Origin of the sequence: Mycobacterium persicum (assembly GCF_002086675.1) — a bacterium.
Classification (GTDB): Bacteria; Actinomycetota; Actinomycetes; order Mycobacteriales; family Mycobacteriaceae; genus Mycobacterium; species Mycobacterium persicum.
Window position 1 is genome coordinate 1 of the sequence record NZ_MVIF01000015.1, and the last position, 57,671, is coordinate 57,671.

51 protein-coding genes, 1 tRNA gene and 2 pseudogenes (1 of these 54 running past the window's edge) are annotated in these 57,671 nt (G+C 65.8%); 37 read left to right on the forward strand and 17 right to left on the reverse strand.

From position 1 onward, the window contains the following. The 12 genes and pseudogenes from BST40_RS07400 to eccE form a co-directional block, all read left to right on the forward strand. Window positions 1–102, forward strand: a pseudogene (locus BST40_RS07400) (WXG100 family type VII secretion target); the annotation flags it as partial. 883 nt (window positions 103–985) lie between these two features. Then, complete coding sequence (gene eccA, locus BST40_RS07410) at window positions 986–2,839, forward strand: type VII secretion AAA-ATPase EccA (RefSeq protein WP_198929545.1); 1,854 nt, start codon at window positions 986–988, stop codon at window positions 2,837–2,839. Further along, window positions 2,836–4,422 (forward strand): type VII secretion protein EccB, encoded by a 1,587-nt coding sequence (gene eccB, locus BST40_RS07415; RefSeq protein WP_075548681.1) that lies wholly within the window; start codon window positions 2,836–2,838, stop codon window positions 4,420–4,422. The genes eccA and eccB overlap by 4 nt, the downstream gene beginning before the upstream one ends. Next, on the forward strand, window positions 4,419–8,411 hold the full coding sequence (eccCa, locus tag BST40_RS07420) for a type VII secretion protein EccCa (RefSeq protein WP_075548680.1): 3,993 nt from the start codon (window positions 4,419–4,421) through the stop codon (window positions 8,409–8,411). Before eccB ends, eccCa begins: the two co-directional genes overlap by 4 nt. Further along, window positions 8,408–8,716 carry a PE family protein gene (locus BST40_RS07425; RefSeq protein WP_075548679.1) on the forward strand — a complete coding sequence of 103 codons (309 nt, stop codon included), beginning with the start codon at window positions 8,408–8,410 and terminating at the stop codon, window positions 8,714–8,716. Before eccCa ends, BST40_RS07425 begins: the two co-directional genes overlap by 4 nt. 2 nt (window positions 8,717–8,718) lie before the next feature. After that, entirely contained in the window at window positions 8,719–10,284 is a 1,566-nt protein-coding gene (locus tag BST40_RS07430) for a PPE family protein (RefSeq protein WP_075548678.1), read from the forward strand. 33 nt (window positions 10,285–10,317) lie between these two features. Continuing rightward, window positions 10,318–10,611 carry a type VII secretion system protein EsxG gene (gene esxG, locus BST40_RS07435; protein WP_075548677.1) on the forward strand — a complete coding sequence of 98 codons (294 nt, stop codon included), beginning with the start codon at window positions 10,318–10,320 and terminating at the stop codon, window positions 10,609–10,611. Between the two features lie 27 nt (window positions 10,612–10,638). Next, window positions 10,639–10,929, forward strand: a complete 291-nt coding sequence (locus BST40_RS07440) for a WXG100 family type VII secretion target (RefSeq protein WP_023369886.1) — start codon at window positions 10,639–10,641, stop codon at window positions 10,927–10,929. Window positions 10,930–10,937: 8 nt separating this feature from the next. After that, entirely contained in the window at window positions 10,938–11,843 is a 906-nt protein-coding gene (locus BST40_RS07445) for an ESX secretion-associated protein EspG (RefSeq protein ID WP_083153893.1), read from the forward strand. 64 nt (window positions 11,844–11,907) lie between these two features. Further along, window positions 11,908–13,326, forward strand: a complete 1,419-nt coding sequence (eccD, locus tag BST40_RS07450) for a type VII secretion integral membrane protein EccD (RefSeq protein WP_089025052.1) — start codon at window positions 11,908–11,910, stop codon at window positions 13,324–13,326. Continuing rightward, a complete protein-coding gene (gene mycP, locus BST40_RS07455) occupies window positions 13,323–14,723 on the forward strand; it encodes a type VII secretion-associated serine protease mycosin (protein WP_075548675.1) in 1,401 nt (466 codons plus the stop codon). The genes eccD and mycP overlap by 4 nt, the downstream gene beginning before the upstream one ends. Next, window positions 14,720–15,718: a type VII secretion protein EccE gene (eccE, locus tag BST40_RS07460; RefSeq protein WP_075548674.1), complete on the forward strand. Its 999-nt coding sequence runs from the start codon at window positions 14,720–14,722 to the stop codon at window positions 15,716–15,718. The genes mycP and eccE overlap by 4 nt, the downstream gene beginning before the upstream one ends. On the opposite strand, the gene BST40_RS07465 is transcribed toward eccE, so the two are convergent. Then, window positions 15,705–16,916, reverse strand: coding sequence for an alpha/beta hydrolase family protein (locus tag BST40_RS07465; protein WP_075548673.1), 1,212 nt, complete (start codon window positions 16,914–16,916; stop codon window positions 15,705–15,707). The two genes, eccE and BST40_RS07465, sit on opposite strands and share 14 nt — an antisense overlap. 152 nt (window positions 16,917–17,068) lie before the next feature. Between BST40_RS07465 and BST40_RS07470 the strand changes: the two genes are divergently transcribed. After that, complete coding sequence (locus tag BST40_RS07470) at window positions 17,069–17,851, forward strand: trans-aconitate 2-methyltransferase (protein ID WP_083153895.1); 783 nt, start codon at window positions 17,069–17,071, stop codon at window positions 17,849–17,851. 492 nt (window positions 17,852–18,343) lie between these two features. Here the strand turns inward: BST40_RS07470 and BST40_RS07475 are convergent, their stop codons facing one another. The 3 genes from BST40_RS07475 to BST40_RS07485 form a co-directional block, all read right to left on the reverse strand. Continuing rightward, window positions 18,344–19,732 (reverse strand): sulfatase family protein, encoded by a 1,389-nt coding sequence (locus BST40_RS07475; RefSeq protein WP_075548686.1) that lies wholly within the window; start codon window positions 19,730–19,732, stop codon window positions 18,344–18,346. A 90-nt stretch (window positions 19,733–19,822) separates the two neighbouring features. After that, window positions 19,823–20,473, reverse strand: coding sequence for a 5,6-dimethylbenzimidazole synthase (gene bluB / locus BST40_RS07480; RefSeq protein WP_075548671.1), 651 nt, complete (start codon window positions 20,471–20,473; stop codon window positions 19,823–19,825). A 55-nt stretch (window positions 20,474–20,528) separates the two neighbouring features. Further along, window positions 20,529–21,011 (reverse strand): hypothetical protein, encoded by a 483-nt coding sequence (locus BST40_RS07485; protein ID WP_075548670.1) that lies wholly within the window; start codon window positions 21,009–21,011, stop codon window positions 20,529–20,531. A gap of 57 nt (window positions 21,012–21,068) precedes the next feature. Between BST40_RS07485 and BST40_RS07490 the strand changes: the two genes are divergently transcribed. Continuing rightward, a complete protein-coding gene (locus BST40_RS07490) occupies window positions 21,069–21,737 on the forward strand; it encodes a phosphatase PAP2 family protein (RefSeq protein WP_075548685.1) in 669 nt (222 codons plus the stop codon). A gap of 102 nt (window positions 21,738–21,839) precedes the next feature. Then, a complete protein-coding gene (locus tag BST40_RS07495) occupies window positions 21,840–22,496 on the forward strand; it encodes a L,D-transpeptidase family protein (protein WP_075548669.1) in 657 nt (218 codons plus the stop codon). 10 nt (window positions 22,497–22,506) lie between these two features. On the opposite strand, the gene BST40_RS07500 is transcribed toward BST40_RS07495, so the two are convergent. After that, window positions 22,507–22,992 carry a nuclear transport factor 2 family protein gene (locus BST40_RS07500; RefSeq protein WP_083153896.1) on the reverse strand — a complete coding sequence of 162 codons (486 nt, stop codon included), beginning with the start codon at window positions 22,990–22,992 and terminating at the stop codon, window positions 22,507–22,509. 43 nt (window positions 22,993–23,035) lie between these two features. Between BST40_RS07500 and BST40_RS07505 the strand changes: the two genes are divergently transcribed. From BST40_RS07505 to BST40_RS07520, 4 genes are all read left to right on the forward strand, one after another. Further along, complete coding sequence (locus BST40_RS07505) at window positions 23,036–24,265, forward strand: hypothetical protein (protein ID WP_083153898.1); 1,230 nt, start codon at window positions 23,036–23,038, stop codon at window positions 24,263–24,265. Window positions 24,266–24,418: 153 nt separating this feature from the next. Next, window positions 24,419–26,317 (forward strand): Hsp70 family protein, encoded by a 1,899-nt coding sequence (locus BST40_RS07510; protein WP_083153899.1) that lies wholly within the window; start codon window positions 24,419–24,421, stop codon window positions 26,315–26,317. Between the two features lie 226 nt (window positions 26,318–26,543). Next, window positions 26,544–27,950, forward strand: a complete 1,407-nt coding sequence (locus BST40_RS07515; RefSeq protein ID WP_075548684.1) for a DUF7159 family protein — start codon at window positions 26,544–26,546, stop codon at window positions 27,948–27,950. A 67-nt stretch (window positions 27,951–28,017) separates the two neighbouring features. After that, window positions 28,018–28,404: a hypothetical protein gene (locus BST40_RS07520; protein WP_083153901.1), complete on the forward strand. Its 387-nt coding sequence runs from the start codon at window positions 28,018–28,020 to the stop codon at window positions 28,402–28,404. A gap of 4 nt (window positions 28,405–28,408) precedes the next feature. On the opposite strand, the gene BST40_RS07525 is transcribed toward BST40_RS07520, so the two are convergent. Continuing rightward, on the reverse strand, window positions 28,409–29,143 hold the full coding sequence (locus tag BST40_RS07525) for a DUF3060 domain-containing protein (protein WP_083153902.1): 735 nt from the start codon (window positions 29,141–29,143) through the stop codon (window positions 28,409–28,411). Window positions 29,144–29,199: 56 nt separating this feature from the next. On the opposite strand from BST40_RS07525, the gene BST40_RS07530 reads away from it, so the two are divergent. The 5 genes from BST40_RS07530 to BST40_RS32480 all read left to right on the forward strand — a co-directional run bounded on the left by BST40_RS07530 (window position 29,200) and on the right by BST40_RS32480 (window position 35,351). Continuing rightward, window positions 29,200–30,219, forward strand: a complete 1,020-nt coding sequence (locus BST40_RS07530) for an NADP-dependent oxidoreductase (RefSeq protein ID WP_083153904.1) — start codon at window positions 29,200–29,202, stop codon at window positions 30,217–30,219. 128 nt (window positions 30,220–30,347) lie between these two features. Then, window positions 30,348–31,229 (forward strand): glycoside hydrolase family 16 protein, encoded by an 882-nt coding sequence (locus BST40_RS07535; protein WP_075548662.1) that lies wholly within the window; start codon window positions 30,348–30,350, stop codon window positions 31,227–31,229. Window positions 31,230–31,287: 58 nt separating this feature from the next. Next, window positions 31,288–31,902 carry a muconolactone Delta-isomerase family protein gene (locus BST40_RS07540; RefSeq protein WP_075548661.1) on the forward strand — a complete coding sequence of 205 codons (615 nt, stop codon included), beginning with the start codon at window positions 31,288–31,290 and terminating at the stop codon, window positions 31,900–31,902. Window positions 31,903–31,922: 20 nt separating this feature from the next. Beyond that, window positions 31,923–33,419, forward strand: coding sequence for a bifunctional phosphatase PAP2/diacylglycerol kinase family protein (locus BST40_RS07545; protein ID WP_083153905.1), 1,497 nt, complete (start codon window positions 31,923–31,925; stop codon window positions 33,417–33,419). 36 nt (window positions 33,420–33,455) lie between these two features. Next, entirely contained in the window at window positions 33,456–35,351 is a 1,896-nt protein-coding gene (locus BST40_RS32480) for a serine/threonine-protein kinase (RefSeq protein WP_083153907.1), read from the forward strand. A gap of 980 nt (window positions 35,352–36,331) precedes the next feature. On the opposite strand, the gene BST40_RS30020 is transcribed toward BST40_RS32480, so the two are convergent. The 5 genes and pseudogenes from BST40_RS30020 to BST40_RS07575 form a co-directional block, all read right to left on the reverse strand. Further along, a complete protein-coding gene (locus BST40_RS30020) occupies window positions 36,332–36,670 on the reverse strand; it encodes a lipoprotein LpqH (RefSeq protein ID WP_083153908.1) in 339 nt (112 codons plus the stop codon). A 390-nt stretch (window positions 36,671–37,060) separates the two neighbouring features. Then, window positions 37,061–37,402 carry a hypothetical protein gene (locus BST40_RS07560; RefSeq protein WP_075548657.1) on the reverse strand — a complete coding sequence of 114 codons (342 nt, stop codon included), beginning with the start codon at window positions 37,400–37,402 and terminating at the stop codon, window positions 37,061–37,063. A 1,232-nt stretch (window positions 37,403–38,634) separates the two neighbouring features. Next, on the reverse strand, window positions 38,635–39,990 hold the full coding sequence (locus BST40_RS07565) for an adenylate/guanylate cyclase domain-containing protein (RefSeq protein ID WP_083153910.1): 1,356 nt from the start codon (window positions 39,988–39,990) through the stop codon (window positions 38,635–38,637). A 1-nt stretch (window position 39,991) separates the two neighbouring features. Continuing rightward, window positions 39,992–40,459 carry a PIN-like domain-containing protein gene (locus BST40_RS07570; protein WP_158083995.1) on the reverse strand — a complete coding sequence of 156 codons (468 nt, stop codon included), beginning with the start codon at window positions 40,457–40,459 and terminating at the stop codon, window positions 39,992–39,994. Between the two features lie 9 nt (window positions 40,460–40,468). Then, window positions 40,469–41,183 (reverse strand): annotated as a pseudogene (locus BST40_RS07575) (DUF433 domain-containing protein). Between the two features lie 642 nt (window positions 41,184–41,825). Here BST40_RS07575 and BST40_RS07580 point away from each other — a divergent pair. Continuing rightward, entirely contained in the window at window positions 41,826–42,794 is a 969-nt protein-coding gene (locus BST40_RS07580) for a hypothetical protein (RefSeq protein WP_142276715.1), read from the forward strand. 3 nt (window positions 42,795–42,797) lie between these two features. Here the strand turns inward: BST40_RS07580 and BST40_RS32485 are convergent, their stop codons facing one another. After that, the gene (locus tag BST40_RS32485; RefSeq protein WP_279629015.1) at window positions 42,798–42,920 is read right to left on the reverse strand and encodes a hypothetical protein; all 123 of its coding nucleotides are present in this window, start codon (window positions 42,918–42,920) and stop codon (window positions 42,798–42,800) included. A gap of 304 nt (window positions 42,921–43,224) precedes the next feature. Then, window positions 43,225–44,340, reverse strand: a complete 1,116-nt coding sequence (locus BST40_RS07590; protein ID WP_083153913.1) for a hypothetical protein — start codon at window positions 44,338–44,340, stop codon at window positions 43,225–43,227. Window positions 44,341–44,742: 402 nt separating this feature from the next. Here BST40_RS07590 and BST40_RS07600 point away from each other — a divergent pair, with 402 nt between their 5' ends. From BST40_RS07600 to BST40_RS07630, 8 genes are all read left to right on the forward strand, one after another. After that, entirely contained in the window at window positions 44,743–45,447 is a 705-nt protein-coding gene (locus BST40_RS07600; protein ID WP_083153917.1) for a hypothetical protein, read from the forward strand. Window positions 45,448–45,793: 346 nt separating this feature from the next. Beyond that, window positions 45,794–46,081 carry a hypothetical protein gene (locus BST40_RS30025; protein WP_158083996.1) on the forward strand — a complete coding sequence of 96 codons (288 nt, stop codon included), beginning with the start codon at window positions 45,794–45,796 and terminating at the stop codon, window positions 46,079–46,081. A 163-nt stretch (window positions 46,082–46,244) separates the two neighbouring features. Next, on the forward strand, window positions 46,245–48,617 hold the full coding sequence (locus BST40_RS07605) for a bifunctional DNA primase/polymerase (protein ID WP_158083997.1): 2,373 nt from the start codon (window positions 46,245–46,247) through the stop codon (window positions 48,615–48,617). A 1,076-nt stretch (window positions 48,618–49,693) separates the two neighbouring features. After that, window positions 49,694–50,350: a recombinase family protein gene (locus BST40_RS07610; protein ID WP_089025050.1), complete on the forward strand. Its 657-nt coding sequence runs from the start codon at window positions 49,694–49,696 to the stop codon at window positions 50,348–50,350. After that, complete coding sequence (locus BST40_RS07615) at window positions 50,347–50,550, forward strand: hypothetical protein (RefSeq protein ID WP_083153920.1); 204 nt, start codon at window positions 50,347–50,349, stop codon at window positions 50,548–50,550. Before BST40_RS07610 ends, BST40_RS07615 begins: the two co-directional genes overlap by 4 nt. Continuing rightward, window positions 50,547–50,849: a helix-turn-helix domain-containing protein gene (locus BST40_RS07620; RefSeq protein ID WP_083153921.1), complete on the forward strand. Its 303-nt coding sequence runs from the start codon at window positions 50,547–50,549 to the stop codon at window positions 50,847–50,849. Before BST40_RS07615 ends, BST40_RS07620 begins: the two co-directional genes overlap by 4 nt. Further along, window positions 50,846–51,058 carry a hypothetical protein gene (locus BST40_RS07625; protein WP_083153923.1) on the forward strand — a complete coding sequence of 71 codons (213 nt, stop codon included), beginning with the start codon at window positions 50,846–50,848 and terminating at the stop codon, window positions 51,056–51,058. The genes BST40_RS07620 and BST40_RS07625 overlap by 4 nt, the downstream gene beginning before the upstream one ends. A 3-nt stretch (window positions 51,059–51,061) precedes the next feature. Further along, window positions 51,062–52,450 (forward strand): tyrosine-type recombinase/integrase, encoded by a 1,389-nt coding sequence (locus tag BST40_RS07630; protein WP_083153924.1) that lies wholly within the window; start codon window positions 51,062–51,064, stop codon window positions 52,448–52,450. On the opposite strand, the gene BST40_RS07635 is transcribed toward BST40_RS07630, so the two are convergent. The 4 genes from BST40_RS07635 to BST40_RS07650 form a co-directional block, all read right to left on the reverse strand. Further along, the gene (locus tag BST40_RS07635) at window positions 52,447–53,316 is read right to left on the reverse strand and encodes an MT-A70 family methyltransferase (RefSeq protein ID WP_244174312.1); all 870 of its coding nucleotides are present in this window, start codon (window positions 53,314–53,316) and stop codon (window positions 52,447–52,449) included. The two genes, BST40_RS07630 and BST40_RS07635, sit on opposite strands and share 4 nt — an antisense overlap. A 127-nt stretch (window positions 53,317–53,443) precedes the next feature. Continuing rightward, complete coding sequence (locus tag BST40_RS07640; protein ID WP_083153926.1) at window positions 53,444–54,331, reverse strand: BglII/BstYI family type II restriction endonuclease; 888 nt, start codon at window positions 54,329–54,331, stop codon at window positions 53,444–53,446. Between the two features lie 140 nt (window positions 54,332–54,471). Next, window positions 54,472–54,545: transfer RNA gene (locus BST40_RS07645), tRNA-Gly, on the reverse strand. A 29-nt stretch (window positions 54,546–54,574) separates the two neighbouring features. Then, window positions 54,575–55,330 (reverse strand): ZIP family metal transporter, encoded by a 756-nt coding sequence (locus tag BST40_RS07650; protein WP_089025051.1) that lies wholly within the window; start codon window positions 55,328–55,330, stop codon window positions 54,575–54,577. Window positions 55,331–55,372: 42 nt separating this feature from the next. On the opposite strand from BST40_RS07650, the gene pcp reads away from it, so the two are divergent. The 4 genes from pcp to BST40_RS07670 form a co-directional block, all read left to right on the forward strand. Further along, entirely contained in the window at window positions 55,373–56,041 is a 669-nt protein-coding gene (gene pcp, locus BST40_RS07655; RefSeq protein WP_075546341.1) for a pyroglutamyl-peptidase I, read from the forward strand. Between the two features lie 117 nt (window positions 56,042–56,158). After that, on the forward strand, window positions 56,159–56,827 hold the full coding sequence (locus BST40_RS07660) for a VldE C-terminal domain-containing protein (protein ID WP_075546342.1): 669 nt from the start codon (window positions 56,159–56,161) through the stop codon (window positions 56,825–56,827). Between the two features lie 80 nt (window positions 56,828–56,907). Further along, window positions 56,908–57,480, forward strand: coding sequence for a dCTP deaminase (gene dcd, locus BST40_RS07665; protein WP_075546343.1), 573 nt, complete (start codon window positions 56,908–56,910; stop codon window positions 57,478–57,480). A gap of 96 nt (window positions 57,481–57,576) precedes the next feature. Continuing rightward, window positions 57,577–57,671 carry the 5' portion of a DUF7159 family protein gene (locus BST40_RS07670; protein WP_183154956.1) on the forward strand. The gene runs 1,465 nt beyond the window's last position, so only the first 95 of its 1,560 coding nucleotides appear in the window; it begins with the start codon at window positions 57,577–57,579; the stop codon falls past the right edge of the window.

The following is a 57,671-nucleotide window of genomic DNA, read 5'->3' on the forward strand; positions in this document are numbered from 1 at the left end:
GACCTGATGCGGGCCTATCAGTCGATGGCCGGCACGCACGAATCCAACACCATGGCCATGCTGGCTCGCGACACCGCCGAGGCCGCCAAGTGGGGCGCCTAGGACGGCTGGTCTAGTCAGTGCGATCAGCGGGGTCCCGGCGAAGCGGTCACAGCATTCCCATGGCAATCTGGCCGACCCGGTGCACGTGGATTCATCGCGAATGCCCACCTTTCCGCGACAAGCCGGGAGCTGGTTGCGGATTTGTCGCCGGCGGCCGTGGAGACTGAGGTGGCCAATGGGAAGTTGCGGCCGGCGACCCGGGGCACCTAGATACCAGCCTGCCGGCCGGGTGACGCGCTGGATGCGCAATCGGCGTGGATGACCCTGGAAACCGCTGAAGCTACTGGGGGACGTGTCCGGACCGGAGGCTCGACCCGCGACCTGCGCGACGCGGGTCCAGCCCCGGCCTGGCGCTCGACACCTGGTGCTGGGCGGTCATGTGAGTGCCAAAGTGCCTGTGCGGTAGCCGAACCGATCCGCGATGAGCCGCCCCAGGCGGCCCGATCCGGCGTTGCGCTGCACTGACCGGTAATACTGGCCGGCCCGCGGCGCGCAGTATAGCAGTAGGCAATAGTTGACAAGACATATGGTATGTGAGATTTTTTCCGGGTCATGCACGGCGTCGTGGCTGACCACATCGCGCCGCGGCCCGGAGTCGGGACCGCCCCGCCCTTGGTAATGAAAACCATGTTCACTAAGCTGCACAATGCTGGGTGGGTTCGACATGTAGGAGGAACGTCAGGCATGAAGCTGGCCGTGCTGATCGCCGCGACCAAGGCGCTGGTCAGTGCCATGCGAATGTCGGCATCATGACGGACATCATGACGGGACAACCCGCCCCTCACCGCCCTCGACAGGTTAGCTTATGCAATGCTAACTTCGGGAGGCCAGCTTCAGGCGGTAGTGACCAGTGGCGACCTTAGGTTCAGGAGACGGCGGGAGCGTGGAACGCAGTGATATCGGCATGCTCGCAACTTCCTCCGTCGTACCCCGGACAGGCGGCAAAGTAGACGCTGATGTCGTCAGCCGGTTCGCCACCTGCTGCCGGGCGCTGGGCATCGCCGTCTACGACCGGCGCCGGCCGGCCGACCTGACTGCGGCCCGATCGGGATTCACCGCACTCACCCGCGTCGCCGGCGACCAGTGCGACGCCTGGACGGGGCTGGCTGCGGCCGGTGACCAGTCCATTGGCGTGCTCGAAGCCGTGTCCCGCACCGCGGTGACCGCCGGCGTGTTGCAGCGCCACGTGGAACTGGCGCCCAACGCCCTAGGGTTTCATTACGACACGGGGTTGTACTTGCGGTTCCGGGCCGCCGGCCCGGACGATTTCCATCTCGCGTACGCGGCGGCCCTCGCGACGACCGGTGACTACGCGAAGGCGTACGACGTGGTTGCCGGCATCACCGAGCGCCGACCCGGTTGGCGCGAAGCCCGCTGGCTCATGGTCGTGGTCAACTACCGCGCCGCACGCTGGTCGGACGTTGTCAAACTGCTGACGCCGATCGTCAACGATCCCAATCTTGACCAGACTTTCGCCCACGCCGCCAAGATCACTCTGGGCACCGCCTTGGCCCGGTTGGGCATGTTCGCCCCGGCGTTGTCGTATCTCGAGGAGCCCGAAGGTCCGGTCCCGGTCGCGGCGCTCGACGGGGCACTGGCCAAAGCCCTGGTGCTGCGCGCACATGTCGACGAAGAATCGGCCGCCGAAGTACTACAGGATCTGTATGCGGCCCATCCGGAGAACGAGCAAGTCGAGCAGGCTCTGTCCGACACCAGCTTCGGGATCGTGACCACCACCGCGGCCCGGATCGAGGCCCGCACCGACCCGTGGGATCCCGAAACCGAGCCCAGCGCAGATGATTTCATCGATCCCGCGGCACATGAACGCAAAGCCGCGCTGCTGCACGAGGCTGAGCGCCAGCTCGCCGAATTCATCGGACTCGACGAAGTCAAGAACCAGGTGTCGCGGCTGAAGAGTTCGGTGGCCATGGAGCTGGTGCGCAAGCAGCGCGGGCTCACCGTGGCCCAACGCACGCACCACCTGATCTTCGCCGGGCCGCCCGGGACGGGCAAGACGACGATTGCCCGGGTCGTCGCCAAAATCTATTGCGGCCTAGGGCTTTTGAAGCGGGAGAATATCCGCGAAGTGCACCGCGCGGACCTCATCGGCCAGCACATCGGCGAGACCGAGGCCAAGACCAACGCGATCATCGACAGCGCTCTGGATGGGGTGCTGTTCCTCGACGAGGCATACGCACTGGTGGCCACCGGAGCCAAGAACGACTTCGGGCTGGTGGCAATCGACACCTTGCTGGCTCGCATGGAAAACGATCGTGACCGGCTGGTCGTGATCATCGCCGGATACCGGGCCGACCTGGACAAGTTCCTCGACACCAACGAGGGCCTGCGGTCGCGGTTCACCCGCAGCATCGAATTCCCGTCGTACACATCGCATGAGCTGGTGGAGATCGCACACAAGATGGCCGAACAGCGAGACAGTGTCTTCGAGCGATCGGCGCTCGACCACCTGGAGGCGTTGTTCGCCACATTGGCGGCATCGTCGACACCGGACTCCAACGGCATCATGCGCCGCAGCCTCGACATTGCGGGCAACGGGCGGTTCGTCCGCAACATCGTCGAACGTGCGGAGGAAGAACGTGAATTCCGGCTCGACCACTCCGAGCATGCGGGAACCGGGGAGTTCAGTGATGAGGAGCTGATGACCATCACCGCCGACGACGTGAACAGGTCTGTGGAACCACTGCTACGCGGGCTGGGGCTCTCGGTGCCGGCATGACTACCCGCGAGCCTGATCCAGAACGCCGTTCGTTTGCCTCGCGCACCCCGGTCAATCACAACCCCGACAAGGTGGTCTACCGCCGGGGTTTCGTCACCCGCCACCAGGTGACAGGTTGGCGGTTCGTGATGCGTCGCATCGCCTCGGGTATTGCCTTGCATGACACCCGAATGCTCGTCGACCCGCTGCGCACCCAGTCGCGGGCGATACTAATGGGGGCGCTGGTCCTGATCACCGCGCTGGTCGGCTGCTTGGTGTTCTCGCTGATCCGGCCCAACGGCCAGGCGGGCACCAGTCCGGTGCTGGCCGACCGGTCCACCGCCGCACTGTATGTGCGGGTCGGCGACGCGGTGCACCCGGTGCTCAACCTGACCTCGGCGCGGCTGATCGCCGGCAAGCCGGTCAACCCCACGACGGTGAAAAGCTCTGAACTGGACCGCTTTCCGCGTGGCAATCTGATCGGCATTCCGGGAGCCCCGGAGCGGATGGTGCAGAACACCACCCGCGACGCCAACTGGACGGTGTGTGACTCCGTCAGCGGCCAGGACGGGCGCAGCGCCCACAGCACGGCGGTGACGGTCATCGCGGGACGGCCGTACAGCGACGGCGCCCGCGCGGCCGCGCTCGGCTCCGCACAGGCGGTCCTGGTCGACAACGGCGCGGGCAGCTGGCTGCTATGGGACGGCAAGCGCAGCCTGCTGGACCTCAACGACCTTGCGGTCACCAGCGCGCTCGGACTGGGCACCGACGCACTCGCGCCGCGGCCTATCGCGTTGGGGTTGTTCAACGCCATTCCCGAAGCGCCGCCATTGACGGCACCGGTCATTCCGAACGCCGGTAGTCAGCCGGCCTTCGATGTGCCCGTGCCGGTCGGCGCGGTGGTGGAGGACGTCACCCTCAATGGCGCCGCTAAGGCCGAAACCTCGCAGTACTATGCGGTGCTGCCGGACGGTCTGCAGCCGATCTCGCCAGTGCTGGCCGCGCTTCTGCGCAACACCAACTCCTTCGGTTTGCAGCAGCCGCCACGCCTGAGCGCAGACCAGGTGGCCAAGCTGCCCGTGTCACGCATGCTCGACGTCACGCGTTATCCGGTGCAGTCGCTGAGCGTGGTCGACGTGGCCCGCAGCCCCGTCACGTGCGCGTACTGGAGCAAGCCGGCCGGGGCGGCCACCAGTTCGTTGAGCTTGCTCAGCGGCGCGGCACTGCCGGTGCCCGACGCGGTGCACACCGTCGACCTGGTGGGTGGCGGTGGTACCACCGCCACCCAGGTCGCGCTGCCGCCGGGCACCGGCTACTTCACCCAGAGCGTGGGCGGAGGTGCAATGGCTCCGGCCACCGGCTCGCTGTTCTGGGTCTCCGATACCGGGGTGCGCTACGGCATCGACACCGAAGGCGAAGGCGGACGCAAAACCGTTGAGGCACTTGGCCTGCAGACCCCGCCGCTGACCATTCCGTGGTCGGTCCTGTCGCTATTCGCGTCCGGCCCGACGCTGTCACGGGCGGACGCGTTGTTGGCTCACGACGCCCTGCCGCCGGACACCAAACCCGGACGCGCGGCGCCGGCCGATGGAGGGTCGCGATGAGCAGACTGATCTTCGAGGCTCGTCGGCGGCTGACTCCGCCGACGAGTCGCAAGGGCACCATCACCATCGAGGCGCCACCCCAGTTGCCTCGGGTCATTCCGCCGTCCCTGTTGCGACGCGCGATGCCCTACCTGATGGGGATCCTCATTGTCGGCATGATCGTCGCGATGATCGCGACCGGGATGCGGCTGATTTCTCCGCAGACCCTGTTCTTCCCCTTCGTGATGCTGCTGGCGGCCACCTCACTGTTTCGCGGCAACGACAACAAGATGCGCACCGAGGAAGTCGACGCCGAGCGGGCCGACTATCTGCGGTACCTGTCGGTGGTTCGGGACAACATCCGTGCGCAGGCAGCCGAGCAGCGCGCGGCCGCGCAGTGGTCCCATCCGGAACCGGAGGCCCTGGCGTCGGTGCCCGGATCCCGCCGCCAGTGGGAGCGCGACCCGCACGACCCGGATTTCCTGGTGCTGCGGGCCGGACGGCATTCCGCTCCCCTGGCCACCACGCTGCGGGTCAACGACACCGCTGACGAAGTCGACCTGGAGCCGGTGTCGCACAGCGCGTTACGCAGCCTGCTCGACACGCAGCGCACCGTCCGTGACGTTCCCACCGGAATCGATGTCACCAAGGTTTCGCGGATCACCGTCCTCGGCGACCACGTGCAGGTGCGTGCGGCGCTGCGGGCGTGGCTGGCTCAGGCGGTCACCTGGCACGACCCGACGGTGCTCGGGCTGGCGTTGGCCAGCCCCGATCTGGAGAGCAGTGACTGGTCCTGGCTGAAGTGGTTGCCGCACGTCGACATTCCCGGGCAGGCCGACGGCGTGGGCCCGGCCCGCTATTTGGCCGCCGACGCCGACGAGCTGGTCGAAATGCTGGGCCCCACCATGCTCGACCGTCCGGCATTCACCGGTGCGGCAGCAGATGCGTTGCGGCACTTGCTGATCGTCGTCGACGATCCTGACTACGACGTGACCGCGTCGGCACTGGGCGTGGGCCGTGCCGGGGTGACCGTCGTGCACTATTCGGCCACACCACCGCATCGCGAACAATATTCCGATCCGGAAAAACCGATCCTGCGGGTGATCGACGGTGCCATCGAGCGGTGGCAGACCGGCGGCTGGCAGCCCTATATCGACAATGCCGACGAGTTCGGCGCCGACGAGGCCGCTCACCTGGCCCGCCGGCTGTCCCGGTGGGACTCCAACCCGACGCACGCCGGGTTGCGCTCCGCGGCCACCCGAGGCGCGAGTTTCACCACGCTGCTGGGTATCTCGGACGCGTCCCGGCTGGACGTGCCGGCGCTGTGGGCGCCGCGCCGGCGCGACGACGAGTTGCGGGTGCCGATCGGCGTCACCGCCACCGGCGAGCCGCTGATGTTCGATCTCAAGGACGAAGCCGAAGGCGGAATGGGTCCGCACGGGCTGATGATCGGGATGACGGGTTCCGGCAAATCGCAGACCCTGATGTCGATTCTGTTGGCGCTGTTGACGACTCATTCCGCAGACCGGCTGATCATCATCTACGCCGACTTCAAGGGCGAGGCCGGCGCCGACAGCTTCCGGAATTTCCCGCAGGTTGTCGCGGTGATCTCGAACATGGCCGAGAAGAAGTCGCTAGCCGACCGGTTCGCGGACACGCTGCGCGGTGAGGTGGCCCGCCGCGAAACGCTGCTGCGCGAGGCCGGCCGCCGCGTGCAGGGCAGCGCGTTCAACTCGGTGCTCGAGTATGAAAATGCTCGCGAATCCGGGGCCGCCGGGACATTCGACTTACCGCCAATCCCGACGCTGTTCGTGGTGGCCGATGAGTTCACCCTGATGCTGGCCGATCATCCGGAATACGCCGAGCTTTTCGATTACGTGGCACGCAAGGGGCGTTCGTTCCGCATCCACATCCTGTTCGCGTCCCAGACGCTGGATGTCGGCAAGATCAAGGACATCGACAAGAACACCTCCTACCGGATCGGTCTGAAGGTGGCCAGCCCCAGCGTGTCTCGGCAGATCATCGGTGTGGAGGACGCCTACCACATCGAGTCCGGTAAAGAACACAAGGGCATCGGCTTCCTGGTGCCCGCGCCCGGGGCCACCCCGATCAAGTTTCGCAGCACCTATGTCGACGGCATCTACGAGCCGCCACGTGCCACCAAAGCCCGTGTCGTGCAAGCACTTCCAGAACCCAAGATCTTCACGGCCGCAGCCGTGGAGGCGGACCCGGGCACGGTGATCGCCACCGACGACGCCGAGGAACCAGCCGGCCCGCCGCGTAAGCTGATCGCGACCGTCGGCGAACAGCTGGCGCGCTACGGACCGCGAGCTCCCCAGCTGTGGCTGCCGCCGCTGGACGAACCGATCCCGCTCACCGGACTGCTGGCCCGAGCCGCGGTGCCGCCAGGGCAGTGGCGCTGGCCGCTCGGAGAGATCGACAAGCCGTTCGAGATGCGCCGCGATCCGCTGGTGTTCGACGCCCGGTCGTCGGCCGGCAACATGGTGATCCACGGCGGTCCCAAGTCCGGCAAATCGACCGCACTGCAGACGTTTATGCTCTCGGCCGCCAGCCTGCACTCGCCGCGCGAGGTGACGTTCTACTGTCTGGATTACGGCGGCGGACAACTGCGTTCGCTGGAGGGTCTGGCGCATGTCGGCAGCGTCGCGTCGGCGCTGGAACCCGAACGCATCCGGCGTACCTTCGGTGAGCTGGAACAGCTGCTGCTGTCCCGGCAGCAGCGTGAGGTGTTCCGCAACCGCAGTGACAACGGTTCGGCTCCCGACGACGGTTTCGGTGAGGTGTTCCTGGTCATCGACAACCTCTACGCCTTCGGCCGCGACAACATCGACCAGTTCAACACGCGAAACCCATTGCTGGCCAAGGTGACTGAGTTGGTCAACGTGGGCCTGGCGTACGGCGTCCACGTAATCATCACCACCCCGAGCTGGCTGGAGGTGCCGCTGGCGATGCGCGATGGCCTCGGGTTGCGCCTGGAGCTAAAGCTGCACGACGCGCGCGACAGCAATGTGCGGGTGGTCGGCGCGCTGCGCCGTCCGGCCGACGCCGTCCCGGCCGACCAGCCGGGCCGCGGGTTGACCATGGCCGCCGAGCACTTCCTGTTCGCCGCTCCGGAGCCGGAACAGGTTGCCGCGATCAACGCCCGCTACCCGGGGGTTGCCGCGCCGCCGGTGCGGCTGCTACCCACCAACCTGGCCCCCGAGGCGGTCGGCGCGCTGTATCGCGGGCCGGATCAGATCGTCATCGGCCAGCGCGAGGAGGACCTGGCGCCGGTGGTGCTCGACTTCGCGGCCAATCCGCTGCTGATGGTGTTCGGCGACAGCAAGTCCGGAAAGACCACGCTGCTGCGCCACCTGATCCGCACTATCCGGGAGCATTCGACCGCCGAGCAGGTGGCCTTCACCGTGCTGGACCGCCGGCTGCATCTGGTTGACGAGCCGTTGTTCCCCGACAACGAATACACCGCCAACATCGACCGGGTCATCCCGGCGATGCTTGGGCTGGCAAACCTCATCGAGTCGCGACGGCCACCGGCCGGTCTGTCGCCTGCCGAGCTGGCCCGCTGGACTTTCCACGGCCACACCCACTACCTGGTCATCGACGACGTCGACCAGATCCCGGATTCGGCGGCCATGGCGGGTCCGTATATCGGACAGCGGCCGTGGACGCCGCTCATCGGTCTGCTCGGGCAGGCGGGCGATTTGGGCTTGCGGGTGATCGTGACGGCGCGGGCCTCCGGCTCCGGCCACGCGCTGATGACCAGTCCGCTGCTGCGGCGGTTCAACGACCTGCAGGCGACCACCGTCATGCTCTCGGGCAATCCGGCCGACAGCGGCAAGATCCGCGGTCAACGTTTCGACCGGATGCCAGCTGGGCGCGGGGTGTTGTTGAGCGACAGCGAATCTCCGACCTACATGCAGTTGGTCAACCCGCTTGTCGGGGAGGCCGCGACATTTGGTGAAACGCAACAGAAGGGGAGTCAGTCATGACGTTGCGAGTGGTTCCGGAGGGACTGGCCGCGGCCAGCGCGGCCGTGGAAACGCTGACGGCGCGGTTGGCGGCCGCGCATGCTGCCGCGGCTCCGTCGATCACCGCGGTGGTGCCGCCTGCGGTGGATCCGGTGTCGCTAAAGACTGCCGCCGAGTTCAGTGTCCAGGGGCAGGAGCACGCCGTCGTCGCCGCCCAGGGCGTCGAAGAACTGGGACGTGCCGGCGTCGGGGTGGGCGAATCCGGCGCAAGCTATCTCGCCGGTGATGCGGCGGCTGCGGCTACCTACGGGATCGCGGGCGCCTGACCATGGTCGCGCCCTTGGGGCCCATCTGGATTGCTTCGCCGCCCGAGGTGCATTCGGCGTCGCTGAGCAGTGGTCCTGGTCCGGGTTCGCTGCTGGCGGCGGCCGCGGCCTGGAACCTGCTCAGCGCCGAATACGCCTCGGCAGCAGCAGAACTCAGCGGGATCCTGGATGCGGTGCAGGCGGGGGCGTGGCAGGGGCCGAGCGCGCAGCAGTATGTCGCCGCGCATCTGCCCTATGTGGCGTGGCTGACGCGGGCCAGCGCCGACTGCGCCGTGATCGCGACTCAGCACGAGGCCGCCGCAGCGGCCTACACGGCCGCCGCGGCGGCCATGCCGACGCTGGCGGAGCTGGCGGCCAACCACGTCATCCATGGCATCCTGGTGGCGACGAATTTCTTTGGCATCAACACCATTCCGATCGCACTCAACGAGGCCGACTACCTGCGGATGTGGCTTCAGGCCGCCGCGACCATGGGCCTTTACCAAGCGGCCGCGGGCGCGGCACTGGCGTCGACTCCGCGCACCGCGCCGGCGCCGACAATCGTGAATCCCGGCGGCGAACCGGCCGCCGGGATGGTCGCCAACGCGGCTCATTCACCAGCCGCCGCGGTCACGTTCAACCCCTGGCAGTTCCTCTGGCAGCTGCTGCAGGACATGTGGAACGCCTACACGGGCTTCTACGGCTGGATGTTCAAAGAGATCGCGACGTTCCTGCAGGACCCCATCGGCAACTCGATAAAGATGATCATCGCCTTCCTCACCAACCCGGTGGCGGCGTTGATCACCTACGGCCCACTGTTGTTCGCGCTGGGATACCAGGTCTTCTTCAACCTCGTCGGCTGGCCCACCTGGGGCATGGTGCTGAGTTCGCCGTTCCTGGCGCCGGCGGCGCTCAGCCTGGGTCTGAGCGCGATAGCGTTTGCGGCGCTGGCGCCTGCCGAGATCGCAGTGGCTGTCGCCCCCGCTGCGGGAATACCGCTGGCTGTCGCCGTCGCGTCGGCGTCTCCGTGGCCGGCTGTCAGTCTTGCCTCCACGGCCAGCGGTCTCGCGGGGGCTCCGGCGACCCCGTCCGGAGCTGGTGCTACGGCCGGCGCCGTGCCGGCCCCGGCTGCCCCGGCTCCCGCAAGTTTTGCCTACCTGGTTGGCGGCCTTGATGATTGGGGACCCACCTCGGGCCCGACCGTGGGAGGCCGCGGCAGCCTCAAGGCACCCTCGGCGACCGTCCCGGCTGTCGGCGCGGCAGCGGCAAGCCGCGCGGCAACCCGCGCGAAACGCCGCTCGCGGCGCGAATTACGGGACTACGGCGACGAATTCCTCGACATGGACTCCGGCACCGGCCCCGCGGCAACCGAGGACCCCACCCAGGCGTCCGACTGGGGGGCGGGCCCGCTCGGGTTCACCGGAACCACAGCCAAAGAGCCGGTGTTGCATGCGGTCGGCCTGACGGCGCTGGCCGGTGACGAGTTCGGCGGCGGTCCGCGGATGCCGATGGTGCCGAGCAGCTGGGACGGCCCGCAAGAAGGCGTACCGAAGGGGGGAGCCGACGCTTCGCACCACGACAGCGAGTAACCGAAATCCGAATTGCCAGAGAAAGGGGTTGTTATGAGTCTTCTGGATGCCCACATTCCGCAGTTGGTGGCCTCCCAGTCGGCATTTGGCGCCAAGGCGGCGTTGATGCGGCACACGATCGGTCAGGCTGAGCAGTCGGCGATGTCGGCGCAAGCCTTTCACCAGGGCGAGTCCGCCGCCGCGTTTCAGGGCGCCCACGCCCGGTTCGTGGAGGCAGCGGCCAGGGTCAACGCCCTGCTCGACATCGCCCAGGCCAACCTCGGTGACGCCGCCGGAACTTATGTGGCCGCCGATTCCGCGGCTGCGTCCGGCTACACGGCGTTCTGAGCCCACAGACAACCGAAAGGAGTTGTGATGTCACAGATCATGTACAACTACCCGGCGATGCTCGGACACGCCGGGGACATGTCCGGATATGCCGGCACCATGCAGGGCTTGGGCTCGGATATCGCCGCCGAGCAGTCCGCACTGTCGAACGCCTGGCAGGGCGACACCGGGCTGACGTATCAGGCATGGCAGGCGCAGTGGAACCAGGCCATGGCGGATCTGGTGCGGGCCTATCAGTCGATGGCCGGCACGCACGAAGCCAACACCATGGCGATGATGGCCCGCGACCAGGCTGAAGCCGCAAAATGGGGCGGCTAGCAAGTTAGATGATCGCAGAATCCGCAGAACCCTCGCAGCCTAATGCCGTCGAGCTGACGGTCGACAACGCGTGGTTCATCGCCGAGAGCGTCGGGGCCGGCAGCTTCCCGTGGGTGCTGGCCATCACCCCGCCCTACACCGATAGCGCGCAACGAAACGCGTTCTTCGACCGTCAGAAAGACGAGCTGACCGGGCTGGGCTTGATGTCGCCGGACGGTACCGTCAACGCCGCGGTGGCCGACTGGATCAAAGTGGTGTGCTTCCCGGACCGGTGGCTGGACTTACGTTACATAGGGCCGGCATCGGCCGAGGGAACCGGCGAGTTGCTGCGCGGCATTGTCGCCCGGCGGGTCGGCGCCGGCGGCAAGACCTCCCGGAAGTTCAATACCGTCGTCGCGCGGCGCCGCGCTCAGCTGGTCACCTTCACGGCAATGGATATCGATGACCCGCGGGCGCTGGTTCCGGTCCTCGGTGTCGGGCTGTCGCAGCGGCCGCCGGCCCGCTTCGAGGAGTTCAGCATGCCCATGCGGGTCGGCGCTCGCGCCGACGAGCGGCTGCGCTCCGGCGCCCCACTCGAGGAAGTCCTTGACTACCTGGGTATCCCGGCTTCGGCCCGGCCGGTGGTGGAGGCGGTCTTCTCCGGTCCGCGCAGCTACGTCGAGATCGTGGCCGGCTGCAACCGCGACGGCCAGCACACCACCACCGACGTCGGTCTGAGCATCGTCGACACCACCGCCGGCCGGGTATTGGTCAGTCCGTCTCGAGCCTTCGACGGTGAGTGGGTGTCGACCTTCAGCCCCGGGACACCGTTCGCGACTGCCGTCGCGATCGAACAACTCATCGCCAACCTGCCGGAGGGGCAATGGTTCCCCGGTCAGCGGTTGTCCCGCGACTTCTCCGGGCAACCCTCATAACCGAAATTCAGAAAGTGAGTACGATGTCTCCCGAACGGCCCCAACGGATTTGGACGGTCCGGTGATGTCGGGCACCGTGATGCCGATTGTCCGCGTCGCCATCCTCGCCGATAGCCGGTTGACGGAGATGGCCCTGCCCGCGGAGCTGCCGCTGCGCGAAATCCTGCCCGCGGTCCAGCGTTTGGTCGTTCCCGCGGCGGAGAACGGCGACGGCGGCGAGGCCGGATTGGGTGCGGCCGCGCACCTGAGTCTGGCGCCCATCGGCGGTGCACCGTTCAGCCTGGACGCCAGCCTGGACACCGTCGGGGTGGTCGACGGTGATCTGCTCGCATTGCAGCCGGTGCCACCCGGTCCCGCCGCCCCGGGAATCGTCGAGGACATCGCCGACGCCGCCATGATCTTCTCGAGTTCGCGGCTGAGCCCTTGGGGGCCAAAGCATATCCAGCGCGGGGCGCTGGCCGCGGTGATCGGTGTGGCTCTGGTGGCGACCGGGCTGGCGGTCAGCTACCGGGTGGCGACGGGAGCGTTGACCGGCCTGGTCACGGTCAGCGGGATCGCTGTCGTCATGGCGTTGGCCGGGTTGCTGGTCACGGCGCGTTCGCCACGAACGGGGACGGCGGCGTCGGTCGCCGCACTGGTCCCGATCGCCGGGGCACTGGCGCTGGCGGTACCCGGGAAATTCGGTCCGGCGCAGCTGCTGCTGGCGGCCGCGGGTGTCACCGCGTGGTCGCTGATCTGCCTGATGGTGCCCCGCGCCGAACGTGAGCGCATCGTGGCCTTCTTCACCGCGGTGGCGGTGACGGCAGCCGGGGTATGTCTGGCCGCCGGCGCCGAACTGCTGTGGCAGCTGCCGCTGCGCAGTGTCGGCTGCGGGCTGATCGTGGCCGCGCTACTGATCACCATCCAGGCGGCTCAGCTGTCGGCGCTGTGGGCGCGCTTTCCGTTGCCGGTCATCCCGGCGCCCGGGGACCCCACCCCGTCGGCTCCGTCGTTGCGGGTGCTCGAAGACCTGCCGCGGCGGGTGCGCGTCAGTGACGCCCATCAAAGCGGTTTCATCGCCGCGGCCGTGCTGCTGAGCGTCCTGGGATCGGTGGCAATCGCGGTGCGCCCCGAAGCGGTCGGTGGCGTGGGCTGGTACGTGGTGGCGGCGACGGCGGCCGCGACCGCGCTGCGTGCCCGGGTATGGGATTCGGCCGCCTGCAAGGCCTGGTTGCTGGCCCAGCCGCATCTGGTGGCGGGGATCCTGCTGGTGGTCTATACGGCGACCGGGCGCTACGTCGCCGCGTTGGGCGCGGTGCTGGTGCTCGCGGTACTCATGCTGGCTTGGATCGTCGTTGCGCTGAACCCCGTCATTGCCTCACCGGACAGCTACTCGCTGCCGCTGCGCCGCCTGCTGGGCTTTGTCGCCGCCGGCCTTGACGTTTCGCTCATCCCCGTGATGGCATACTTGGTCGGCCTGTTCACCTGGGTCCTCAATCGATGACACGCGGCACCGGATTAGGTTGCTGCGCAGCAATTCTGGCTGTGGTGGTGGCCACCGCTGCGCCGGCGTCGGCTATCGCCCCGCCGGTGGTCGACGCCACCGTGGATCCGCCCAGTGGCACCCCGGGACCGGTGCAGCCGATGGAGCAACGCGGTGCCTGCAGTGTCTCGGGACTCATGGCGGGTACCGACACCGGCATTGCGGCGCCGAGCCAAGCGGTGCTGAATCTGCCTGCGGCATGGCAGTTCTCGCGCGGTGACGGGCAGTTGGTGGCCATCATCGACACCGGGGTGCAACCGGGTCCGCGATTGCCGAACGTGGACGGCGGTGGCGACTTCCTGGATTCGACAGACGGTCTGACCGACTGCGACGGGCACGGCACCCTGGTCGCCGGGGTGGTCGCCGGGCAGCCCGGTAATGACGGCTTCGCCGGAGTCGCGCCGGCGGCGCGGTTGCTGTCGATCAGGGTGACCTCGGCCAAGTTCTCACCGCGGACCTCGGGCGGGGACCCCACGCTGGCCCGGGCAGCGATCGACGTGGACACGCTGTCCCGCGCGATCGTGCATGCGGCCGATCTGGGTGCCCGGGTGATCAACATCTCCGCCGTCACCTGCCTGCCCGCCGACCGGACGGTCGACCAGTCCGCATTGGGAGCGGCGATCAGGTATGCGGCCGTGGACAAGGACGCGGTGATCGTGGCCGCCGCCGGTAACAGCGGCGCGGCCGGCTCGGGTGGTGGTGGTAGCTCCTGCGACTCGAACCCGCTGACCGACCTGAGCCGTCCGGACGATCCACGCAATTGGGCCGGCGTCACCTCGATCTCCATCCCGTCGTGGTGGCAGCCGTACGTGTTGTCGGTGGCATCCTTGGCGCCGGATGGGCAGCCGTCGAAGTTCACCATGGCCGGTCCGTGGGTGGGTATCGCCGCACCCGGGGAAAACATTCTGTCGGTGAGCAACGGCGACGGCGGTGGCCTGGCCAACGGCCTTCCCAATGACCATGAGCAACTGGTGCCGATCAGCGGCACCAGCTACGCGGCCGGCTACGTCTCCGGCGTCGCCGCGCTGGTCCGCAGCAGGTATCCCGGCCTGAGCGCGGGCGAGGTGGTGCGCCGCATCACCGCCACCGCGCACAACGGCGCCCGCGCCCCGTCCAACATTGTCGGCGCCGGCGCTGTCGATCCGGTGGCGGCGCTGACTTGGCAGCTGCCCGCCCCGCAATCAGGCGCGCCAGCGGCGGCAACGGCCAAACCGGTTGCAGTTCCACCGGCACCCAAGCCCAAGGACACCACACCCCGCAACGTCGCATTCGCCGGAGCCGCAGCGCTGGCATTGCTGGTCGGCATCGCCGCAGCAACCGCGGCGACGGTGCGCCGGCGAAAGGAGCCGATCCCGTGAGCCTCAATTCGATTCCGCGCCCGGGAAAAGGGCGGATCGTGGTGGCGCTGCTGGCGATGGTGCCGGCGGCGATGGCTTATCCGTGGCAGTCGACCCGCGACTATTGGCTGATCGGGATCGCCGCTGTCGTGGTGATCGTCCTGTTCGGCTGGTGGCGTGGACTGCACTTCACCAGGATCGTGCGTCGCCGGCTGGCCATGATGCGGCGACGGCGGTCGGGCGCCGATCCCGCAACCGAGGTGCGCACCACGGCGCTGCTGCGCATCGGTCCGCCGGCCCCGGGACTGGAGGTACTCCCGCTGCCGTTGATAGCCGGGTATCTGGACCGCTACGGCATCCGCGCCGACGCCGTCCGAATCACCGGGCGTGTCAACGCGGCGGGTGAGCGGGAGCTGTGGATCGGGATGACGGTATCGGCCGCCGCCAACCTGGCGGCCCTGCAAGCCCGGTCACCGCGGATCCCGTTGCAGCAGACCGCCGAGGTCGCCGCGCGCCGGCTCGCCGACCACCTTCGCGAAATCGGTTGGGACGTCGGCATGGTTGCGCGCGACGACGCGCCACGGTTGCTGGCTCGAGCCGATCGCGAAACGTGGCGGTGCATGCGCCACGGCGACTCCGATTACCTTGCCGCATACCGGGTCAGCGTGGATGCAGCATTGCCCGAAACGTTGGCGGCCGTGTGGTCGCATCCGGCGCGTGAGACCTGGGCGGCATTGGAGATTGGCACCGGCGGTCGACCGGGCAGTCCGCCCACGGTTGCCGTCGCGTGCGCGTTCCGTACCGATACGCGTCCCGACGGCGCGGCGCCGCTGGCCGGACTGACGCTGCAACGCGGCAGCCAATGGCTGGCGCTGGCGGGATTGGAGCCGTCGTGCACCCGGCGACTCGACGGACACACCGACACGCCCGACGGCCTGCTGGAGCGACTGGTGTGGCCCACCGCGCCGGCGTGGGCGGGGCACCCGTCGCTCACCGAGGCCGCTAGTCGAACATGAAGCTTCGCAGGAACAGCGTCATCCGCCGCAGGTAATCCAACTGGCTCACATGCATGACGTGACTGCCGGGAAACCAGTGCAGCGCGCAGTGATCCCAGTGCTCCCACAGCGTTACGGCGTGCTCCGGTGGAGCCATCCGATCGCCGAGGCCGGTGATGATCATCCGGCGGTGCTTGGGCAGCAGCGGCCGATAGTTCAACGGGCCGTGGTAGGCCAGCCCGGCGCTCAGCTCGTCACGGCTGATGCGCGACAGGCACAGGCCCAGCCGGACCAGCCCGCTGGCCGGAAACCATTCGTCGAACAGTTTGCCGGGGCTCACCACCGGGCAGTTAGGAATGACGGCCTCGAGCCGGTTCTCCACCGACGCCACCAGCGCGGACGTGTAGCCGCCCAGCGATATTCCGGTCAGTGCGATTCGCGAGACACCGGTGTGGCGCAGGTAGTCCACGATGGAGCGAAAGTCGTACACCGCCTGGGCCATCGCCTCGGCGAAGCCGCTCAAGCCGCCGGCGAAGAAACCGAAACCGCTGAACGGCGAATGCCTCTCGGCCCGCTTGCCGTGAAAAGGCAAGGTGTACAACAGAACATCGTAACCCGACCGGTAATACCACGGCAGTGAGAAGAACAGCCCGTTGAGCAGGTAAGACGAGCCCATGAAACCGTGGATGACGCACAGTGTGGGGCGCGGCCCGTCGTCATGGCGCCAATGCTGTGCGCGCACAACGTTGTTTGCGGTCAATCCGCTCCACTGCTTGCGCATGGTGGGGTTGACCGCCCGGAAGCCGCTGGCAAACGAGATGTCGTCGACGGTGCCACGCGCGATCCACTCGGCGAGCGGGCTGGCGCGCCGCGACGAAATCTTGGGCAGATCCGTCGGCGCCGAAAACGACTTCGCCGGGTCACGTTCGGCGGCCAGTTCGGCGTAGAAGTTCAAGTTGCTGCGTTCGCTGCCGGAGTTGAGCCGCAGCAAAGCGGTGGCGACGACGGCCGGTGCCACCGTGGTGGACAGCACCGATGACGCCGCGGTGCGCAGCGCGATATCGCCGACCGCCGATGACTCGACGACGATGCGTTGACGCAGCGAAAGCGCAGATGGTGGCGGTAGCCCTTCGGCGCCGGCGTCGGCGCCGGGTACGTCGGGAATCGGGACCGGCGGATCGATGGGATCCGCTTCAGACATCTCCGAAAACTCCGACATCCCGTCGATGGTAACTCGCCGACATCGCGGGGTGCCGGAGAATTCGACAGCGTCGTCAATTTCTGGGGCAATGCCGTGCGCGTCCGGACCCCATGGGTAATAGGTTGTTCCATAACACCCGATTGGCGACGGTGTTGATCAGGAGGACCGACATGTGGGATCCCGACGTCTACCTGGCCTTTGCGGATCATCGCAGCCGTCCGTTCTACGACCTGGTGTCCCGGGTGGGCGCCAAGCGGGCGCGCCGGGTGGTCGACCTGGGTTGCGGTCCCGGCCACCTGACTCGGCACCTGGCGCGACGCTGGCCCGAGGCGACGATCGAGGCATTGGACAGTTCACCGGAAATGGTCGCCGCCGCCCGGGAACGCGGTATCGACGCGACGACCTGCGACGTGCGGAACTGGAAACCTCGGCCCGACACCGACGTGGTGGTCAGCAACGCCGCACTGCACTGGGTGCCCGAACACTCGGAACTGCTGGTCCGCTGGGCCGGCGAGCTGCCGGCCGGATCCTGGATGGCGGTTCAGGTCCCGGGCAACTTCGATACCCCGTCGCACGCCGTGGTGCGCACCCTAGCCCGGCGGGAGCCGTACGCAAAGCTGTTGCGCGACATCCCGTTTCGGGTGGGAGCGGTGGTGCATCCGCCGGCGCACTACGCGAATCTGCTGATGGACGCCGGATGCAAGGTCGATGCCTGGGAGACCACCTACCTGCACCAGCTCACCGGTGAGCACCCGGTGTTGGAATGGATCACCGGCACCGCGCTGGTTCCGGTGCGGGAACGGCTGGACGACGCGGGTTGGGAGCAGTTCCGCCAGGAGCTGATTCCGCTGCTCGACGACGCCTACCCGCGCCGCGCCGACGGTACCACGATCTTCCCGTTCCGCCGGCTGTTCGTCGTCGCCGAGGTCGGGGGAGCACGCCGCGGCTCGTGAGCTTTCGCTGTCGGTCGGACGTTGCGCTGGTCGGGATCCGGTTTGGCCGAGTCGCGTTTCGCACCGCCCGCATCGACGCCGATCCATGCGCGATTGCCGTCACATTCGTCATATGGGTTTTCAGGACGCGGGTTGTCGCGGTAAGCGTTGGGCGGCTACGCCACGGTGACGGAGCTGAGAAATCGCGAGCTGATGTTGGCCGTGTCGAGTGTGCGCTGACGGGTGTCGAGTGTGCGCTGGTGGCGCCGAGCGTGCCGCGAGGGCGGGCCAATCGCGAATGTTCCCGCCCTACAAGCACACTGAAAGCCGTCACGGCACACCCGATACGGCGGCATGGCAGCCGACCCGGTGAACAGGTGGGGCCATCGACGTGCCGAAAACAGAGGCCCGGCGGTGGGTACTCAGCCGAGGACGGCCACCTTGAATCGACTGATGCGGGCACAATGACCCGAGGAGGCTGGTGTGGCCAATGTGGCTGGCGCGAAGCGCATGCTATTGACTGGCCGGCGCGGCTTCTTCCTCGATACCGCGGTCGGCTGCGATCGCCGACCTGCTGCTGGGCGCGGTTCGATGGATCCGACGATACGTTTCGGTGTAACGCTCCGCAATCCGGGTGCCGGCGAATTCCGACGGGATCACGTCTCCGGTGCGCTGACGCCAATCATGAAGCCGGACAGCAAGATCCGCCGCGACCGCAAAAACCTCCGCGGCGGTGTCACCGGTCAGCAGATTCGTGGTCTCGCTCGGGTCGGCGCGCAGATCGTACAGCTCCCGTTGCGGTCGCGGTGACCTGACGAACGGTGCGACCGCCATCCCCGACGGGCTTTCCTCGATATCCCACGGCAGATCCAGCAACGGGCGGGGCACATAGTTTTCGATGTAGCTGAATTCCTTTGTGCGGATGGCGCGTATCGGGTCAAACGAGTCGTGGTAGGTCTTGGTGGTGTACACATGGTCGCGAACCGGCTCGCCCTGGGGATCGGATCCGAGCAAGGAGGCCGCGTGCGACATGCCGTCGACATCGGCCGGGATGTCGACCCCCAGCAGGCCCAGCAGTGTCGGCAACAGGTCCACGCCGCTGAACAATTCGTCGTAGACGCGTCGGGTAACTCCGCGGCGGCTGGGTGGACGGATGATCATCGCGATGCCGGTTCCGGCGTCGTAGAGCGTGGATTTGGCACGCGGAAACGCCGGGCCGTGATCGGTCAGGAACACCACCCAGGTGTTGGTGTCCAGTCCAGTTTCGCTGAGTGTGTCCAAGATTCGCCCGACGGCGGCGTCCGCGGTGGTGATGGCTCCGTAGAAATCGGCTAGGTCCTGGCGCACTTCGGGGGTGTCGGGGAGATAGTCGGGGACCTCGACACCCGCGCTGTCGGCCGGTTCGTAGCGTTCGTGCGGGTAGGGCCGGTGGGTTTCGAAAAACCCCGCGGTAAGCAGGAACGGCTGGCCGGAGAGATCCGGCACGCAATCCTGCAGCCACTCCTCGACCTTCGCCACCACGTATTCGCAATAGGAGTTCGACACGTCGAATTCGTCGAATCCCAGCCGGGCCGGGTAGGACGTCTCGTGTTGCATCCCGAAAAGAGCTGAGTACCAACCCTGCTCGCCCAACAGTTGCGGCAATGTCCGGACCCCGCTGCGGTATTCCCAGCCGTGATGGGCCAACCCCACCAGCCCATTGGTTTGCGGGTAGCGACCGGTGAACAGCGATCCGCGCGACGGCGAGCACAGCGGGGCGGTGGCGTGCGCCCGGGTTAACAAGATCCCCTCCGCGGCAAGCTGGTCCAGTCGCGGGCTGACGACATCCGGGTGACCGTAAACACCGAGGTAGCGCCCCAGGTCGTGCCAATGCACGATCAGCACGTTGTCTATGCCGTCTATGCCGTCGTTACCTTCACCCGTCACCGTCTGCCACCTCTCGAGCCACCTTGCGGCGGCGACGATACCCGGTATCGACCGAGCCGGCGAAGTTCACATCTGTCCCCAGCGGTTCTCCCAGACGAACTCCGGGAGTGGCCGCGCGACGGCCCAGCCGTCCAGCTCCAGCGCCGGCCGTTCGGGAAACTCGGGCACCGGGCCCAAACACAGCACTGCCACCGGTTCCGCATCGGAGGGGATCTCCAGCAGCGCCGCCAACCGTTGCGGATCGAACAGCGACACCCAACCCATGCCGAGCCCTTCGGCGCGCGCTGCCAGCCACAGATTCTGGATCGCGCAGGACACCGACGCCAGGTCCATCTGGGGTAGGGTGCGTCGGCCGAAGATGTGCACGTCGCGGTTGTCGCACAGCGCCACCACCAGCAGCTCGGCGCACTCGAGAATGCCCTCGACCTTGAGCGCAAGAAACTCCTCGGCGCGTTCGCCCAGGGCGTGCGCCGTCCGGGCGCGCTCGTCGTCGACGAGGGTGTGGATCTCGTTGCGCAGCGCCTCGTCGGTGATCCGGATGATCCGCCAGGGCTGCATCAGACCGACACTGGGCGCGGCGTGTGCGGCGTGCAGCAACCGAGCCAGCACCTCTTCGGGCACCACGCTGCCGGGCAGGAAGCGGCGCATGTCCCGGCGTTCGGAGATCACGCGATACACCGCCTGCCGCTCGGCGGCAGTGAACGCGAATTCGGTCACCCGGTCATCGTAGAAAAGGTGCGGCTCGTGCGGCCCGGATCAGGGACTACCCGGATCAGGGACTGTAGGTGACCCCGACCGCGCGGAACACGTACTCGGGCGGCACGTCGAAGGCAAGTGATCGCAGCGGCAGGCGAGTCAGCACGTCCTCGCCGATGTCCGTTTTGAAGTGCAGCGACAGCTGGCCGTGGAACCGCGGGTCCACCTTGGCGACATCGAGTTCCAGTTGCAGTCCCGTCGACGAGATCTCGGCGGTTGCGGCGCCGGTCTGCGGCGCGTCCCAGCGCACGTCGACGGCGCGGCCGGCCAGCTTGGGCAGCGACGAGAGCGTTCCCAGCACCCGCTGCTCGGTGAACGCCAGTGCGCCCGGGTAGCTGGCAATGCTGTGCGATGCCCGCAAACCGGGAATTGCGCCGGTGAACCGCCTGGTGACCGCGACATACTCTTCGAGGTAGATGAGTCCTTCGGCTTCGAGCTGATCCCGCAAGTCGGCGGGTAGCTTGCCGATGCCGAACATTCTGCGAAAAATCACCGCCATGAGGCCAGTATGGGGCCGCTGGGGCCGGGCCGCACCGTCGCCTGGTATCCGTTGAACATGATCCGTCGCCCGATCAGCGTGGCCGTGATGCTCGCGGCGGCTGCGACCGTCGGCTACGCCGTGTTGTGGGTGGGGCACCGCCAGGACTGGGGTTGGGTGCATGGCCTGGATTGGTCGTTGTTGAACGCCGCGCACGACGTCGGGATCAAGCATCCGGCTTGGGTGGACTTCTGGGTCGGCGTGTCGTTCGTACTGGGCCCGATCCCGATGCGGCTGATCGGCATGGCGATGGCGGTGGTTGCGGCGTTGCAGCACAAGGTGCGGATGGCGCTGCTGCTGTTGGCCTGTTTGCCGCTCAACGGATTGGTCACGATGGCCGCCAAGGATCTGGCCGGCCGGCCGCGACCGGTGACCGAATTCGTCACCGCGCCGTCGACCTCATTCCCGTCCGGGCATGCGCTCGAGATGACGGCCAGTGCGCTTGCGTTGCTGACCTTCCTGCTGCCGATGACGAGTCATCGGTGGGTGCGCGTGGTCTTGGTCGCGGCGGCCGCGCTGGGTGTGCTGACAGTCGGCACCGCCCGGGTGGCTTTGAATGTGCACCACCCGTCGGATGTGATCGCGGGTTGGTTACTGGGATACGTGTATTTTCTGGTGTGCCTGTGGGTGTTTCGGCCGCTACCGGTAACGGCTGCGGAGCCGGCCCGGCTTGCCGAAGTCCGCTGACGCCCTGCGGCGCGGCGCTTTTCGCAGTGTCTCGGCGCAGTGATCCAACCGGAACTAAACCTTTACTTGACCCTGAGGTTTCGTCCCCTTGACGATGAAACGATGCACCGACTGGGAGCTGTACTGTGTGCTGCGGTGTGCCTGGCCGGAGCGGCGCTGGGACTCGCCCCGGTGACCGTCGCGGCGGGCAATCCGTGGTTCGCGAACTCGGTCGGCAATGCCACGCAGGTGGTTTCGGTGGTCTCGACCGGCGGCTCCACCGCGAAAATGGATGTGTACCAGCGCACCGCCGCCGGCTGGCAGCCGCTCAAGACCGGGATTCCCACCCATGTCGGTTCGGCGGGAATGGCGCCGCAGGCCAAGAGCGGTTATCCGGCCACCCCGATGGGCGTCTACAGCCTGGACTCGGCTTTCGGCACCGCGCCCAATCCCGGTGGCGGACTTCCGTATACGCAAGTCGGACCCAACCACTGGTGGAGCGGGGACGACCACAGCCCCACCTTCAACAGCATGCAGGTGTGTCAGAAGGCCCAATGCCCGTTCAACACCGCCGAGAGTGAGAACCTGCAGATCCCGCAGTACAAGCATTCGGTGGTGATGGGCGTCAACAAGAACAAGGTGCCCGGCGGCGGTGCCGCGTTCTTCTTCCACACCACCGACGGCGGACCCACAGCGGGATGCGTGGCAATCGACGATGCCACACTGGTGCAGATCATCCGGTGGTTGCGGCCCGGCGCGGTGATCGCGATCGCGAAGTAACCCCGGGCCGTCAGTCGGCCAAAGCGCGGCCCGGTCGCACGGTGAACCCCAGGTTGGCCAGCGACATCGTCGCCTCGTAGGTGCGGTCGTATCCGGTGGCGCTGATTCGCCAACCCTCGGCGGTCCGCCGATACTCGTCGCGGTAGAACGCCGCACCGATCAGCATGAAATTGGCTTCGGCGACGATGACGCGATCCTGCAGATACCAGCTGCCCGTCGCGGTGTCGCCGGTCACCGTGATCTCCGGATGGGTCACCCGGTGTTCGGTGATGATGTTGGGCCCCAACACCGAGCGCAGGTAGTCCACCACGTCGGTGCGGTTGGAAAAATGCAGCTCCTTGCCCAGCGACGACCCGTAGTCGCCGCGCACGTCCTCGGTCAGGGTGTCGGCGAAGTCGTCCCAGTGCTTGGTGTCCAGGGCCCGCAGATAGCGGTACTTGATTCGTTTGATTGCTTCGACATCCGCCATGAGGGCCGCCAGGTCTGCAGGGTTCATCACGTCATTGCAGCACGTTCGCCGCCGACATTATCGTCGGGGCATGAGCCAATCCCGCTACGCCAGGTTGTCCCGCGCGGAGCTGGCAATCCTGGTGCCCGAACTGCTGTTGATCGGGCAGCTGATCGACCGCTCCGGTATGGCGTGGTGCATCCAGGCGTTCGGCCGCGGGGAGATGCTGCAGATCGCGATCGAGGAGTGGGCCGCAGCCAGCCCGATTTACACCAGGCGCATGCAACAGGCGCTGAACTTCCAGGGTGACGACGTACCCACCATCTTCAAGGGCCTGCAACTCGATATCGGCGCTCCGCCGCAATTCATGGACTTCCGCTTCACCGTGCACGATCGGTGGCACGGCGAATTCCGCCTGGACCACTGCGGTGCGCTGCTCGATGTCGAACCCCTGGGCGACGAGTACGTCTTCGGCATGTGCCACACCATTGAGGACCCGACCTTCGACGCCACAGCGGTGGCCACCAACCCGCGGGCGCAGGTTAGGCCTATCCACCGGCCGCCGCGCATGCCAGCCGACCGGCAGCCGCACTGCGCGTGGACCGTCGTCATCGACGAATCCCACCCCGAGGCCCGGGGCATCCCGGCGCTGCACGTCGTTGCGCAAAGTAAAGCTGCCCGTTGGGAATTGGCGGCCATCGACTCTTCCGACGACGGACTGGCCGACTATGCGGGCCCGTTGCTGTCCGATCTCGACTTCGGTGCCTTCTCTCACTCGGCGCTGGTGCGGATAGCCGACGAAATCTGCCTGCAAATGCACCTGCTATACCTGTCGTTCGCCATCGCGGTCGGCAAACGCGCCGGTGCGGACGCCGAATTGGCCCGGTCGATCAGCACCCGCCAATTGACCGGGATAGCCGGGCTGGCCGCGGAACGCATCCATCGCGCACTGGCCCTGCCCGGCGGAATCGGCGGCGTGTTCCGGGTATTCGAATTGCACCCGCTGTTCAACCCCGCCGGCTATATCGAGGCGGAGACGACGGGGGACAGCTGGCTTGTGCACGGCTCGCCGGGGCACGACGACGCCGCATGGATTTCGCTGTGCACGCCCGAATCCGGACAACCGCTGCAGGCGATCGCCACCGCGGTCGACCCGCACGTCGCCGTCCGGGTCACCGGGACGAACACCGAGTGGGCCGCCGAACTGGCGAAAACCGATACGCCGGGATCCGAATTGCCGGAGGTGTTGGTGGCCAAGGTAAGTGGCGGGTCCAACTTTGTATTCCAGCCCAGGCGTTCGCTGCCGCTGACCGCCGTCTGACCCCACGCCGTATGTCAAGGTGATGGTTGTACCTTTTCGGTGACGACACGGCATCGACCGCATACCGATGAGATTGGGAGCGAACGCAATCCGGTATGCCCGCGGCTATGGTTGACCCTGGCCTTCGACCCTATCGACGAAAGTATCCGCTCTATGTACGACCCGCTGGGGTTGTCGATCGGGACCACGAACCTGGTTGCGGCAGCTAACCGAAGCACTCCGGTCGTCCGTCGCGCTGTGCTGACGCTGTACCCGCATTGCGCCCCGAAAATCGGTGTGCTCGACCGTAACCCGGACGTGGCCGAGTCCGGCACATTGATGAGTGGTTTTGTGGAACGCGTCGGCGACTCGGTTGCCCTGGTGTCCCCGGACGGCTCGGCTCATGATCCGGACCTGCTGACGGTCGAGGCGCTGGACGCGATGGTGGTCGCCGCCGGCGCGGACGCGAGTTCGTCGGAGATCGCGATCGCCGTCCCCGCTTACTGGAAACCGGGAACCGTCCAGGCGCTGCGCAATGCCCTGCGCACGCATGTCGGCTTCGTGCGTAGCGGTATGGCGCCGCAATTGGTCCCCGACGTAATCGCGGCGATGACGGCGGCGAATACCGAGCTGGCTATCCCGGCCGGTGGCGTGGTCGGTTTGCTCGATTTCGGCGGCTCCGCCTCGTACGCTACTTTGGTGGAGACCAGGTCCGATTTCGAACCGGTAAGCGCCACAATGCGTTACGAGGATTTCGCCGGTGAACAGATCGACCAGGCGATACTGCTGCACGTCATCGACCGGCTCGGCCGCGACGACATCGATCAGGCCGGCACCGCCGCGGTCGTCCAGCTCGGCCTGCTGAAGGAACGGTGCCGAGAGGCCAAGGAGCGGTTATCCACCGACGCGGTCACGGAATTGGCTGTGGAGCTGGCGGGAACCAGCACTACGATCCGGCTCACCCGGGACACGTTCGATGACCTGATCCAGGATCGGCTGACCGGTTTCATCTACGCGTTCGACGACATGCTGGCGCGCAACAAGGCGAGTTGGACCGACCTGGCAGCGGTGGTCACCGTCGGCGGCGGCGCCAGCATTCCGCTTGTCACTCAACGTCTTTCCTTTCACACCCGGCTCCCGGTGCTGACCGTTTCGCAGCCGGCCTGCGCGGCCGCGGCCGGTGCGCTGTTGCTGGCTGCCCGTGGACGAGAGCTGGACTTCCGCACTCGGACGTCCGGCGGCTTGATGGCCAGGGCTGCGGCCGCGTCCGGTACCGCCCTGATCGAGCTGCCGGCCGGTGACGTGATGGTGATCGACCAGGAGGCGGTGACCGATCGCGAGCTGGCCTGGTCGCAAACGGACTTCCCGGGCGACGTGCCGGTGCGGTTCGAGGGCGACTCCTACAACGAGGACGGCCCGTGCTGGTCGATGCGCTTGAACGTGATCGACCCGCCCAAAGAACCGCCGTGGCGCCGGTTGCGGTTCTCTCAGCTGCTGATCGGCCTCTCCGCGGTGGTGGCGATGACCGCGATCGGCGGTGTGGCATTCACCTTGACCGGCGTCGAGCGGCGCCAGGCTCCCGTGGTGCCCAGTGTGGCGCCGCTGCCCGCGCCCTCGGTGTCGCTGCGGCCGAGTGCGGCGGCGCCCAGCCCGGTCAAGCCGCCGCCCAGCTCGGTGCCGGCGCCCAGTGCGGCTCCGGCCCCAACGACCGTCGCGCCGCCACCACAGCCATCACCGACGTTGACGGCGCCGCCGCCGACGTCGACGCTGGCGCCGTCACCGGTGGTGACCACGACAACCGCGCCTCGGCTCACCACCACCACAAGTCCCCGGCCGACCAGCAGCACCTCGGCGACGCCGACCACGACGGTCGAGCCTGAGGACACCACGGCCGAAGATGCGCCGACTACCACCTCGACGGTGAAGATGACCACGGAGTGGTTGCACGTCCCGCTGCTGCCCGTGCCGATTCCAATTCAGGTGCCGGCGAATCAGGCTCCGCAAAACCCGGCGCCGCAGACCCAGCAGCCTCAAGGGCCGCAGAATCCGTTCGCGAGTTCCGGCGCCCCCTGAGCCGACTCCGCGGCTGGCAGTCAGCTTTGAGCTTAACCAGAACCGGTCCGCGACCTGCTGGACGCGAGTAGTGTCCGAATTGGGCACAACTTTATAAGCGCCAGCTATTTGGATGTAACTAGTCGCACCAGCAATGCGGCGTGAGGATTGTCGACGGCGGCCGGCGCGGTACGTTCGTCCGCCTTAGACCCCCATGGCTAGTTACCACATGGCCTGGGAGGGCCAGATGGACATCGTACTTGGGGTATCAATGGAGCCCTCGGCGGTCCGCTTGGTGCTGATCGAAGGCGAAAACGCCGACGGTGCCACCGTCGAGGAAGAGAGCTTCGAGGTCGCCGGGTCGCAGGGCTCGGCGAATTCGGCGGCGGCCGCCGAGGCGATTGCGGCCATTATCGGCACCCGCCAGGGCGCGACCGAGGGCGGCTACTGGTTGACATCGACCGGGGTGACGTGGATCGACCCCGGCGGGGCCGGTGCGCTGCGTGAGGAGCTTGCCGCCCGCGACATCGGCGGCGTCATGTTGGTCTCGCCGCTGCTCGCCGCGGCCGCCCTGGCACAGACCGTCGGCGCCGCGCTCGACTACCAGCACATCGCGATGCTGTTCGTCGAGGCCGGCAGTGCGACGCTGGCAGTCGTCGACGTCACCGACGGCTCGATCGTCGACCTGCATCGGCAGTCCCTTGGCGCCCACAGCGCCATGGCGACCGAACTGGCGCCGATCGTCTCCGGTCTGGACGCGGCGGGTTCGCGGGCGGACGGGGTGTTCCTGATCGGTTGCGGGGTCGACATTGTCCCGGTCAAACCCGCGCTGGAGGCCGCGACATCGCTGGTGGTGAGCGTCCCCGAGGAGCCCGACATGGCGCTGGCCCGCGGCGCCGCGCTGGCGTCGGCGAATGCGCCGCTTTTCGTGTCATCGACGGCCGCGCTGGCCTACGCGCTGGACCCGGGCACCGGCGAAGTGAATCCGCGCGGCCTGACCCCGACCTACCTGGACGTCAGTGCTCATGCCGACCCCGGTCAAGGCGCCCTGGCCTACAGCGCCCTCGACGAGGACGACGACGAGATCACGCCGCGGCGCCGGCCGGTGAAACTGGTCGGTAGTGCCCTGGCCGCAGCGGCGGCCCTCGCGACCGGGCTGCTGGTGATCTCGTCGGATGTGCGGCCGATGGCTGCTCCGCAGCCCAGCCCACCCGAGGGCGCCGTCACCGTGCCCACGGTCCAGGCCCAGCCTGAGACACCGCCGCAGGGGCAGTTGCCTGCTCCCAGCTCGGCGCCGGCCGCGCCGCCACCGGCCGCGCCGCCACCGGAGGCGGCCCCGCCACCGGCCTCGTCGGCCCCGCCGCCGGTGGTCGCCCAGCCGCCCCGAACGGCGGTCAATGCGGCACCGCCGCCGGCGCCCCGTCGCGCGCCGACCCGCCAGGCACCGGTGCAGGCTCCCGTGGAGCAGGCCCCGCCACCGGCAGCGCCGGCGACCACGCCGCCGGCCGCGCCGCCTCCGGCACCGGCGCCGGCGCCGGAGGCTCCCCCGCCCAGCCCGATCGCGACGATGTACCTGCACGTCCCGTTCGTCACCATCCCGATTCCGATCTATCCGCCGGCGCCACCGCCGCCCCCACCCGAGCCGGGGCCGTAGGCGGGTAGCGGATCGGGTCGACTGCCCGCACACTGGGCAGTAACCGGATGAATTTCGAGGAGGTCGCGTGGGCAGCAACGGTCCGTTCGGATTCGACCCCGACGACTTCGATCGGGTGATCAGGGAAGGCAGCGAGGGTCTGCGCGACGCGTTCGAGCGGATCAACCGGTTCCTCACCGGCCCCGGCGAGCGGTCGGGGTGGTCGATGATCTTCGAGGATCTGGGGCGGCGCAGGCGTCCGGCGCCGGAAACGGCGGGCGAGGCCGGCGACGGGGTGTGGGCCATTTACACGGTGGATGCCGACGGCGGCGCCCGCGTCGAACAGGTGTATGCGACCGAACTGGATGCCCTGCGGGCCAACAAGGACAACACCGACCCCAAGCGCAAAGTGCGGTTCTTGCCCTACGGCATCGCGGTCAGCGTCCTCGACGATCCCGCCGACGAACCGACCTAGCTCCTCAGCCCTGCTGGACGACGTTCCCGCTGCCGGACTTGCTGACCTTCGGCGAGCCCGAGCGATAGGTGACCTTGTTGTTGATGCCGGAGGCCAAGATGGTGTCGACGGCATCGACGGTGACGGTGTTCTCGATTCCCGAGACGGTCAGGCTGGCGCAATGCCCGGTGATCACGACCGTGTTGGACATTCCGCTGATTTCGACGACGCTGTCGTTGCAGGCGAGTGTTTTGTTTTCGTTGAGGCCGCTGACAGTGAGGTCGCCGCCCGGCGGCGGCGCCGGTGACATCGACGGACCGGTCGAGGGGTTCCGGGTCTTAGTGCCCGACGGCGGCGGGACGGTTCCGGCTGGGCTGCTGATCGTCGGGAAGGTGGGGGTCAGGGTGGACAACGTGCGTGAAAGGTGGCTTCCCGCATAGGCGACGATGCCGCCGACCACAACCAAGATTCCGACGACGAAGACCGCCGCCAAAATCCAGAACAGCCGGTTGCCCGACGACGATCGCGGTGTGGCCCCCGGGAATGGCGGCTGAGAGCCATACGAGTCATAGGACCCATACGTCGAGCCGTACGGAGGCGGCATCGGCGGTGGTGGCGGCACCGGGCCCGGCGGCGGGTAGGCCTGGTATGCGGAGCCGCCGGGTGGCTGCGGACTCCCCAGCTCCGATGCGCGCGCCGCGTCGGCCAGCGGTTGCTCGAGCTGGCGGATCCGGGCTTCCGGGTCGTCCTCTGGATTCATGCACAGATGCTCCCATACCGGGAACTTGCCGAATAGGCCCGAATAAGCTCGACATCGTGCCGGACTTGACCAACCGCCAGATCGTGTTGCGTCGCCGCCCCACCGGGTTGGTCCAGCCCGATGACACCGAGCTGATCGCTTCACCGGCGCCTCGGCCCGCACCGGGCGAGGCGCTGCTGCGCACCACCTATGTGGGCATCGACGCGGCCGCCCGAACCTGGCTGGACGACCAGCCCGGCTATCTTCCGCCGGTGCGGCTGGGCGAGGTCATCCGGGCGGCAGGAATCGGCGAAGTCGTCGAAACACGTTGCGACGCTTACGCTGTCGGTGACGTCGTAACCACGCTGACCGGCTTCCAGGAGTATGTGATCATCCGCGACGACGTGTTCAGCACACCCATCCCGGGGGAAAGTGACCAGCTGGCGATCATGTCGGTGTACGGCCCGACCGGGGCCACCGCCTATTTCGGGATGACGGACATCGGCCGGCCCAAGCCGGGCGAGACGGTGGTGGTGTCAGCGGCGGCGGGCGCCACCGGATCGGTGGCCGGGCAGATCGCCAAGATTGCCGGAGCCCGGGTGGTGGGCATCGCCGGCGGGCCGCAGAAGTGCCGGGCGGTGGTCGAAGACTTCGGATTCGACGCGTGCATCGACTACCAGAACGAGAATCTTTCCGCCGCGCTCACAGTGCACTGCCCCCAGCGCGTCGACGTCTACTTCGACAACGTCGGCGGCCCCATCCTCGACGCGGTGCTGGGCCGGCTCGCCCACAAGGCGCGGGTGGTGCTGTGCGGTGTCATCTCCAGTTACCTGACCGGCGAGCACCCGGGTCCGGCCAACTACGTCAACCTGCTGTCCAAAAGCGCGCTCATGCAAGGCTTCAACACCCTCGAGCGGTGGGGTCGCTTCGACGAGGCTTTCGCCCACCTGCGCCAGTGGGAGGCCGAGGGGCGGCTCACCCACCGGCAGACCATTTTCGACGGCATCGAGTCGTGCGTCGACGCCCTCAACGGGCTGTTCACCGGGGCCAACATCGGCAAGACGCTGGTCAAGATCAGCGAACCGTCCGGGGCCTGACAGTACGCGAGAGCGCTTGTGACGCTTGCGCTTCTTGCACGATATCGATGACCCGCGTCGGCCTGGACACGAAGCGAAGACGGGTCGCCCCGGAGTCGGCGCCGCGCACAGTGAGCTGCTATCGTCCCATGCTTATGCCCGAGATTGACCGTCGCCGACTGATGATGATGGCCGGATTCGGCGCGCTGGCGGCCGCGATCCCGGCCCCCACAGCCTTGGCCGCCCCGTCCCCTCCGGCGGCGCCGGCGGGTCCGACGCCGTTGGCCCCGGCTGCAGGGGCAACCGGTGGTTTCCTCTTTCACGACGAGTTCGACGGCCCGGCCGGCTCGGCTCCCAATCCGGCGAAGTGGGCGGTGTCGAACCATCGGACGCCGATCAAGAACCCCGTCGGGTTCGACCAGCCCCAATTTTGGGGGCAGTACCGCGACAGCCGCCAGAATGTGTTCCTGGACGGCAACTCCAACCTGGTGTTGCGCGCCACCCGGGACGGCAACGGATACTTCGGCGGCCTGGTCCACGGCTTGTGGCGGGGCGGCATCGGGACCACGTGGGAAGCCCGGATCAAGTTCAACTGCCTGGCGCCCGGAATGTGGCCCGCCTGGTGGCTGTCCAACGACGACCCCGGCCGCAGTGGTGAAGTCGACCTGATCGAGTGGTACGGCAACGGTACCTGGCCGTCGGGAACCACCGTCCACGCCAACCCGGACGGCACGGCATTCGAGACCTGCCCAATTGGCGTGGACGGCGGCTGGCACAACTGGCGGGTCACCTGGAATCCCAGCGGGATGTACTTCTGGTTGGACTATGCCGACGGCATGCAGCCGTACTTCAGTGTTCCGGCGACCGGCATCGAAGATTTGGACGAGCCCATCCGCGAGTGGCCGTTCAACGACCCCGACTACACCATGTTCCCGGTGCTCAATCTCGCCGTCGGCGGTTCCGGTGGCGGCGATCCAGCGGCCGGCACCTACCCGCAGGAGATGCTCGTCGACTGGGTCCGCGTCTTCTAGGCACCAAGCTCCGGGGTCACCCCGAATAGCCCTCGGCACGGCTTGCCCGGGAGACAGCATGGAATTTCTGGTCACCATGACCACCCGTGTTCCCGAGGGCACGTCGGCCGACCAGGTCAGCGACGTCCGCGCTGGTGAGGCCGCGCGCACCCGGGAGCTCGCGGCCAGGGGCAGCCTGCTTCGGATGTGGCGCCCACCGGTTGGGCCCGGGGAATGGCGCACGCTGGCGCTTTTCGCCGCCGCCGACGACGAGTGTCTGGAGCGGCTGCTCGCCTCGATGCCCCTGCGGATCTGGCGCACCGACGAGGTCTGCGCGCTCGGCTGCCATCCCGACGACCCGCCCGGCGCGGGGATAACTCCGCGGCCCGGTAAGGGGCCGGAGTTCTTGATCGCCATGACCGTCACGGTGCCACCGGGCACGGCGGCGCCCGTCGTCGACGACGCCTCGGCGCGCCAGGCCCGCCGCGCCCGTGACCTGGCCGAGGCTGGACACCTGGTGCGGCTCTGGACGCTGCCCGGCGGGCCGGACGGCCCGTGCATGGTGGGTCTGTGGCGGGCCCGGGATCCCGGCGAGCTGATGGCGATCCTGGAATCGCTGCCGCTGTCGGGATGGATGACCATCGAGACCACGCCACTGAGCCCGCATCCCGACGACCCGATTCGGTCGCGGTGACCGGCGTTAGGGTGGGTTGAGTGAACAGGTGGCCCCGGCAACGCGCGCGAAGTATCACAGCGATCACCCGGGGCCTGGGCAGCCTCGATCGGGAACTGTTCGGGGTGATCGCCGAGGCGCAGACTCCGCTGCTCGACTTGGTGATGCCGCCGCTGACCCGCGCGGCCGATCACTCGAAGTTGTGGTTGGCCATCGCTGCGGGCCTGCTCGCCACGAAAAAGCCCGCGGCGCAGCGCGGTGCGGTACGCGGCGTCGTGACGCTGGGGGTCACCAGCTTGGTGACCAACCAGGTCGCCAAGCGAATCCGTAGGCGCCCGCGGCCCTTCGACGACTCGGTACCGCTGGTCCGGCGGGTGCGCCGGCGCCCCACATCAAATTCGCTGCCGTCCGGTCATTCGGCCAGTGCGGCCGCGTTCGCCGTCGGGGTCGGGCTGGAGAATCCACCGCTGGGGTTCGCGTTGGCATTGCTGGCCGGCCTGGTGGGTTTGTCCCGGGTGGCGACCGGAGCGCATTACCCGGGCGATGTCCTTGCCGGTTTCGGCATCGGCGCCGGCATCGCCGTGCTGGGCGGGCGGCTGGTGCCGCCGATCGTCGAGACGACGTTGCCGACTACCGAACCGCTGCGGGTGCCGACCCCGCCACGACCCGACGGCGCCGGAGTCGTCCTGGTCATCAACCCGGCATCGGGCGGCGGTAACGGCGCCCGGGCGCTCGACGAGATACGTCGCGAGCTACCTCGGACCGAGATCGTCGAGCTGGGTCCCGACGATGACCCGGAACAGGTCCTGCGGGCCGCGGCCGGGCGCGCCGAGGTGCTGGCGGTCGGCGGGGGAGACGGCACGGTGTCCACCGCCGCGGCGGTCGCCTACGATGCAGGGCTCCCGCTGGCGGTGTTTCCGGCCGGGACGTTCAACCATTTCGCCAAGGACATCGGGTGCGACACGGTGGGCAAGACCGTCGAGGCGATCCGGGCCGGCAGCGTCGCCCGCGTCGACCTGGTGTGCCTCAACGAAAGCCGGATGGTGGTCAACAACGCCAGCATCGGCGCGTACCCCACCTTCGTGCGGTACCGAGAAAAGCTGGAAAGACGTATCGGCAAGCCGCTGGCCAGCATCTATGCCACGTTGCACACGCTGCGCCACGACCAGCCCGTGCGCATCCGCTACGACAACAAGACCGTGCACACGTCGTTGTTCTTCCTGGGCAACTCGGTGTATCTGCCCACCGGATTCGCCCCCGCGCGGCGTACCCGGATGGATGACGGCCTGATCGACGTCCGCATTCTGGAAACCGGCCGGCGACTGGCGAACGTGCGAATTTTGGGCGCGCTGGCGCTGGGCCGACTGCAACGCAGCCCGCTCTACCACGAACTGCAAGTGCCGGAGTTCAGTTTCGCCGCCGTCGACGGGCCCACCGTCGTCGCTCACGACGGCGAGGTGGGCGAGGAATACGACAAGGCCAGCTTCAGCGCCAAGTATCGGGCGTTGCCGGTATTTCGCCCGCTTCCCCCGAATTGACCTCGGTGACCGAAATCGCCGACCTACCATGTGCCAATGCCGCTCGCGGTTGGCGAGGTGTTCGCGGGATACACCATCCTGCGAGTGTTGGGCGCGGGCGCGATGGGCACGGTATACCTGGCCCAGCATCCGCGGTTGCCGCGCCGCGACGCGCTCAAGGTGCTCTCTGCTGAGCTCACCGCCGACCCGCAGTACCGCGCCAGGTTCGTCCGCGAGGCCGACATCGCCGCCAGCCTGTGGCATCCCAACATTCTCGGCATCCATGACCGTGGCGAGTCCGGCGGCCAGTTCTGGATTTCCATGGACTTCGTCGCCGGCACCGATGCGGCCAAACTGTTGGGCGAACGCTATCCCGGCGGCATGCCGCTGGACCTGGCGGTGCCGATCATCACCGCGGTGGGGTCAGCACTGGATTACGCACACCAGCGCGGTCTGCTGCATCGTGATGTCAAACCGGCCAACATCCTGATCGCCGATCCCGGGTCGGAGACCCAACGGGTGTTCCTGGCCGACTTCGGGATTGCCCGGCCGGTCGACGACACCGCGGGTCTGACCGCCACGAACTTCGCGATCGGCACAGTCGCCTATGCCGCACCCGAGCAGCTGATGGGGGAGCCGATCGACGGGCGCGCGGATCAATACGCGTTGGCCTGCACCGCTTTTCATATGCTCACCGGCACCCAGCCCTACCAGTCGCCCAGCGCCGCGGCCGTCATCACCAAACATGTGATGGCCCCGCCGCCACCGATCGGCGAGCGCCGCCCCGAACTGGCGGCCCTAGATCCGGTGTTCGCCAGGGCGATGGCCAAGAAGCCGGCCGAGCGGTTCACCCACTGCCGCGACTTCACCGAGCATCTGGACTCCCGGTGCGCGCCGGCGCCCATTCAAGGGCAAAGCCACCAGGACACCCAATTGGCGCCGACACGTGCGGCCCCGGTGCCGCCAGCCCAGCCGCACCTCGCCAAGCGGCCGGTACGGCGCACTCGGGTCCTGGTTGCCGCGCTGGTGGCCGTCGCGGTGCTCAGCGCGGCCGGAGTCTTGGCGGCCGTGAAGCTGTCCGGGAACCACGGTCGGAGCAGCGCGGCGGTGGCGGGGGCGCCTTCGGCCGCCGTGCCCAGCGCCGGTCCGTTCACCGGCACCTACCGGGGCGACTACGACGCGGCCACCGGCCCCGGCCTGGACGGCCTAGCCATCCCGGGTGCGACGGCCTCGACGACCACCTGGGGGGTGCGCTCGGTGTGCCGCAACACCGGCTGCGTGGCCACGGCGACACGTCTGGGCGGCGAAACGACATCGTTGCCGACGATGGTGTTCGACGACGTCGGCGGACACTGGCTGTCGGTGGGTCTCACCACCGCCACGTGCCAGGACGTCAACGCCGAATTTTGGGTGGTATTGATACTGCAACCGCGGCCCGACGGCACGCTTTCCGGCGAATTCAGCAAGACCAGCGCCAACGGCTGCGCGATCAAGAAGGCGGTGACCTTCACCCGGACCGGAGACGTCGACGTCACCGCGGTGTCGGATCCGGCGAGCCAGCCGCCGCGGGTGGTGTCGCCGGCCGAGGCACTGCATGGCCGCTACCACGACACGGTCAAATGGGCCAACGGCGCGACACCCAAGCAATATGACTGGGCCGTCCGCACCGACTGTCTGCGCACCGGCGAGCGGTGCATGAGCTTTTTCCACGCGCCACCGGACGGCTCAAAGCCGCTGGTGTTCAGCAGCAGGAGTTGGATCCTGTCGACCGAGCGAGAAGCGACATGCGACGGCGGCGGCACGACGCCGGTCAAAGACACCGCGGAGTTCGCCCTGCCGCAACCGCCGCAGGATCCGATCATGCTGCTCACCGCGCACGGTCACCACGAGCAGATCCAGTCGTGCACCCTCAGCGTCGAGTTCGACGAAACATTCGAGCGCACCGGCGATTAGGCTCGGCGATCGGCTTTGGTGGTGTCACGACCTTGGTCGGCTCACGCAGCCGCGGGTACGTCGGTCGGCGGCTGGTTCCGCGGTGGGGTGGTCGCGACGCTGTGCTCAATGATCGCGCTGCTGCCGGCAACCAGGACCACGCTGATCGTATGCCCCGAGTCCTAGGACGCAACTGCGACTTTTCCCATCAGCCACATCAGTCTCCGCGGGTTCGGGGTGTTTCGTTTTGCCCACACTGTGGCTTGGTTTTCAGCACGCCGACACCGCACCGTCGCTCAAACCCCTTGTGATGGCGGGTGTGTGGGGATGTGGCCCGGTGCACCACCGAATCGACTGTCATGCCGCCGTATCGAGTGTGCGCTCAGGGCTTTGACTGTGTATGTAGGGCGGGAACCGCCGCGATCGGCCGCCCTGACGGCACAGTCGGCGTCGTCAGCGCACAGTCGGCGTCGTCAGCGCACAGTCGGCGCCCCAACCACAAGCACGCGATTTCCACCTTCCCACGCGGGGGCGCAGGCGATCATCGCTGTGAGCGACAATTCGTTGCGCGCCTTTACTTGTCGCGCTTAGCCGGGCAAATTGTGTACCGGGCCGGCCAGAGATCACTGTGAAAGAAGTGACGGCCAGATCTATACTCCGCTGAGCACTCTGGCGTGGCGGCGGCCCGTGTGTGAGGTCTTGTGTTCGCCGCTTGAAGCCCGAAAGTCCGTGCGCTGCACGAGAAACGGTGAGGCGGCTTCCCAATGCCCGTCTTGTGACAGCACCGTTGCTTGTTCTCGGCGCAAGCGACGACCGCTCGCGAGTCGACGGGGACGCGTCAGCGGTGGCGAGGGTTTACCAGGCAGATGTGGAGATCTTTCCCGATATGGGCCACGTCATGATGCTGGAGAGCGGGTGGCACAGTGTCGCCTAAAGTATCGACGACTGGCTGGCTCGCCATGGGCTGTAACAGCATCGACGCTGTCGATGCGCCGACCTCGTTAACACGCGGTGATGATTTCGAACCTCGCACTCGATCGTTCACCGGGCTTGTCGTCATACCACCCGACTGCGGTGCCGACGATCGTGAAAGTCCCATTCCGAAGGCTGGCCTGTGCCGCACCGGTAACGTCCTGGCCGAAGGTACCGGTGAAACCGCCGAGGTTGTTGATTTGCACCAATTTTGCGACAACGTCACCGCCGGTTTCCAGTTGCGCGGTGATGCCGGGATCGTCCCTAAGTGTCTTCAGGGTCCAAAGCCAGCGCACCTGCGTGCAATCCACCAGGTGATGACCAGTGTCGCTACCGTTGATGAGCACTTTGATGGTGCGGGCCTCCACCCGCGCGTGGGATTCCGATGAGCATCCAGCTACGACAGCGGCAATGACCGATACCGCCGCCGTCGCGTTGACGACTCGGTTATACACCGCAGTTCCGACCTTTCCCGTGACTAGGATGACTACGACACTCGGTTTGCTCCCGGCGCGCGGCGACGCAGCCAGGTACCTCCAAGTCAGGTCAGACCGCGCACGCCGATGCAGTGAGCCGCCGCCTTTGTTGGGGGAACTCCTTCCACGCAGGCGTAGCCACGGAAACCCCGGCCAAAACACCGGAGTAGGTATCAATTCGGCAACGATTGAGGACTCGCTACTGCAGGGAGCGCCTCGCGAATGACGCGATCGGCCCACGGCGTCGTGGTCCAGGTGAGCAAGCTTGGAGTATCGATGCAGTCATCGCTGTGGCACGCGCTTGAACCACGCAGCCATCGCCACAGCCACGATGACGGCAAGCGCTCCGGCAGTGGCCAGGCTGATCGTCCAGATCCGTCGATCCTCGATCTCCATCTGACACAGCCTTGTGTAATTGATGTCCGCAACCACCTGGCCGCCCATCGGCACATTGGCCGGGGTTCGGTCGTCTCTGTTTCTGGCGGCGGAGAGATCGGGGGACAAGGCGTTTCCGCACGCGACGGTGTGTAATCCAGGGGAAACCGACACCGGGGCCAGCAGTCCCACCAAACTCACCAGCAATGCCACCACACCAGCGAAAAGTAGTATTCGTCGGATAAGCATGTCTCGTTCATACCCATTGGTGCGCTGATCATTCCAGGGTAAGCGGAACGCCGTTGCTCAGGGCGATCTGTCTTCGGTGCTCGAATGCCCGCTTTGAAGCGCTGCGGGGTTGGCCAATCACGCGGAGTCCGCTGTCCAGTTCGCGGGCCGAACAGGCTGACTGGTGCCTGTCGACAACATCTGAATTTTGTCCAGGCGACGTTCCAGTCGACGTCGCGAACAGCGATGGTCGGCACGCCCGCAGCGGGGGCGGCTGGCCCGATATCGCGGCGCGAGGTCGATCGTGTCACACCGGCACGGTACGGCCTCGATCGCGATGACATTCCATGTTTGCCCTGCTGAATAGGGGGTAAACCCATCGTGCTGGTACAGCATTCGATCGCGCTGGTTAAGCGGGTGAGATCGGTTTGGCGAGCCGCCGATGGCGCCGCTGAGCCGGCACAGATCGATTCACCTACCAGTCACCCGCCCACCCGATAAACCATGCTGTTGCGGGCCAACTCGTAGACGTAAGGCGCAGGTGGTGATGCTCTCCGGCGGTCAGCCGTCGAAGGCAGTTCCCGAACCCAACACCAGAGCCTGTTCCCGGCTTCGTCGCTACTGCATCGTTTCGCTGGTGAGCATCAGATCGCCGAACAACTCGCTACAGCGGCTGCTGTGGCGATCTTCCGTTTCAGACGCGGGCACGACGCCATGCGCGCGGCGATCTCGGTGCATGGTGCATGCGTGTGTTCGCTCACATCAACGGATTCGGGTAGTGGTCACGGGCTGGACCCGCCACGTGCCGCTACACTTGGAAAGGGTATGTGTCCGGCCCCGTTGAGATCGTTTGTCGTCATTCATGTTTCATCGCGCAGTAAAGCCAACGCTGCTTTCCGCTTTGATATCCCACACATGGTTGGGCTGCCCGGTTGGACCGCTGGTCCGGTGTGGCATCAGGTGCGCGACAACCAAGGAGGCACTGGGAAAATGATTGGCCGCTGCAGCCACCGCGCCGTTTGGCCTTCGAAGCACCGCAATAGCGTTGGACGTTGGTGGTTCCCAGCCAAGGCAAACCCGGAAATTCGATGCACCGAGGATGTTGACATCACCACCGGTAAGTCCACCTCCCACGGCGGCCAGTCAAGTGCACCGGCGTCGGCTCGTGCCCAAGCGAGTTCTCATGAATGGCCGGTGGTACCTCGGTGGCGAACACGTTGCTGAAGCAGAAGCGGGCAGGCACCGTGATAGCGCTATTTCGTCAGGCCGCTCGTCGGCGTCGTGATCCGGTAGACGTCGATCGCTTCGGGTAGGCCCTTGAGTTGTTGTGGCCCAAGGCTTTCGAAGGTCAGGCCCGATCCGGCGGAGAGGTCGCGGACCGTGCGACTGGCGAGCACCTCACCGGTTCCCGCCAATGCGCCGATGCGAGCGCCCGTGTGTACCGCCATGCCGCTCCACTCCGCGCCGCGTCGCTCGCACTCCCCGATGTGGACGCCCGCTCGGATCGGGATGCCGCGGGTGGCCAGGGTCGGCACCAGCTCCAACGCACACCGAACCGCCTTGGTCGGCCCATCGAAGAGTGCGAAGATTCCGTCTCCGGTGTGCTTGGCCCGGTGACCGCCGTACTTCTCCAACAGCCAGTCGACTGCCCTGTCGTGCGCATCGAGCTGACGACGCCAGTGCGCGTCGCCGTGGGTGCCAAGTTGTTCGGTGGAGCCGACGATGTCGGTGAACAGCACCGTCTTCAGGATGCGTTCGTCGGGTCGTTCGCTCGGCTTCTCGCAGACGAAGTCCACGGTCGAAGACACGATGTCGCCGGCGATGTCGAAGGGGCTATGGGGACCCTCCGGCAGTGGTTGAAAATGCGCCTCCGGAATGGCGGCGGCCAAGGCCGCCGCCGCCTCGATGGGCACCAACCGATCACCGGGGCGCGCCATGACCAAGGAAGGCGCTCGCACGGAGGCGAGCACACCGCGGACGTCGATCTCCATGAACGCTTTCCACCACAGCTTGGCCATCGTCGGACTCGCCATGGCGCGCTGGAGCTTGCCAAACATTTCCCTTACGCCAGGCGTGTCGGCAGTCGCACCATAGAACAGATCTGCAAGTGCGCCATCTCCCCAGCGACTGTCGATCTCGTCGAGCTGCGATTCGATTTCGGCAGGCGTGAATCCCCACGGGAAGTCGGGCAGCTCTTGGGAATACCGTGCCGTGGTGCCGTAAAGAACAAGGGAGGCAACCCGTTCCGGGTGGGTGGCGGAGAATACCACGCTCACCGATCCGCCCTCGCTGGTGCCGAGGAATGCCGCCCGGTCGGCGCCAGCGGCATCCAGGATGGCTCGCACATCGTCGATGCGCTGGTCTATTGACGGTGGCTGAGTCGAGGGGTCCGACAGGCCCGTCCCGCGTCTGTCCCAAACGATGGACCGGGTCGACTGAGAAACCAGGTCGACGAATTCCGCGTACGGGCTTCCGGGTTCGTCGATCGTGTCGACATTGCTCAGCACCCAGCCCGATACCCAGATGAGAAAAGGGCCGGCGTCGCCGAACACGCGGTAGGCCAACCGCACGTCCCCGTTGCGGGCATAGCGCAGCGGCGCGTTGGTCACGTCAACATCCTGGCATCAGGCGAGTCGAAGGTCTGCGCATTTCGCTCATGCGCTTGCGGGCGCGGCGTCGCCAAGGCGGCCGGCGGCGCACCCACAGCCACCACGGCCCCTCCGGCGCCTTCTCGCGGTGATGCTCAATAGCCGGCCACCTTGTGACGATCCGCGTCAGCTGTGCCCAAGCCGACTGTTTGCCAACCTTGCCGTGCAAGTGGATAGCTTTGAGCTTGTGGGCTATCGCCAACTCGGCCTCTACTGGCCGCGTCCGTAGGTGCTTATCGTTGGTGATTACCACCCACCCGCGTTCGCCGACAATCGGGATCCAGTCGGTGTCGAGGATGCCCGGCGGCAGCATGTCGCCGACGGGCGTGCGGCCGAACCGGGCGGTGTCTTTCCGCACAGCAACAAGCGCTGCCCCCACGCGAAGCAAGTTTTCGTCGACACCGTAGGTCACGTCGTCGAGTTGCAGCATTTCCCGGCTTTACGCTGCCAGCTTCGCGAGCTTGTACTTGTTGGTGTAGTCGATCGCGTCCTGCACCTGCCGCAGGCTTAGTCCGTAGTCGGCGGCCAGATCCTCGCGCCGCTCGCCGCTGAAGACCATTCGGGCGATCGTCACCGGCGACACACGCCGCCCAACAAACGTGGGCTGGCCGCTGTATCGGCTTGGGTTGATCACGATTTCGGGAAACCCTTTGTCGGCAGGAAGCTCAACGATCACGGGCTCGCCAAGGTCATCCTGGCTGAGCGTCGCCGTCTCGGCGAGCCACCGCGCGTCACCAAGTAGGGCTTGGCCGGTGTGGATCGTCATTTCGACGTCGTTAAGGCCGACGTCCTCGCCGGTCACCGTTAGGTCCCGCTCGTGGGTCGACAGGAAAGGGCGAAGGTGTGCCAGTGGGTACCGGAGGTTGAACTGTGCGCGTAGGCGCTCAATTGCCGCGCGCTGCCGCGCGATGGGTACCTTTCGCCGATCGCGGTATTCGGCGAGCATGCGAGTCTCGTGCGAACTCCCCCCAGGTGACCCAGGCCGTGTCTCGGGGCATGACGCGCAGGATCGGCGGGTGCTCTTTGCCGCCACGCTCGTAACCGTTGATCCAACGCTTCGCGGTGCCAGCTGGGAGCCCAATGAGCCGATCGACTTCGGCATACACGTAGACGTCTCGATCGAGCATCGAGGTGACCGACATGGTTGAAAGCATGGCACAACGCTATCGGCGCTGGCCGACAGTTCCGTTGGCGAAGCCAAGATCGCTGTGGGCTGTCGGAGGCAGTGGGTGCGGAGGCAGCGATGGTCGTCGAACTCGCGGCTGGTGTTGCCCGCCGACCTTCAACCGGCGCGGCGCCGGCCACATCGCGTGGGGCTTACGATGATGTGCGATGGCGTGGCGGAGGTTCCTCCACCACGGCCACCTGGTCGATCAGGAAACCACCGCTGAATCGGTCAGGGTTCGCTCGGACCGAACCTAGTGTCCGCTCGGCGCGGTGGTGGCGGGTACCGGTGACGCTTCAGGGACATCGTGGTGACACCGAGCACGAGATTCGAACGGATCGAACAGCATTCACGCTGGTCAACGTGGAGCCGATGACGGGAATCGAACCCGCGTATTCAGCTTGGGAAGCCTTTTCTACGCCCGAACAGGTGAGCGAAAACCGCTGCTCGCGACGTTGCAGTGAGTGACGAAATAGCGCCTCTACCTGCGATTGCAGTATGGCTAAGGGCGCCGTAGGTACGATCCAGGTCCTGCCGCAGTACGGGCACGGTCGGGGGTACGGACGGGGTACGGGGGACACGGACGGCGACACGCCGAGTTGTGTCGGCGGTCCCTGGGAGAATGGCGTCTGTGAGCGCGGTATCCGACTTCCTGACGCAGTCATCCTTCTGGTGGGGCGGGCTCGCCGGGGCGGTCGTCACCGGAGTCATAGCGCCGCTCATTACGGCCCGGTCGGTGCGCGCCAGCGACAGGCGGAAGGCCGACCAAGAGGAGCGCATGGACGCTCTCAAGGCTGAGCGCGAGGACTTGCGGTCCAACCGGCAGATCATTCGCGAGACAGCGACCGCCTTCAGTGAGGTCTGCTCATCAGTTTTCGAGAAGGCGATTGACACCAAGGGCATCTTCAACGCGGTCATCGACGCGGCGGCGACGATGCAGGGGTTGCCGGACAAGAAGGCATTGGACAAGGTCGAGTACGCCGTGGATCTCGTGGACGAAACTAAGCGGATCACCACGGCGTTCAATAACCTGCGCGTCGTCGCCCCGGTGCCCGTGCTGAGTGCGGCGAGCAAACTGAACGCGGCTGTGCTTGCGCTCATCAGTGCGACCACCATGCCCCTTGCCAAACCGCCACTTGTGGCGGAAGCAGGAAAAGCAATGGAGGACTTCACGAACGCGGTCCGCGCTGAGTTGGGGCTTGACCCGTACACCGCTGAGGATGCGGACACGGCACGCAAGAGCTACATGGAAACGCTCACCAAACAGATGAACGACTACATCAAGGAGACCCAAGAGGAGGCGCGTCGCTTCGGGTTTCTTGAACCTGGCGCGGTCCCAATCACCACCATCAAGGCCGGTGACCTGACGGAAGAACATGTCGGCAAGTTCGTGGGGTGCCACGATCCGGGATCGGGCTTCAACTACGGCGCGAAGATTCTGAAGGTCATCCGCAACGAGGAGCACCGCAACCCGGGCATGCTCGTGCGCATACAACACCCGCCAATCCCTGGCGGGAAGCCAGCCCATCAAGAACGCATGCGGCTCAGGTTCGATCAAGAGATTCAACTAGTCGAACTACCGGACCCGAAGGCGTCCTAGTAGCTACTTGCGCTTGGTCGCCTTACCGCGCTTCGCAGCCGCGCGACCAACTTTCGTATTCTTGTTCTTCGTCCGCGCGGCCTTGGCGAACTTCGCGCGGGCTGCCGTCTGCTTCTTGATGGCCATTACGCAGTCCTGTCTCCCGGATAGCCCTTTACCTCGTCGCGCGGTCTGCGGTGCTGCCGGGGCCGACCGACACCGCTGGATGGCGGATCAACGCGCGGCGCACGTCCGGTGTACTTGCCGCCTTCGCTTGGTGGCCGGCCATTGAGGTGTGGCGCGACTGGCCCTGGACCCCAGGAAAACTCGGTACTGAGGTCACCGGCCTGTTCGCACGCAAGCTGAAGAGGATTCCGGGGCCCGCAACGTGGTGGCGCTGGCGGCGGTGGATCGCGGTATGGCTCTGGGTTGCGTAGGAAACGACCCATGGTTACGTCTCAATCGTCGGCGGGGTGTAGTTGAGGTTGGCGGTGATCTGCGCGACGACCGCTGCGCCTCGGTGCCGAGTGCCGGTCCCGAACCCACGAGCAAAGAAGCTTTCTTGGATCGGGTACGGGCCACGCCCAGGAATATGGCGCAGGCCTTGATAAGCCGTATTGACGTGCTCGCGGAAGCCGACCGGGTTGCTGTCGCTGTTCGGCCCGCCAGTAGCGATGACGACGGCGTAATACCGAGGCATATAGTTGGACTTGATGATGAGGGTGTTGTTGTAGGAGCCCCACACCTGTAGTCCGTTGTACTCGGCGTTGGGGATGGGGCCGTGTATCTCTTCGTTTGAGATCCACGCGGGCATCAGCGCGCTCGGGATGAAGTCGTACTTGGGGACTGTGGCACCTCCGTAGTCCACACCCGCCTTCCAGGCCGCGATGCTTGACGCCTCAAAGTCGATGGGATTGACGATCAACACCAGCTGCGAGCCATTCAGCAATCCGTAGCCGTGCTCAGTGACATGCTTGATCATGTTTTCGACGTCAAGGGCATCGAGAACTGTTGACCCGGTGGTGAGGTAGTGCTTGTGATCCCCCGCGAACGTGGTTCCGAGATACGGCGGAGGCACCATGCCGTCGCCGTTCCAAAGCCCGTAGCAAGTATGCCCCCATTCGTTGAGCTGGGTTGTCGGGTCGAGCAGCCGACGCAGGACTGTGCCGGTTGTGAGCTTGTTGTCGGCTTCGAGTACACGCGTGACCTGCGCGGTGATCTGCTCTGCGGTGGCTTCGCGGAGGAACTTCCACGTTGCGCGCAAGGCGATGTCGTAGTCATGAAACGCATAACCAAGGCGTAAAACATCACTCGGCGGTCGGATCGCTCGCGGCACACCGTGTTCCGTGGCGAGTTCGAATGAATCACTCGAAATGCTCTGCGGGATTGCGTCGGCGACATTGACCGTCTTGTAGCTGAGAATGTCGGTGACGCTCTTGCGCTCTTTGTTCCAGAGTTCGAGCACATCTTGAATCTCAGCCCAGACTTCGTTGAGGTCAACGCCGTCTGCTGTCTGATTGACCAATACGTCTCCGTGCGTGGAGACCCCGCCCTTACCGCCAGCCATGTTAAACCTCGCTTGTTTAGTGCTTACGAGGAACCCTACGCCTGAAATAGACAGGCGCGCTTAGCCGTTAGCGGTCTATGGCGATACGTGGTGACACACGGTTGTCTAGGGCGGGGAGCGGTTAAACGGCGTAGCCTCGAAACAACACAGGAGGCTACACATGGCTAGAACGCCGAGCGCCCCGCCGCGTGGTGTGGAGTTGTCACGACTGCCCACCGTTCGTGGTCGAGAAGGCGCGCATGCATGGATTACGGAAACACTCGGAGTTCCGCTGAAGTTGAACTTCGTGCGCGCTGCCGCAAGTCGCCGCGAGATACCGTGCCGTGAAATCGCTGGGGCGCTGATGTTCTCAACACAAGACCTGTTCGATTGGGTCGTGTCTATTACGGAGAGGACCGCATCATGAATCGAGACGAACTGCGCGCCAAGTACGGCATGGATAACCCACCTGACCCCGACAATCCGATAGCCAAGGCGGTGCTCGATGCCGAGCGCGTTACCGCTGGTGCCCATGGTCGCGACAACACACCGCTATTCGATCCCGGCTGGTCACCTGCCATGTGGGAACGTGCAACCAATGCCATGGCCGAACTGCAGAACGGTCTGCGCGACAAAAGCATCAGCCTACTCAACTACGACGCTGTTGGGCTCACAGATGACCTACCCGACGATGCGATGGTGGTGTGGGCTGTCGGCACCCGCCGTGCGCATTTGGGGCTGCCGCACGCCACCAACCACGCCACCCAACGAGTCGACTGGTTCACATCGATGGTGCAGTTCGCACAGGAAGTAGATGACTACTGGAAGTACGGCGGCGAGAACCCATGTTATGCAGCCGACTATGAGCTGCGCTGCACGATCAACCTATCTGACACTTGCACCATGCCGCTGAGCCGTGACGTGAGCGACTACGGGGGCGGGACGACCCGCCTCATGCCCGTTCGCCGAGGCAGGTTCGTGTTGTTGTTCCGCTGCTGCCGTGCATGCGAAGCCCTGGCCGGCAAAACCGCTGATGTGAACTTCAAGATCAGCGTTCTGGAAGCTCAGGCGAAACTGCCGCCGGATGCTGTGATCGACCCCGGCTCTCCGATACCGCCCGTGCCCTAAGCGCGGCACCCGACTGCACTGACCTGCCATGATGCGCGACGACCAGGCAAATTGCGATTCACCACGTTTTGCACCCATAACCGGGTACCCGAGCGTTGGTACCGCCCCTCAGCGTTGGCGGCTAGGGGCTAATACGGCGGGTCGGATAACACACATCGCGACGGGCGCTGACACAGCGCGGTCGCGGTATAGTCGGACTACCGGCCCGGTCGCGGGTCGTTGAGCGGCACGCCTTGGCGGGCGAACGTGCCGTTTCTAACAACCGAAGGGAACCGGCTGCACCACCCGGTGTAGGCCGAAAGTGTTGCGCGCCTTGGGCGTGCAACGGCCTGGAGGTTGTTTCTAGATGGACCCCCATGAGGTTCCGAAGTACAAGGGTGATCGGGGCATTGTCGAGTGCACCGTTGAGCTCGGTGTGCCCGCTGGCGCAGTAACCGAGCGCATGGCACATGTGGCTGTGATGCGTCGCGAGATCATACCCACGCGAATCGGCAACGCGAATTGGTTTTCTCGCCGTGATGTTGAGGAGTGGCTGCGCTCGCGCAAGCAGCCGGGACACTACCGCGCGGGCGAGAACCGAGTGCCGGAACATGTTGGTTTGCAGCCTGTTCCGGGCACCAAGGTTGCTCAGTAGAAATGCGCCACCCCCGGATTGGCGGGCCGGGGGCGACTACCCGAATCAGATGGCAACGAAGCGAGTAAATCCTATGGTAGCTGATCCGACACCCCGCCAGAAGCGACGCAATCCGTTTGCGCTCGTGCGGGATAGCGGCCTGTATCTACCCAACGTGTCTGGGATGACGCTGCTCGAAGCGGCCTTGGCCTATGCCGAGGCCGGGTGGTATGTCCTTCCAACTGATCCTGCCGACATCAAGAGCCCCGGCAGTGTGGTCGGCAGCAAGTGGCACGAGAAGTCCTCTCGCGAGCCGAAGCGGATACGTCGATGGTGGAAAGCCAACCCCGACTACGGAATAGCGCTGCATTGTGGGCGGTCCGGCGCTGGTGCGTTCGACTACGACCAAGACAACATCAACGCCGTGCGCGTGATGGGCCGTGATGACTTGGCCGACGCATTGCTGAGCGCCGAGGCGGTGCAAGGGACACGTCATAACGGCGACCGTGGGCACTACATTTTCCTATTGCCCGACGACGGCAAGGAGTACGGCAACAGCGCTGGCGCGTTCACCGCTGTGGGCGATTTCAGAGGCAAGAACGGCGTCATTATCGCCGCTCCGACACCACACCCCGACGCCGAAAACAAGGGCGGGGAGTACCGACAGCTGAAGACCGGCCCGGTTGGCCCGATGCCGGATGTGTTGCGCGAGTGTCTGTCGGAGGCAGGGGAGTCAGCGGACCCACTCACCGACGCCGAGCTAGATGCATTCCTGGATGCGCACACGGGTGGCGGCTGTGGCCGAGAGAACTGCCCACACAAGATCGACGGCCCGATAGCCAAGTACAACGCGAACGTCGATGCCGGGGCGAGCCGATATCAAACCTTGGTTGCGATCGCACCGTGGGCGCTCTCTGAGGCTGTGGCCGGATGCTACGCCGCACGAGACGTCGTGGAGGCTATGCGAAGTGCGTACAACGGCAGGTTCGGCCCGGATGAGCGCGAACGGTTACAGCGTGTACCGGGTGAGTTCCTGCGGGTTATGAAATGGGCAGCCGCCCAGGCTGTTCCTGCGCGGTCGCACCGGAATGACAAGCCCGAGGTGAAGCGGAGCCAAGCGACGTTACTAGTGGACTTGGCCCTTGAGCGTTACAAGTTGGGCATCAGCACCGATGGAAAGCCGTTTGGGTACAGTCCGACTGCGCCACACGTGGCGTTGGACCTCCGTGGCGGCAAGCTGGGCCTGCGGCAGACCCTGGCCCGTGACTACTTCCAGCGGTATGACGCGGCCGCGACGACAGCGGCTATCGCATCAGCGTGCGGTGTCTTGGAGGGCATGGCCCGAGAGCAACCCCCGACGCCGCTGCACCTTCGGGTCGCTGGTGACGATAAGGCAATACACGTGGATATGGCCGATGAGCACAACCGTGTCATTGAGATTTGTGGCGGGTCATGGCGAATCGTGCACAAGTCGCCCTACATGTTCCGCAGGACCGAGCTGACAAGAGCGTTGCCCGAACCGTCGCGGGAAGGCAACTTGTCGAAGTTGTGGCCGTACCTGAATATTCGTGCCGAGGATAAGCCGTTGTTGGTGGCGGTGATGGTGGACGCGCTAATCAACCCCGGCACCGCAAAGCCCGTGGTTGGGTTTACCGGCGAACACGGCACGGCCAAGTCCGCGAGCGCGACTCGCTTTGTGTCTTTGATTGATCCGTCTGATGTGCCGCTACACAGCCCACCCAAGGACTTAGAGCACTGGCTTAGCGCTTCGGCCGGAAGTTGGGCCGTGGGCCTGGACAACTTGTCGAGTATCCCCGATTGGCTGTCAGATGCCTTCTGTCGAGCATCAACCGGGACCGGCAGCGTAAAGCGACAGTTGTACACCGACGACGGCTTGGCGGTGCTTCGGTTCCGCCGCTGTGTCGTGTTTAACGGTATTGATGTTGGCGGGATGAGGGGAGACCTCGCAGACCGGCTTATCTCCTTTGACCTGCAACGGATCACCGACGACAAGCGCAAGACCGATGCGGAGTTAGAGCGCGCATGGTCAGAGGCATACCCCGACATCTTCGGCGGGTTGCTTGATATTGCCGCCGAGGTGCACGACATGTTGCCTGGCCTGGGCGGAGCGGAGTTGCCGCGCATGGCGGACTTCGCCCGCGTACTGATTTGCGTCGACAAGATCGCTGGCACGGATGGTATGGAGCGTTACCGCGACCGACTGAGCCGAGCTATGGCGGAGAGTGCTGTCAGCGATTCGTTCATTGAGTTCTTGATCGATGCGAAGTACGACACCACCGATGCCGGCAAGTCGGCGGGCGAAGTGTTGTTGGAAGCGAACCGAAGGCGACCGGCTATGGCCGCGCCGCAAGATTGGCCACGGTCGCCGAAGGCCGTAACGGCCCGATTGAAGCGGAATGCTCCGGCACTGCGGTCTATGGGGTGGAGCGTGAGCAACGACGGCGGCAACAACAAGAGCGGAACCACGAAATGGTATGTGCAGCCACCCGATAACGGCGATGGCGGGGAATCTGGCGGGGAATCCGAGGACACATGATCAGGCCAGGCGGGGAATATGGCGGGGAATATGGATGGCCGAAAACAGTGCGTGACCAGGAAAAAGCGGGGAAGCGGGGAATCAGTCCCCTATCTCTTATACCGAGAGAAGGGGAAAAGCATAGGGAGACAGAGAGAAAAGCGAGCGAGGTCAGGGTTATAGAGGTCATGGCGGGGAATAAATCACCCGCTTCCCCGCCCACCCGCCTTGACAGCGCCGACCCACGAAACCGGCAGTAGCGGTCGGAGATTGCATTGATTACTTACGACAAACTGCCGCCCCCATATTGGTGGGAGCCACAGAAGCCGACGCGCCGAGGACACCCCACGCGTCCCAGACGAAACCCGCGCGGAGCGCCTTGGCCAGAGGACCGAACACGACCGGGAGAACGATGATGAGTGGGCGACCGGTTAGCGAGCGACATAAGAATGCGAATAAAGAGAATGCACTGACGTATGAGCAGCGCCTCAATCATCCTCGCCGTTGCGTCGCGCGAAGGCAGCGCGATGGTAAACCCTGCGGCCGCTTTGCGATTCGCGGCGGAACAGTGTGTCGCTTACACGGTGGGGCAACACGACAAGTGCAACGGAAGGCGACGGAGCGGTTGAACTTCGCGAAGGCCATCATGCTGGAGCAGGCGATTCGCGGCATAGCACCTGACCCGCGCACGCCACCAGCCGACAAGCGGTTAGCCAAGGCTGTGGCCAAGCGGGCAGGGAAGCCCATACGCCGCTTCGCCAAGCGGCCCGCAGGCCCACCTAAGCCCGTCGCGCCCGAGCAGCCCGCCGAAGCGCCACAGGAGGCTGCGGTAGCGCCGCCCGAGCGCGCCGAGGACGTGCGAACGGCCCCTGAGCGCCCGATACTCCGGCGACCACCGTTCGCAGAGCCTACGGAGCCGCCGAGCGCGGGCTTGACCAGCCTTGAGGACGCACTAGCCGGTGTCGGCCAGGCCAACCGGCGTGCAGGGGTTAGCCATCGTCGGAAAAGACGCAGGTGAGAGGCCGGTATGAGTGTGCTAGCTGGCGTAGCCTTAACGCCGAATCGAACGATTCGACCGTTACGGCTACGGAGGGAACATGACGCTGAGAGTGATCGGCTACATACGAGTGAGCACGAAGGACCAAGGTAACAATGGCTATGGGCTTGGGGCGCAACATGATTCGCTGCGACAGTTCTGTGAGCAGCGCGGATACGAGTTGCTGACAGTGACGAGTGATGTTGTAAGCGGCGCTGATTCGGCCCGCATGTACGGCAGGGAGGTCGCCATCACGGCCATAGAGTCGAGCGTGGCTGACGCGCTGTTGGTGCGGGCACTCGACAGGGCGACCCGAAGTCAACTCGACCACGCGAGCCTGTTCGAGCGAGCCCAGCGTCACGCATGGCGGCTGATGGACTGTGACGGCGCGGACAGCGGCGACCCGAGCCAGCGGCTTACCGCTGACGTTCGCAATGCCGTGGCCGCTGAGGAGCGCCGCAAGATTAGCGAGCGGACGCGAGAGGGTCTGGCGAAGGCGCGACGGCAGGGCAAGCGTCTGGGTCGGCCACCACAGGTGGACACCACTCTGGCCAAGCGCATCGTCCGCATGAGCACACGAGAGGGCCTGAGCGCCAACAAGATCGCACAGCGACTCACGATGCAGAGGGTGCCGACACCAGGCGGTGGGATGAAGTGGTACCCCACAACGGTCAGCGACGTTCTCAAGCGCGCCAACACGAATGGCGATGCGGCATGAGCGGCTACTGCCCAGGCACACGCATTCTCGTCACCACAGGTGGCGACCCCTACACAGGCCGCTTCGGCACCGTAGCCAACACGTGGCACAACGACGACGGCGAACTTGTGTACACCGTGCGGTTCTGCGAAGAGCGCGGCTACCCTTTGGGCGACCACCACACCGCCTACTACCTGCGGGATGAGGTGGAGCCAGCATGAGGCCGCTCGTGAAGCGCACACCGGAGGGTCGCCGGTACGCGGTGCCAAGCGCGCCCCGGTACCCGGCGCAGGAACCGGCCCCGCAACCTGCAGGCGACACAGCGAGCTACCGCCGCGAGCCACGAGCGAAGCTGAGCGACGACGACGTGCGCGACATTCGCGCCGACTACGCGGCGGGCCGTTGGAGCCAGAAGGACTTGGCCTACATCTACGGCGTGTCGCAACCAACCATCAGCGGTGTCGTCAACGGCGACACCTGGATCCATGTAGCCGACGAACCGAAGAGAACTGAAACATGAGCAAGTTCAATGTTGGCGACAAAGTGAAGGTCGTTCGCGACGAAGACACTCGGCGTGCCGTCGACAACAAGGGTCAGTGGCTGCTGGGCCAAGTTGGCGAAGTCATCTGCTCCGCCAATCCACACGAGGTCATCGTGGAACTAAGTGCTGGTGGGGGCAGGCAGAGCTTCCTGCCGCAAGAACTGCAGGGCATCAGAGAAGGGAACTGACCAATGGCCCGGATTCAGAAGCGCGTGACCAAAAGCGGCGCAACGACATACGTGGTTAAATGGCGGACCCCGGATGGCAAGGACCGCAGCAAGGGCGGCTTCACGACCCGCAAGGCAGCGAACGCCTACGGGACCAAGGTAGAGAACGCCGCGTTGCACGGTCTTGTGTTCGACCCGAACGCGGGCAAAGTGCTGTTCCGCGACGCGGCGGCGATCTGGTTGGATTCGCGCAAGGCCGACACCCGCAACAACGCCGAGAACCACCGCTACGCCCTCGCCCCGGCCGCAACCCGGCGCGGCGACGGCAAGACACTCGGGATTGACGCCGTGTTCGGCGGCTACCCGCTCAACAAGATCACCCGCGAGTACATCCAGGCGTGGGTGAACCGGCTGACCGAGGCGGGCAAGAAGCCGTCAACCGTGCGACACGCGTTCTGGACCGTCCGCATGGTCTTAGACCAAGCGGTCGCGGATGGCCGGCTGGCGAAGAACCCCGCCGAGCACGTCAAGCTACCCAAGGAGCGTGGCGCAAAGGGCGCAAAGGTGGGCGTGGTGGACCGCACACAGTTTCTTACCGCCGCACAGGTTTCTGCGCTCGTGGACGCAACACCTTGGCCGTACAACGTCCTGGTGAACCTGGCGGCGTGGTCGGGTTTACGCGCGGCGGAACTCGGCGGGCTGCAAATCCAAGACATCGAGGTCTCGCCCAGCGGAGGCATGAAGTTGCATGTTGAGCGAACCGCTGCCGCCCACGGGCTTACCAAGACGGACGGCTCAATGCGAACTGTTCCGGTGCCTGGACCGACAGCAAGTCTGGTCCGCGACTACCTCGCGGAGCACCCGCGCCGACACGAGCCTGGGGCGCCCTTGTTCCCCGGTACGCGGCTGACGACACCCCGGCCTACGGGAGTGCGGGCGACACCCGCCGCACCAGGAGCGGCCGCTACGGCTGTGAAAGAGGCAGCGCCGAGCGCGACCGCGAAGGACCGCGCGCGCCGGCAGGCGGACGCCCTGGCCAAACTCACTGTGGAGGACGCGGAGAAACGGTTGGTGCTCGACTGGACGATGCCGCTACGCCACGCGACGTTCTACAAGGCCGTGTTCCGACCCGCTGTGCTCCGAGCCAACCGGACGGCGAGCAAGGCGTTGCTCCCGGCGGGATTGCGGTTCCACTCACTCCGACACACCTACGCGAGCCTGTGCGCGGCAGTGCCCACAATCTCGGTGCGGCAGGTGGCCGAGTGGATGGGGCACGCGAACCCAACGACGACAGAACTCGTCTATACGCACCTCTACGCCAAGGCCAACCACGACGACGAGATGGCCGCGTTAGGCGCGTTGGCTGCGCCGAAGCCGACCTACAGCGGAAATGTTGTGCCGCTGCACGGTTAGACGCCGCCCCGCTCGCGGAACGTAGTGCCCGCCCGTTTGAGTAGTCCGCGCACGCGTGTGATTCCGTAACCAGTCTCGGCGACAATCTGACGGATGCTTTCGCCTGCCTCGTAGCGGATGCGAAGTTCCTTGCCCACTCTGTCGGCGGTCGCTGGGTCCAGGCGCACGTGCTTGCTGACGCGGGGAACCTCAATCGCTCCACCGGCGTAACCCTTGTGCACCCGACCGCGCGGCGTCACGTCCTCGGCGGCCTCATCACCCCAGACGGTCCAGTTGGGTCGGGCATGGCGGGCGAACAACTCAAGGTACGGCCCCGGCGAACACGCTTCGATGAACGAGTACTGCTCATCTGGTTTGCGTGAGTGTTCGCGCTTCCGTGTCTCGATGATGTTGACCTGGCTGCGCGCGTGCGGAAGCGTCCGCATACTTCCGCGTACGCCAAACAGAATGATCTCGGTCACGTTGCGGAAGTAGAAGCCGACGCCCCGGCCATCCGGTCCGCCGTCTTTGCGGCGCTTCGCCCATATCACGTTCGACACGTAGCGGTAGCCCCACGCCTCCATCACTCGAAGTCCATCGGGGAGAAGCGCATTCGGAACCCACAAGTACAGGTGAGAGTCACGCGCGATCACGTTCGACACCGGGATGCTGCAAATCGCATCCACGTCCAGTGTGGAGTAGCGGTCGAGCCTGCGATGCTCCGGCGCAACCTTGCCGGTGCGGTTGGTGAATCGCCAAGGCGGGTCCGCTAATACTGTTTTCCAACCACCCTCCGTGGTCGGGAGCGGGGGAGGTTCAGCGGCATCCCGTAGTGGCGCAGCGCTCGGTCGCGGTTTGACCTCTTTGATCGGTTCTGCCAATGTCACGCGACCGCTCCCCTCAGCATCTAACGAACAAAGTAGATCTTCATCGAACAAAGTAGATCTTTGATCGGGATCGTAAGGCATCGGGTCCATGAGTTGTTGGACGTTGGAGGTTGGCGGCGTGTTCCATTCACTCGGCAGGTTCGCCTGGGACCTTCACCTCAGCCAACGGCGGCATGAGTTCCTCGGCCTCGGCTTTCATCTGGTCGTGGACCACCTTCGCGTCGACCCAGCGATCAAATCCCCTGTTGCGCCAATCTGACTTGAAGTCCTCAGCATCGTCGAGCAGCTTCTTGACTTTCTGCGCCAGCTCGATACCGGTGATACGCGCCGGTTCGATCCCCACCAGGAGAAGGGGACACTCGCCCCCGCCACCAAGGTTCACCTTTGGGATGAGCTTGTCCCAATGGGTAGATGCTTGACCGTACTTCTTGTTTCCATCCTTGCTCTTGATGGTCGGATAAATGAGCGCTTGGAGATTCGGTCCTCGCGTCACGATCACTCCGATGGCAATTGCTCCCTCGCGGTGCAGCGCTTGGAAGTTGTTTAGGTCGCGGTCGTAGAACGGGTCCTTGTTGTTCCACTCCATCTCGACGGCGATGCCAGGGAGCGGCTCTGCAAGCGTGCCTTTGCCGAACATGTCCACCTCATGAGTAGGTGTGCGACTAGTTCGGAGCGCGGTGCCCTCCAGTTCGACATGTTTGACGATGGCGAGCTTCTGCTTTCCCCAGATTTTCTGCCCGCCTCGCTTCATCTCCGCCAACGAGTCATCGAAGCGCTTCACGAACACGGTGCGGCCACCACCACCTGTCCGAAGCTCCTCCAACGTCGGGTGAAACTGATCGAGCGCCGTGACGAGATCGGTGAATCGCTCGCTAAATGATTCCTTGAGGATTACGTCGGCGTATCGCGTGGCGCCGTAGGTGTAGCCGGTCGGCCAACCACCAGTGGTGACCTCCCGAACCTCGCCCGCTAGATCGGCAGCGTCGTTGTCAGCAGGGGAGCTTGTCGAATCCACGCTGGGAAGCTACCAGCGGGCTATGGGCTCCTGCGCGGGAATCAGAAGGCAGCCAGCCCGACGTCCGCAACTCGGGGTACGGACGGGGTACGGAGCCACCGAACGACCCCACCCTCAAACAGCATTCGCGCTGGTAGACGTGGAGCCGATGACGGGAATCGAACCCGCGTATTCAGCTTGGGAAGCTGATGTTCTGCCATTGAACTACATCGGCGTGGTTGCTTCAGAAGGCTAGCATCCGGGTCATTCCATCACTCCCAGGCAGTACAGGATCAAGAATCCGGCGAAAAACATCACCGCCATCCACGGCCGCTCCGGCGTCTCGTGCGCCTCGACCAGCAACTCCTCGACGACCAGCCACAGCAGCGCCGCCGCCGCGAAGGCCAACACCAGGGTAAGGACGCTGGCACTCGCGCCGCCGAGTACCAGCGCACCCAGCACCGCCCCCGCCGCGGTGACCAGGCTGACGCCACCGGTGATCACCGCGGCCCGCATCCGATGCACTCCCGAGCCGGCCAAACGCAGCGCCACCGTCAGCCCAAGAAACAGCACCTCGACCGTCAAGGCGATCGCGATGATGACCGCGGTGCGCTTCGACACGGTCGCGCCGGTTGCGACCAGCAACCCGTCGATGAAGAGGTCGACGGCCACCACGGCGAGAAACCCGATGGGCAGGACGCCGCCAGACACCTCGACGTCGCCGGCAGCCTCGTCGCCGTCGAAATGCCGCAGCCCGATCAACACCGCGACGCCCGCGCAAAAGCCCACGACGATCAGCCACAGCGAACCCCGGGCGCGCAGATCCGGCAATACCTCACCGGCCACTGCCGCCATGACCACCCCCGCGGCGAAATGCTGCACGCCACTGACGAGCGCAGGCGACGGGCTCCGCACCACCGCGACCACGCCGCCGATGATCCCGGCGACGACGGGGAAGGCGACCAGGGACGCGGCCGTCGTCACGATGTTGATGGCAACCTCCCGGGTCCGGTCGAAAATGTGTCATCGCGCAACCGCGCGAACCGCAGATCAAGGAGCATCATGTCGCAGGTACTGGTCACCGGATTCGGAGCGTACGGCAACACGCCCGCCAACCCGGCGCAGCTCACCGCCGAGGCGCTGGACGGTCGTGTCATCGCCGGCGCCACGGTGACCGCCCGGATCGTGCCGAATGTGTTCTTCGAGTCGATCGCCGCAACGCGGCGGGCCATCGCCGACATTCGGCCGCAGGTGGTGGTCATGTTGGGCGAATATCCGGGGCGCGCCATGATCACTGTCGAGCGGCTCGCACAAAACATCAACGATTGCGGGCGATACGGGCTTGCCGACAACGCCGGCACGGTTCTGGTGGGAGAGCAGACGGACCCGGCCGGCCCCGTTGCCTACCATGCGACGGTGCCGATCCACGCCATGGTCGTCGCCATGCGCGAGGCCGGCGTGCCGGCCGACATCTCCGATGCCGCCGGAACCTTCGTCTGCAACCACCTGATGTACGGCGTCTTGCACCACATCGCGACGAACGGCCTGCCGATCCGCGCCGGCTGGATTCATCTGCCGTGCCTGCCCAGTGTTGCCGCCCTAGAACACAACCTCGGCGCTCCGAGCATGTCCGTGGAAACAGCGGTCGCCGGGGTCGCCGCCGGTATCGCGGCAGCCGTTCGACAATTGTCTGATATCGGCAAGCCCGTCCGGTCTCGATTGCAGATCTGACATCAGTACTGGTAGCAGTACCTTTGCCGGTGTGATTCGATAAACCGCTGGTTTACGCGAATAATAATTTCCTATTAGGGGATGTTTATTGTTTCGTGATCTCGTAGAGTGCGTCAGGTGGGAAGGCACTCGTTAGCCCGGGAACGGCGAAGGTCGCCAGCTGTCCTGGCCACTGTCGTGGCCCCTGTCCTTGCCCCAGCTGCTGTGTTCTTCGCGGTGGCCGGAGATGTCGGTCCGTCTGACGCGCGCGTTGTCGACCCGGGTGAGGGACCCTGCTGCGTGGAGATCGTGGCCGCCACTCCGGCGGCTTTGGTGTCGAGAATGCCTGGTGGCGAGGCTGGCATGGGTTTGGGAGGCGGTCAGTTCGCTGCGGCATCCCGGTGGCGGGTCGACACCCGGTCCCGGGCGCTGCCGCCGGGGGTTGCGCCAGAGCAGGGTCTTCAGGTCAAGACGATCCTGGTGGCCCGCAGTATCAGTGCGCTGTTTCCCGAGGTCCACGAGATCGGCGGCGTTCGAGCGGACGCGTTGCGGTGGCACCCCAACGGGTTGGCGCTTGACGTGATGATTCCGGATCCGGGCAGCGCCGACGGTATTTCACTGGGTAATCAGATCGTCGGCTACGTGTTGCTGCACGCAAGCCGATTCGGCATACAGGATGCGATTTGGCGGGGCGTTTATTACACGCCCGAAGGCGCACGCAGGTCCGGTGCCGGCCATTACGACCACGTCCACATCACCACTACCGGCGGCGGCTACCCGACCGGCGAGGAAATCTACCTGCGCTGAGCCTCGCGCCAGCCAACTGAGCCGTGCGCCGCTGAGCCGGCGCCACCCGCTGCGAAGCTACCGGCAGCTACGCTCGTCGGGTGCTGCTCTCTGACCGTGACCTCAGAGCCGAAATCTGCGCCGGGCGGCTGGGCATCGACCCGTTCGACGACAGCCTGGTACAGCCGTCCAGCGTTGACGTCCGACTCGACTGCCTGTTTCGGGTTTTCAACAACACTCGCTACACCCACATTGATCCGGCCAAGCAACAGGACGAGCTGACCAGCCTGGTGGAGCCGGCCAAAGGAGATCCGTTCGTCCTACATCCGGGCGAGTTCGTGCTGGCCTCGACATTGGAGCTGTTCAGGCTGCCCGACGATCTCGCCGGACGGCTGGAAGGCAAGTCGTCGCTCGGCCGGCTGGGATTGCTCACCCACTCCACCGCCGGATTCATCGATCCCGGCTTCAGCGGCCACATCACGCTGGAGCTGTCCAACGTCGCCAATCTGCCGATCGCTCTGTGGCCGGGAATGAAGATCGGCCAGTTGTGCATTCTGCGATTGACCAGCCCGGCCGAGCACCCGTACGGGAGCAGCAGCGTCGGATCCAAGTATCAAGGTCAGCGCGGCCCGACGCCGTCGCGTTCCTACGTGAACTTCATACGTTCTACATAGCTTCGGGCCGGCTCCGGGCATTGTTTGTGGGACTAACATCTTTTTAGGCGTGTTCTGCTCCAGTCCACCGCCGGTCGCAAAACCTTGGGAGGGGTTTTGGACGTTGTACTCGGCATTTCGATGGCACCGGCCGCGGTTCGGATGGCGTTGGTCGAAGGCCAAGACGGTGACGGCCTGATCGTCGAAGAAGA

Bases quoted from the DNA above. Each gene is read 5' to 3' on its own strand.
- BST40_RS07500 (WP_083153896.1), bottom strand. From the start codon at position 22,992: ATGAACCCTGCAGACCTGGCGGCCCTCATGGCGGATGTCGAAGCAATC.
- BST40_RS07625 (WP_083153923.1), top strand. From the start codon at position 50,846: ATGAGCAAGTTCAATGTTGGCGACAAAGTGAAGGTCGTTCGCGACGAA.
- BST40_RS07590 (WP_083153913.1), bottom strand. From the start codon at position 44,340: ATGGCTGGCGGTAAGGGCGGGGTCTCCACGCACGGAGACGTATTGGTC.
- BST40_RS07505 (WP_083153898.1), top strand. From the start codon at position 23,036: ATGAGCCAATCCCGCTACGCCAGGTTGTCCCGCGCGGAGCTGGCAATC.
- BST40_RS07440 (WP_023369886.1), top strand. From the start codon at position 10,639: ATGTCACAGATCATGTACAACTACCCGGCGATGCTCGGACACGCCGGG.
- BST40_RS30025 (WP_158083996.1), top strand. From the start codon at position 45,794: ATGGACCCCCATGAGGTTCCGAAGTACAAGGGTGATCGGGGCATTGTC.
- BST40_RS07560 (WP_075548657.1), bottom strand. From the start codon at position 37,402: ATGCTTATCCGACGAATACTACTTTTCGCTGGTGTGGTGGCATTGCTG.
- BST40_RS07630 (WP_083153924.1), top strand. From the start codon at position 51,062: ATGGCCCGGATTCAGAAGCGCGTGACCAAAAGCGGCGCAACGACATAC.
- BST40_RS07470 (WP_083153895.1), top strand. From the start codon at position 17,069: ATGTGGGATCCCGACGTCTACCTGGCCTTTGCGGATCATCGCAGCCGT.
- BST40_RS07600 (WP_083153917.1), top strand. From the start codon at position 44,743: ATGAATCGAGACGAACTGCGCGCCAAGTACGGCATGGATAACCCACCT.
- pcp (WP_075546341.1), top strand. From the start codon at position 55,373: ATGTCGCAGGTACTGGTCACCGGATTCGGAGCGTACGGCAACACGCCC.
- eccB (WP_075548681.1), top strand. From the start codon at position 2,836: ATGACTACCCGCGAGCCTGATCCAGAACGCCGTTCGTTTGCCTCGCGC.
- BST40_RS07615 (WP_083153920.1), top strand. From the start codon at position 50,347: ATGAGCGGCTACTGCCCAGGCACACGCATTCTCGTCACCACAGGTGGC.
- BST40_RS07515 (WP_075548684.1), top strand. From the start codon at position 26,544: ATGGACATCGTACTTGGGGTATCAATGGAGCCCTCGGCGGTCCGCTTG.
- BST40_RS07620 (WP_083153921.1), top strand. From the start codon at position 50,547: ATGAGGCCGCTCGTGAAGCGCACACCGGAGGGTCGCCGGTACGCGGTG.
- BST40_RS07445 (WP_083153893.1), top strand. From the start codon at position 10,938: ATGATCGCAGAATCCGCAGAACCCTCGCAGCCTAATGCCGTCGAGCTG.
- esxG (WP_075548677.1), top strand. From the start codon at position 10,318: ATGAGTCTTCTGGATGCCCACATTCCGCAGTTGGTGGCCTCCCAGTCG.
- BST40_RS07425 (WP_075548679.1), top strand. From the start codon at position 8,408: ATGACGTTGCGAGTGGTTCCGGAGGGACTGGCCGCGGCCAGCGCGGCC.
- BST40_RS07465 (WP_075548673.1), bottom strand. From the start codon at position 16,916: ATGTCGGAGTTTTCGGAGATGTCTGAAGCGGATCCCATCGATCCGCCG.
- BST40_RS32485 (WP_279629015.1), bottom strand. From the start codon at position 42,920: ATGGCCATCAAGAAGCAGACGGCAGCCCGCGCGAAGTTCGCCAAGGCC.
- BST40_RS07430 (WP_075548678.1), top strand. From the start codon at position 8,719: ATGGTCGCGCCCTTGGGGCCCATCTGGATTGCTTCGCCGCCCGAGGTG.
- BST40_RS32480 (WP_083153907.1), top strand. From the start codon at position 33,456: ATGCCGCTCGCGGTTGGCGAGGTGTTCGCGGGATACACCATCCTGCGA.
- mycP (WP_075548675.1), top strand. From the start codon at position 13,323: ATGACACGCGGCACCGGATTAGGTTGCTGCGCAGCAATTCTGGCTGTG.
- BST40_RS07605 (WP_158083997.1), top strand. From the start codon at position 46,245: ATGACGCTGCTCGAAGCGGCCTTGGCCTATGCCGAGGCCGGGTGGTAT.
- BST40_RS07510 (WP_083153899.1), top strand. From the start codon at position 24,419: ATGTACGACCCGCTGGGGTTGTCGATCGGGACCACGAACCTGGTTGCG.
- BST40_RS07570 (WP_158083995.1), bottom strand. From the start codon at position 40,459: ATGCTGCAACTCGACGACGTGACCTACGGTGTCGACGAAAACTTGCTT.
- BST40_RS07490 (WP_075548685.1), top strand. From the start codon at position 21,069: ATGATCCGTCGCCCGATCAGCGTGGCCGTGATGCTCGCGGCGGCTGCG.
- BST40_RS07540 (WP_075548661.1), top strand. From the start codon at position 31,288: ATGGAATTTCTGGTCACCATGACCACCCGTGTTCCCGAGGGCACGTCG.
- BST40_RS07485 (WP_075548670.1), bottom strand. From the start codon at position 21,011: ATGGCGGTGATTTTTCGCAGAATGTTCGGCATCGGCAAGCTACCCGCC.
- eccD (WP_089025052.1), top strand. From the start codon at position 11,908: ATGTCGGGCACCGTGATGCCGATTGTCCGCGTCGCCATCCTCGCCGAT.
- BST40_RS07495 (WP_075548669.1), top strand. From the start codon at position 21,840: ATGCACCGACTGGGAGCTGTACTGTGTGCTGCGGTGTGCCTGGCCGGA.
- BST40_RS07535 (WP_075548662.1), top strand. From the start codon at position 30,348: ATGCTTATGCCCGAGATTGACCGTCGCCGACTGATGATGATGGCCGGA.
- BST40_RS07525 (WP_083153902.1), bottom strand. From the start codon at position 29,143: ATGAATCCAGAGGACGACCCGGAAGCCCGGATCCGCCAGCTCGAGCAA.
- BST40_RS07610 (WP_089025050.1), top strand. From the start codon at position 49,694: ATGACGCTGAGAGTGATCGGCTACATACGAGTGAGCACGAAGGACCAA.
- eccCa (WP_075548680.1), top strand. From the start codon at position 4,419: ATGAGCAGACTGATCTTCGAGGCTCGTCGGCGGCTGACTCCGCCGACG.